Raw genomic sequence first — 55130 nt, forward strand, 5'->3', positions numbered from 1 at the left:
TGCCGTGCCGTGCCGTGCCGTGCCGTGCCGTGCCGTGCCGTGCCGTGCCGTGCCGACCGCATCGCGCGACGCGGCCGTACCGCACTCACATGCCACCGGCCCGCGCGTGCGCGGCAAACGCGCCGAACCGCTCCTGCGCGACAGGCAGAGCGTATTTGTCGCGCATCTCCGTCTCGATCCAAACGCAGGCCTCGCGCGCGCAGTCGGTCAGCGCGTGCCGCGTCGCGTGTCCGTCGATGTCGTAGACGAAGCGCACGCCGACCTCGTCGTCGGCAACCTGCCGCTCGAGCTGGTTGAGCTGCAGTTGCGGCCCGTGTTGTTGCGACAGCGCGCGCAACTCGTCGAAGTGATATTCGAGCCAGTCCGCGAAAAACAGCGCGTCGCTGTGGCACGGCAGGCGGAACGCCGCGCGCCGCGCCGGGCGCGGCCCGGTTTCGCCGGCCGCCGCGTGCGGTTCGCTGTCCGCGGCGAGGGGCGCATCGACGGGCGCGAGCGGATGCTGAATCTGCCGGTACGGTGCGTGGTCGCGCAGCGCATGCCACAGCAATTCGTCGCCGGCGGCGCCGGACGGCTGCATCGTCAGGTCGTGGCGGCCGTCGCCGGCCGCGGCGATGTCGCGGATCACGAGGCGCAGCGAGCAGAGCGGCTCGTCCGCGACCAGCAGCGTCGCCGCGCGCGGCAGCCCGCAGACGAGCGGCGCGACGCCGGCAGCACGAAACACGAGCCCACGGCGGTCGAGCCGCACGAGCGGCAGCGGCCTGGGAAACGACGGATAGGCGACCGCGATGCGGGCGCCGTTGGCGCTCGTCAACCCGGGCATCATCGCGCGAAAGACCTGAGACTGGTCCACGTTGGTTCTCCTTCGTTACGATGCCGCCCGGACGGAAACGCGCGTTCCGGCTCAGGCGGCGATGGCTTGCCGGACTGCCTGCCCCGGCTCGATTCCTAATGCCGCAAACGTTTGCGGATCAATGTCGATCCAGCACGCGACCACCAGACGTCCGTCCACCTGCTTCGGCGGGCCTGCACGGTGCGCGTGTATGCCGATCCGGCGGAACAGCCGCTCCATGCTCGCGAACGTCACGCCGATCAGCTGCCGCGCGCCAAGCTGCGCCGCGCATTCGACCACGGCCGCGAGCATCGGGCGCACGGCCCATTCGGCATTGCCCGGCCCGCCGTCGTCGTCGGTCGCCGCGAACCTGGACAGCTCCCAGACGGCCGCCGATTGCGGCAGCGGCATGTCTTCGGCGATCAGGTCGGCGAACAGCGACTTCAGCAGATACGGGCGCGTCGTGGGCAGCAGGCGCGCACATCCGCACATGTCGCCGCCGGCATTTCGCGCAAACACGTAGACGGTATCGTCGCGATCGAACTGGTCGCGCTCGAAGCATTCGTTCGCCGACGGGAGCGCCCAGCCGAGTTGTTCGACGAACACGCGGCGCCGATAGCGCCCGAGATCCGCTGCAAGTTCGTGTGGCAACCGCCCTTCCTCGTGAACGAAGGTCCGCATGGTGTCCTCGGATTTGTGCTTTTGTATGCGTGCATTACATCGCGCAGCACGAGGAGGCGGTAACTGGTAACTCTTACAGGTTGGCGGCGCAAAGACGCCATTCGGGACGTGGTAACGGTTTCTTGATCGACGGGATTGAAAAGCTGGCCGCTTTTGCTTATAAAGAGCGCCAGCATTGCGGAAATTGTCTGATGAATACGTGACAGGTTGTCACTGGAGCGTCGGACCGGCATGATAGGCGTCGTTGCGCCCGAGCAGGGCCGACACGACCGCGGCGGGCCAGTCGATGCAGGCGAGCCGTGCTGCGAGCGCGGCGGCCGTGCGGCACATGCCGATGTCGGTACCCGTGGCGTCGACGGCCATTACGTTGCTGCGGACGTCGCCACCGGCGATCACGAACGCGCCTGTTGCGCGTTCGAGGTACCAGTCCCAGCCGACCGTCACGTAAGCGACGCCGGCACGGGCCGTGCGCTGCCATTCGGTATAGCCGGCGAGGCGCGCGTCGATCGCGTTGTCGCGCAGTTCCGCAAGCAGCGATGCATCGAGGCCGCTTGTGACATGGTCGAGCGCAAGCGCGGCCATTGCGCCTTCTGGCAGGCGCACGTAGCCGTCCGGGGACGGGCCGGAGACCGGGTGCAGCAAAGGTGAAGTCATGCGCGGAATGTATCAGCCTCGAACCGGAGCTGGCACCTGACAAGTATGACAGCGTGACGTTGTCGGAGAAAGAATGGAACTGCGCTGGCAGGATGCCTATCAACAATTCAGCGCCGCGGAAGACGAGCAGCAGCTCTTCCAGCGGATCGCTGCCTATTCCAGACGGCTGGGATTCGAATACTGCTGTTACGGCATTCGCGTGCCGCTGCCGGTGTCGAAGCCGTCGGTCGCGATCTTCGATACCTATCCGGACGGCTGGATGGCGCACTATCAGGCGCGGAACTACATCGAGATCGATTCGACGGTGCGCGACGGCGCGCACAGCACCAACATGATCGTCTGGCCGGATGTCGACCGGATCGATCCGAGCCCGCTGTGGCAGGACGCGCGCGAATTCGGGCTGTCGGTGGGGGTAGCGCAGTCGAGCTGGGCGGCCCGCGGTGCGTTCGGGCTGCTGAGCATCGCGCGCCACGCCGACCGGCTGACGCCGGCCGAGATCAACATGCTGACGCTGCAGACGAACTGGCTCGCGAACCTGTCGCATTCGCTGATGAGCCGCTTCATGGTGCCGAAGCTGTCGCCAGCGGCGGGCGTCGCGCTGACCGCGCGCGAGCGCGAGGTGCTGTGCTGGACTGCCGAAGGCAAGACCGCTTGCGAAATCGGCCAGATCCTCAGCATCTCGGAGCGGACGGTCAACTTCCACGTCAACAACATCCTCGAGAAGCTCGGCGCGACGAACAAGGTCCAGGCGGTCGTCAAGGCGATCTCGGCCGGGCTCATCGAGGCACCCTGACGCGGGCGAGGGCGGCGGCGAATCCGGCTGCCGCCATGCCGCTCACTCCATCATCGGCTCCGCTTCCTTCGCGGTCCAGCTCACGCTGGAAATGCTCTTCTCCATGCTGATCCGGCTCGCGATCTGCTCGAGCTTCTGCTGATCCTTCGGATGCAGCTTCAGCGTCGCAGTCACCTTCAGCCGGTCCGGCTGGTCGGGCACGTCCTCGCTCGTCAGGCTCTGGAACGACAGCGGTTTCGCGTACATCGAGTTCGACAGCAGCGTGCGGATGTGCACTTCGTCGGCGGCCAGGCAGATCACGGTGATCTGGTATTCGCGCACGAGATCGGCGTTCGACACGGGCGTCGCGTTGATTGCCTGGCTGACGCCGCGCAGCAGGGTATTGGTGAGCAGCACGACGCCCGTGCCGGCGAGCGCGGGCACGTAATGGCCGGAGCCGGCCAGCACGCCGACGGCGGCCGAGCACCACAGCGTCGCGGCCGTGTTGATGCCCTGGATCGAGCCCTTGTCGCGCATGATCACGCCGCCGCCGAGAAAGCCGACGCCCGACACGACGTACGCGGCGATCTGCGTGACGCCCGCGACGCCGTTGCCGGTCAGCACGCCGAGCGTGACGAACAGGCACGCGCCGCTCGCGACGAGCGTGATCGTACGCAGGCCTGCCGTGCGCTGGCGCATCTGGCGTTCGAGGCCGATCGCGACGCCGCAGGCGAACGCAGTGAAAAGACGGAGTGCGAAATCGAAAGTCATGGTTGTCCTGCCGTGCAAGGCGCGCATGCCGGCTCGCGTCGCTGCGGCGCAATGCCGAAGGCGACGCGACGATAGCCGTCATCGCGCGGTACTGTACCGCGCGTATGCGTCATTCAGTGTGAAACGGTAGGCGTGCGGGCTCGCGGAACGCGAGCCGGGGCAGGAGAACTGCGTCGGACAGGCGTTCAGGCGGCAAGCGGCGCACGCAACGGAGTGCTGCAACTGTCCACGATGGTTCCTGAAGGAAGAATGGGCGGCATTCTAGTGGGCGGCGTGCGCATGCGTCAACCGCCTGGCGGCGGTTGCGCTACTGCGCCGAGCCGATCGTCCCCGTTGCGAGCGCGAGCGCGGCAGCCGCCGACAGCGCGCCTGCGTAGCTGTCGACCTCAGCATTCCGCGCCGCGAGCAGCTGGCTTTGCGCCATCGTCGCATCGGTGACCGAGCCGACGCCGTTCCGGTACGCGGTCAGCGCCGCATCGTAGCTCGTCTGCGCGGCATCGACGAGCGCCTTCGCGGCGTCGTGCGACGCGAGGCTCGTCTGTACCGCGTTCTGCGCGGCAACGACCTGGCGAACGGCTTCTTCCTTGGTCCGAGTGAGACGCGCGGATGCGCTTTGCGCATCGTTGCGCGCCTGCATCAGCACGGCCGAGCGCAGGCCGCCGTCGTACAGCGGGATCGTCACGCCGAGGAACACGCCGCCGCCGTAGCGGCTGCCGTTCAGGTTGACGGTCGGCGCCTGGTCGCCGATCGCGGGCAGTGCGGTGATGGCGGTGCCGCCGCTAGCGTACGACGTCGAAGCGGACAGGAAGATCTTCGGCATGAACGCCGCTTCGGCGGCCTTGATCTTCGCGCGATTGGCCTTTTCGAGCGCAAACGCGCCCTGCAGGTCGGGGCGGCGCGCGATCGCGTCCGACACGATCGCGTCGACCGACGAACCGAGCGCGGGCGGCAGCGGCCGTTTCGGCAGCGCGGCGATCGTCGGCTTCGACAGCGGCGAGATGCCGAGCGCGGACACGAGGTCGAGGTAGCTGTCGCTCTCCGTGCCGCTCGCCTGCACGAGCGCGAGGTTCGCCTGCGCACGGTTCTGCGTCGCCTGCGCGAGCTCGACTACCGTACCGACGCCATGCTTGAGCCGCGCGCGGGACGCCGCGAGGATCGCGTCCGCGTTCGCGAGGCCCTGCTGCGCGCTGAGTGCGCGCGAGCGCGCGGCTTCGTACCGGTAGTACGCGACGGTCACGTCGTGAATCACTTGCTGGTGCACGGCCGTGAACGCGACGTTCGACGCGATCGACGCCTGTTCGGCCGCTTCGACGCGCGCCGCGCGCCCGCCGAAATCGAACAGCAGCCATTGCAGCGACAGCGCCGAGATCGTGCCGTGCACGGTCGTGTCGCTTGACGAGTCGCCGAGTATCGTCGACGTCGAGCCGTGGCTCGCCTGGTACGCGCCCATGGCCGTTGCCGACAGTTTCGGCAGGTAGGCGGATTTCGCGATGCCGACCGCGAGCGCTGCATTGCGCGCGTCGTTCCATGCGATACGCGTCAGCGGGTTCGACGATTCGGCGAGGTCGATCAGTTCGGGCAGCGTGTAAGCATGCGCGGAATCGAGCGCGGCAGGGGGCGACACCGACGCGAGCGCGGGCGTGGCCGGCAGCGTGTAGTCGTGCGCCCCTTGCGCGGTCGCGCGTGGCGGTGCGGGCACGATGTCGCCCGCGGCCGAGGTCTGTGGCTGCCACGGGCGGTCGGACGCCTCCGGCGCCAGATCGATCGACGACGTCGCGCAGCCGGCCAGCGCGACGGCGGTCGCGAGGGCGGCGGCGGCGATCGAGGCGGCCGGCGGTTCAGGTAGGCGCATGGGGAACAGGCTCCTTCGGTGTGGCTTGACGGGCGGCGTCGGCGATGTGCGCGAGCCGCGTGTCGATCAGGTTCAGCAGCGCATCGCGTGCGGGGTCGGTGGCAGCGGCATCCGGCGGCGGGGCCGGCGGCGCGGGGGAATCCGCATGACGCGCGATTTCGTCGTCGCGCAGGTCGACCACGCGTGCGAGCCGCGCGCCGATCGCCGCGTCGCCCGGTGCGCGTTCGGCGAGCAGGAACAGCGGGCCTTCGAGCGCGCCGAGTTCCGCGAGCGCGCGCCGTCGCGCGGCGAGCCATGCGGCGGCCGGCCGCACCCACGACGGTTCGTAATGGATCAGGCCGAGCTCCTGCGCGATCGCGCCGTGGCGTGCGAACGCCTCGGCGGCCAGCGCGCGCCGCTCGGCCGGCTGCGCGATCTGCGCGAGGTAGCGCCACTGGTCGAGCAGCGCCGCGAGCGCCGTGTCGATCTGCTTGCCGATGCTGACGGGCCAGATGCGCGTGAACACGAGATACACGACCACGTTGCCGAGCAGGATGCCGATGGTTCGATCGCGCGCGAGCGTCAGGTCGAAGCCGGGGCCCGCGCCCTGGATCACGCACAGGAAGAACGCGAATGCGACCTGGAAGCCCGCGTATGCAATTCGCGGCGACCCGAATGCGACCCACGCGGCGAGCCACGCGCCGGCGAACACGAGCGCCATCAGCTCGCCGATCGACGACAGCGACGGCACGACGAACACGAGCGCGGCGGTGCCGAGCAGCGCGCCGACGATGCAGCCGGCGATGCGCAGCGTGAGCTTCTCGACCGTTTCGGCCGTCGAGCCGAGCGACACCATGTAGCAGGTGATGAAGCAGGTATGGATGCCCGACCAGTCGAGCTGCGAGTACAGCAGGTAGCAGAACATCGCCGCTGCCGTCGTTTTCAGCGCATAGCGGACGTGGTCGGGATTGGTGCGCGCGTCGGGCAGGAAGAAGCCGCCGCCGGGGGCGGGCGGCGCAGGCGGTGCGGCGGGTTCTGCAGGCGTATCGGCCGGCGTGTCGGCAGTGTGCGCGTCGACCGTATCGGCCGGTGCGTCGGTCGCGGCCGGTTCCGCAAAGTGCGTGATCGCCGTGTGCAGATCCGTCGCGACGACGCGCGCGAGCGGCGGCAGCGCATCGGCTGCCGGCAGCGCGAGCGTCACGTCGACCGGATAGCCGCCGCGTTCGAGGATGGCGGCCATCTCGTCGAGCGTCGTCGCGATCGGTTCGACAAACGCGTCGGGCAGCCGCGCATCGGGTTCGCGGTCGGCGAGCGCGACCGCGACGAGCAGCGCGGTGCTCGATGCGATGGCCTGCCGCAGCGCAACGACGTCGGCGGCTGCCGACGAGCCTTCGAGCTTCGACAGCTTGACCCACGTGAGCAACTGCTTGTCGCCTTCGCGCAGGCTCGCTTCGAACGCGGAGCGCGCGTCATCGCCGTCATCGCCGCGCAGCCGCCGCGCGGCGAGCCGCAGCCGTTTCGCGAGCTGCGCTTGCGCGAGCTTGCGCGGCGACGGTGCGATCAGCAGGTTGACGACGATCGCGACGCCGACCGGGATCGCGACCATCAGCCACGCATAGAGCAGCGCGCGTGTCGCGGCTTCGCCGAACGGCGCCAGGCCGAGCTGGTCGAGCCCGAAGCCGACGATCATCGCGAGGATCGCGCCGACCGGGCGCAGCTTGCTGGCGGACGTCAGGTAGAGCAGGCCGATCGACATCACGGTCATGCAGGCGACCCGCAGGATCGAATAGTCGATGCTGAAGATCGCGACGCCCATCACGAGCGCGATCACGACCGTGACGAGCAGCAGCATCGCGACCGCGAGCACGACGCTCGTTACGCGGTCTGCGCGGTTCAGGAAGAACACGACATACGCGGAGATCGCGGCTTCCGGCGTGCCGTAGCCGCTCGTCACGAGCACGACCAGCGCGCAGATCAGCGCGACGCGCACGGCGATCGCCGCGCGCCCCGGAAACGGCGCGAGCAGCCGCAGGACTTCGCGCGGGCCCGGCGACCGGACGTCAGCGGCAGGCTGAGCCATGCCGGACCTCGACGATCGCGCTCGCGCCGACGCGCACGAGCTTGCCGTCGGGTTCGTCGAGCTTCACGCGCACGGGGAAGCGCTGCGCGACGTGTACCCAGTTCACCGAGTTCTGCACGATCGGCAGCGAGCGCGGCAGGTTGATGCGGGCACTGTCCGCGATGCCCGCGCCGATGCCGACGACCTTGCCCGTCATCGGGCGGCTGCGGTCGATCATCGAATAGACGGTCGCGCAGTCGCCGACCTCGACGCGGTTCAGCGACGTCTCGCGGAAATTGCCGACGGCGAACCATTCGCTCGCGTCGATCAGCGTGAAGATCGACTGGTTCGGCGCGAGGGTCTCGCCGGCGAGCACGGTCAGGCCCGTCACGAGCCCGTTGTGCGGCGCGCGTACGACCGTATCGTCGAGCGCGTGCTGCGCGCGGGCCAGCGCGGCCTCGCGCGCATGCAGCGTCGCGATCGCGTCGGCGTCGTCGCCGATCGTCTGAGCGGATGCGCGCTGCTGTTCCTGCGCCTGCGCGAGCGACACGGCCGCGTCGCGCTGGCGGACCTTCGCCTGGTCGAACTGCTGCGCGCTGACGTAGCCCTGCGCGGCGAGCGGCGCGAGCCGGTTCACGTCGCGCGTCGTGAGGTCGGCGTTCTGCGTCGCGCGCTTGACCTGCTCGGCGGCGACCGCCGCGTTCGAGCGTTCGCCGATCAGCGAACGGCGGCGCGTGTCGAGCGATGCGCGTGCGAGTTCGAGATCGGCTTGCGCCTGTGCAACCGTCAGCCGGTACGGCACGGGATCGATTTCGTACAGCAGATCGCCTTTCGCGACGCGCTGGTTTTCATGCACCGCGAGCCGCACGATGCGCCCGCCGACAGGCGACGCGACATGCACGACGTCCGCGTCGATCGACGCGTCGTCGGTGGACGGGTAGGCCGTCGTGCGGTGGTACGCGTACGCGAGCGCCGCGATGCCGAGCGCGACGATCGCCAGTGCGATCACGCGGCCTTTCGTGGAGGGGCGGGCGGTTCCGGCGGCCTTCATGCGAACGGCCCCGTGCCGGTGAGCCAGACGATCACGGCGATCACGAGCCCGATCGCGGTGCAGACGGCGAGTTGGTAAGGGACCGTGGCGGCCCAGCCGGTTGCGACGAACACGCGGTGCGCAACGATCGCGCCGACGATGCCGACGATCGCGCTGACGAGCCAGAGCGGGAAATACGCGCCGAACAGTACGTACGACGGTGCGCCGCGCGATGCGCAGCCCGCGAGCGGCAGGGCTGGCGTCAGGACGGCGGCGACGCGCAGGGGCGCGCGCGGCGTTGTTTTTCTCATGGTGTGACGAGCTCGACGATGGGGGTGGTAGCCGGGCGCGGCGCAATGCGGTTCGTCGCCGCGACGACGATTCCGAGATACGGGGCCGATAATAAAGCAGCGGGATGCGGACCGCCAGCCGTTCGTCCCGCAGGGGCGGCACGGGCCGTTGCCGGTCGCGGCCGCGCTGGCGGTCGTGCCGGCCCCGTCCGGCATCGCGTTTCGGCCGCGAGGCGGCCGGATCGCCGCGATTCTGCCGGCGCAAGCTCGTGTAGGGTTGCTAACGGACTGTAAAGGATCGTAAGACGAAAGAGGGCTGGCGAAATTTGCCGCGCTGATGCGGCGGAATCGGCGTGGAAACGGCCGATTACGGCACGAAGCAACGCGACCTCCACCGGTGGCCGCGACCGGTCGTCGCTGCCGGGATCTGTGTACCATCGTACGTATGGCGCGAAGCGCGGCATGGGGCGTCTCGGCCTCGTGCGACACGCATCGCGGAAGCCGTATCGCAACGAAGGTGAGTGCTCCATGCGAAGTTTCTTTGTCCGGTTCATTGCAATCGGCGTGCTGTTCCATCTGTATGTCGGGATGCGGATCATTCCCGACGCGTTCGAGTCGCCGGTCGCGCGCACGATCGCGGCGCTCGTGCTGGCGAGTTTCGTCGTGCTGATTCCGGTCGGCATGTTCTCGCGCCGCTTCGACGAAGGCTGGGCCGCGACGGTGGCCGGCTGGGCCGGCTCGCTCGTGATGGGATTTTTCTCGTCGCTGCTCGCGCTGACGTTCCTGCGCGAATTCGTGCTGCTTGGCGTGTTCGCGTGGCGGCATCTCGGGCACGACGGCGCGTGGAGCGGCGCCGCGGCCGACACGGCGCTCGGCGTGCTGGCGGCCGCGGTGCTCGTCACCGCGATCGGGTTTGTCGGCGCGCGCCGCACGGCGGCGGTCAAGCGCGTGTCCATTCCGGTCGCGGGACTGCCGGCCGCGCTCGACGGGCTGACGATCGTGCAATTGTCCGACATCCACGTCGGGCCGACGATCAAGCGGCCTTATATCGAACGGATCGTGCGCGCGGTCAATGCGCTCGATGCCGACCTCGTCGTCGTGACGGGCGACGTGGTCGACGGTTCGGTCAAGCGCCTGCGCGAACACACCGCGCCGCTCGGCCGCATGCAGTCGCGGCACGGCAGCTTTCTCGTGACGGGCAACCATGAGTATTACGCGGGCGCGCACGCGTGGATCGACGAATTCCGGCGCATCGGGCTGACGGTGCTGCTGAACGAGCACGTGCTGATCGAGCACGACGGCGCGCGCGCGGTGCTCGCGGGCGTGACCGACTTCACGGCGGGCGGGTTCGATCCCGCGCACCGCAGCGACCCCGAGCAGGCGCTGGCCGGCGCGCCGCGCGACGTCGGCACGAAGATCCTGCTCGCGCACCAGCCGCGCAGCGCGGAAGCCGCGAACCGCGCGGGTTTTACCGTGCAGTTGTCGGGGCACACGCACGGTGGACAGTTCCTGCCGTGGCCGCCGTTCGTGCGGATGCAGCAGCCGGTGATCGGCGGGCTGAGCCGCTTCGGCGAGCTGTGGCTCTATACGAGCCGCGGCACCGGATACTGGGGGCCGCCGAACCGCTTCGGCGTGCCGTCCGAGATCACGCTGATCCGGCTGACGCGCGGCGGCTAGCGGCCGTCACTCGATGCGGGCGATGTCGTCGAAGTCGAAGCGCGGGCTGCGCGGGAACAGGCCGGCCGGATCGCCGTAGCCGAGATTCACGAGGAAGTTGCTCTTGATCGAAGTGCCCGCGAAGAATTCGGCATCGACCTTCGCGTTGTCGAAGCCCGACATCGGGCCCGCATCGAGGCCGAGCGCGCGTGCGGCGAGGATCAGGTACGCGCCTTGCAGCGACGAATTGCGGAACGCGGTGGCCTCGATCAGCGCATCGTTGCCGGCGAACCAGCTCCGTGCGTCGGCGTGCGGGAACAGGCGCGGCAGGTGATCGTGGAACGCGAAATCCATCGCGACGATCACGGTGACGGGTGCGGCCATCGTTTTCGCGAGATTGCCTTCGGACAACGCGGGTTTCAGGCGCGCCTTCGCTTCGGGCGACTTGACGAACACGAAGCGCGCAGGGCTCGAGTTCGCCGACGTCGGGCCGAATTTCGTCAGGTCGATCAGCCGGTGCAGCAGCGCGTCGTCGACGGGTTTGTCCTGCCACGCGTTGTGCGTGCGCGCGGTGAGGAACAGTTGGTCGAGGGCGGAATCGGAGAGCGTCGTCATGATGGGATCCGGAAAGAAAGCGGCCGGGTCGCGCCGGCCGGCATGGCGGAAGAAAGCGGCACCCCTCGGCAGGGCGCGTCGCAACACGCCGCGATGATAGCGTGATGCGCGAGCGCGCATCGCGGTGCGCGGCGGTTTCCTTTCAGCGGCGAATGACAGCGAATGACAGCGCATGGCGGCGCGCGGCGCCGTTGGCTAGTATGCAGACATGCACTGTTCGCCCCGTTCATCGCCCGTTTCCTCCCGACATGTCGACGCCCGATCTCTTCGCTGACACGCCCGCGCCCGACGTGGACTGGTACCCGGACTGGCTTGCGCAGCCCGACGCCGACCGCACGCTGGCCGCGCTGATCGACGAGGTCGCGTGGCGACAGGACACGATCCGCACGCCGCGCGGACGCATTCCGTTGCCGAGGCTCACCGCGTGGCAGGGCGAACCCGATGCTGTTTACGTGTATTCGGGGATCCGCAACGTGCCGGCGCCGTGGACGCCGACCGTGCTCGACCTGAAGCACGCGGTCGAAGCGACGTGCGGCGCGCGCTTCAACAGCGTGCTGCTCAATCGCTACCGCAACGGGCAGGACAGCCTGGGGTGGCACGCGGACAACGAGCCCGAACTCGGCGATGCGCCGGTGATCGCGTCGGTGAGCCTCGGGGCGATGCGCGTGTTCGATCTTCGCCATCGCGCGACCGGCGTCACGCACGCGTATCGCCTCGTGCACGGCAGCCTGCTCGTGATGCACGGGCGCACGCAGTCCGAGTGGCAGCATCGCGTGCCGAAGGCGCCGAGCGTGCAGGGCGAGCGCGTCAACCTGACATTCCGACGCGTGATGCCGGACGATACGGGGCGGTAGAGGCCTGTCGTCACAAGCGATGCCCGGGTGACCAGGCGGTTCCCGCCCCGTTTTTACGACCCACGAACGACCGATGCAAGCAATTGGTCGCGTGTGCGGCACGTTGCCGCATGAGCGTTTTCCCATGCGGCCCGAAGCAGCTCTGAGGCCCGTCCCATATGGGTTTCAGGCATATTCGATCAACCGCCGGGTTCCGATAGATGAGTGAAACCTCTGATGGTGCGTCGCAACAATCATTGACTAGACTGTCGAATGGCTGAAACGCGTCGCATACCGGCGCGATCTTTTCGACATGCCCCATGCGTTGCCGATGCAACGCGCAACGGGGCAGGAGCATAACGCGTGACCGTACTCGACCCTTCCTTCGAACCCTCGCTGCACGTCTTCGAACAAGACGGCGGATGGCAATGGGCGCTGACGGTGAAGCGGGCGACCGGCGTCGGGGTGAAAGTCGTCGCATTCAGCCGGGAAGGCTTTCGCGGCGAAGCCGAGGCTTACGCCGCCGGCCAGCTTGCCCGCGCCGAGTATGGCGCCGCCGTGACGGCCTGACGCCGTCGTGTCGATCCCCGCCCGGGGATCGCATTCACCGCCTGCTGCCCGCCGTTTTTTCCCCGATCGGTTCCCGTCTTCCCTCTACCGCGATACGCACATCGCGCGATACCGCATGCGGTGCGCCGGCGCACCGCCGCCCGCGATCGTAGTGCGCGCCGTGACGTCCGGACCGGCCGCTGCCGGCGGATATCGTAATAAGATATGAGGTTATTGCGTTGGCGGGACGACGATGCCCTTCTTCCTCAAAAGGACCTACCCATGCAACTGACCCAGTTAGGCGGCCATGTCGCCCAATCCGGCTTCGCTGAAAAGCAGAAACATGCGCAAGCGCTGATGTACGGCATGGCCGACATCAACGAGTATGTATCCGGCGGCGTCTGCTATGACGCCGCGGCCTATGTTCGGTACCTGCTGCGCGGCGACGCGATGATCGCGCCCGGTACGCTGCTCGACACGATCGGTCAGCACTGGAGGACGCGGTTCAACTTCGAGACCGGCGATCAGTGGGACGGGCGCGCCAGCATTCCGGCGGGAACCGCGGTCGGTTTCTCCCGCGGCGGCAATGTCTTTCATGCCGCGATCGCGGTCGGCGGCAGCCGGATCCGGGCCGTGAACGGTGGCCGTCTGGGTAGCGGATGGATGTATGCCGTCGACCTTGCGCGGGTGCTCGAGCAGGATGCGGCCGGCGGCTTCACGTACGATCGCGCGAACATCCGGGTCCACCTGTCGCGCCTGTAGGCGACGCGGCGTCGAATACCGCGCCGTTCGCCGTCTTTCAGCCGCCCGACGCGGGCAACAGCCGGGCGGCGGTCTTCCCGCCGTTCGGCGATTTCCGCATGGCGTTGCGCTGTCCATCGCTGCTATCCTCTCGACCGTGAATGACTCCGCATGAGGTCGCGGACGCCCATGCCGCGTCGCGGCGAAACGCGCGGGTGCGAGCCTGCGTGCGCGCTGGAGTAGCATGACTGAATATCCACGACAATCCATGACCTGTTTCGTGACTGATTTCCTTCCGTCCATGTCCACATGGTCAAGACAACGATGAGCGACGCACCCGATCCCGCCGCTGCCGGCGACGACGAATCGTCCGGTGGCGCCTCGTCTTATCTGGTGCCGGGGCTCGAACGCGGGCTGCGGATCCTCGCCGAATTCTCGGCGCGCGAGCCCGTGCTCGGCGCGCCTGAGCTGTCGAAGCGCATCGGCATCCCGCGCACGACCACGTTCCGCCTGCTTCAGACGCTCGAAGCGCTCGGTTTTCTCGAGCGCGTGAACGGCGACCGCTATTTCCGGCTCGGCGTCGGCGTGCTGCGGCTCGGCTTCGAATACCTGAACTCGCTCGAGCTGACCGATCTCGGCGCACCCGTGCTCGAACGGCTGCGCGATTCCACCGGCTTCTCGACGCACCTGCTGATCCGCGACCAGCGCGACGTCGTGTTCGTCGCGAAGGCGCAGAGCAACGCGTCGATGTTCGGTTCGGTGAAGGTGCACGTCGGCACGCGCTTGCCCGCGCATGCGACCGTGCACGGCCATGTGCTGATGGGCGACCTGACACGCGACGCGCTGCGCCAGCTCTATCCGGAAAAGCGGCTCGAGCAGTTCACCGAGCGCACGCCGGGCACCGTCGACGAACTGTACGAGCGCGTGCGGCAGTATGCGCGGCTCGGTTATGCGGTCAGCGAGGCGGCGTTCGAGAGCGGCATTTCGGCCGTCACCGCGCCCGTGCGCGATCATTCGGGCTCGATCGTCGCGGCGATCACCGCGACGGTGCCGCGTTCGGAGATCGGCGAGGCCGGCGAGAAGGAGCGGCTCGTCGAAGCCGTGTGCGGCGCGGCGGTCGACCTGTCGCAGCGCCTGAACTATCGTCCGCTCGAAAGCGACCCGACGTTCGCGCACGCGCGCCACAAGGTCGCGATGTTCTGACGTACAAGCGGCGCGACGCATCCGGCATCGCAAACGACAAGAGCGGCCCGCGGGCCGCTCTTGTCGTTTCGGACGCCGAACGCGCGAAACCGCTCAGAACGAGTGGTGGATCCCGGTGAGCAAGATCACCTGGTTCGCGGTGCTCGACACGCCGGCCGTGAAGAACGCAGCCTTCGCGCCGCCCGAACCGTGCTCGTACAACACGTTCGCATAGAGCTGCGTGCGCTTCGACAGTGCATAGATGTCGCCGAGCTCGACCTGCGTCCAGCGGCGGCCGGCCAGCGTGGTGGTCGCCGCGCCGCCCGCGATCGTGTTGAACGCGCTGCTGCGGTAGTTCACGCCCGCGTCATAGCTCTGGAACGTATCCGAATACCCGTTCGACTGCATTTTCGTGCGCGTGTAGAGGCCGTGCACGAGGAAGTCGCCGAGCTGGTACGACGCGCCCGCGCCGATGTTCTCGACCTTGTTCGCGATATAGCCGTTCGCGGTGTTCTGCCCCTGGAATGACGCGATACCCGTCTGGCCGATCAGGATCGAGCGGTCGTGTTCGTTCGAGTAGACGGCCGACGCCTTGAACGGTCCGTTCGCATAGTTCAGCGCGACGCCGACTGACTTGCCGGTCGAGAAGTTCGTCGTGTTGCCGAGCGCCAGCGTCGCCGCGGCCGAGAAACCTGCGTAGGTCGGCGAGCGGTACTTCACCGAATTGTTGTACGGCACGTTGCCGGTTGCGGCGAGCCCGTCGATGTTGCCGGGGTGGAATGCGTACCAGCTCAGCGCCAGGTAGGCCGTGCTGAGCGGATCGAGATAGTCGAACGACAGCGGCGTCTGGCGGCCGAGCGTCAGCGTGCCGTAGCGGTCCGAGCTGAGGCCGACGTACGCCGCGCGGTTCCAGATCGTGTTGGCGGTCGCGAACTGGCCGTTGTTCGTATAGAAGCCGTTTTCGAGCTGGAAGATCGCCGACAGGCCGTCGCCGAGGTCTTCCTTGCCCTTCAGGCCCCACCGATCGGGCTGCGTGTTGCCCTGGATCATCGCCCACTTCGCATGGCCGCCGACGTTGTTCACGTACGCGACGCCCGCATCCAGGCTGCCGTACAGCACCACGCTGCTCTGCGCCCAGGCGCCCGACATCGCACCCATCCCGATGACTGCTGCTGCTACTGCATGCTTGACCATTTGATCTCCTGACTCTTCAACCTGATGAAAACGTGCCGTGGCGGCATGCGCGGGGACGGCCGGCCGTCACGCGTGTTTCACCGCCGGATGGGCATTCCAGATGTTCCATATAAGGAACAATGTGCCTCTGATGGAATGGAGTATAGGGGCGTCACGCGCGTGGTCAAAAATAAATTTTTCGGGACGGATGGGTTCCGGGACGATGCGCGTCGACGGCGCGCGGCACCTTCAAAAAGGGCATAACTCCCCGCTACAAAACGACAAATTACATTTGATTGGGTAGGCGAGGACAATGGCTGACCTGGTGGTCGGTGTTTTCCCTAGGGCATGCAGCTTTTTGTTTTACTCGTGGAAAGTCGCTCCTATAATCACCATCCATAAACTGATGTTCCTAATATGGAACAAACAAGGAACAAACCGAGAGTCGATCAGAAGGAAGGGTGTGAGATGTCTGAACAATGGATTTGCGCCGGGCACGCCGGCGCGCTGTCGGAAGACACGCCGATCGAGTTCAAGCGGACCGACGGCGTCGAAATCGGGATCTATCGCGTCGGCGACGACGTGTATGCGCTCGAGAACGTGTGCCCGCATGCGTACGCGCTGCTGACGCAGGGGTTCGTCGACGAAGGCACGGTCGAATGCCCGCTGCACGAGGCCGTGTTCGACATCAAGACGGGCGAATGCCTGAAGGGGCCGGGCGGACGCGCGCTGAAGCAGTACGCGGTGCGCCTCGCCGGCGAGGAAATCCAGATCAAGGTGGAATGACATGAAAGAAGCGACCGTCAACTTCAATCCCTTCCTGAAGCCGTGGGTGGCGCCGCAGCCGAACAACGTCGCCGGCAAGGGGCAGATCGAGATCCCCGGTCAGGTCGAGAACCGGATCTGGCAGAACCGCAAGGCCGAGCCGACCCAGTACGAGAACGACCTTGGCGATGCGCTCGAACGCGTGTTCGAAGCCGGCGCGACCGAGCTGGACGACGTCGTCGCGGGCCTGAACCGCATCGGCTTCCGCGCACCGGATGGCTCGCCGTGGACACCGGAGCGCTTCCGCGCCGAAATGGCCGCGCTCGCGGAATGACCGCGCCGAGCGCGCGATCCGCCGACCCGACGACAACCGCATCCGGAGCACACTGATGACGTCCCCCGCACAACACGCTTCCCAACACGACCCGGTCCGTGACTATCTCGACCGCGGCATCAAGAACTACTGGTATCCCGTCGCGCCGAGCTGGCAGGTGTCGAACGCACCCGTCGGCCTGACGCGCCTGTCCGAGCAGATCGTGCTGTGGCGCGATCACGAGGGCAAGGTCCACGCACTCGAGGATCGCTGCCCGCACCGCGGCGCGCGGCTGTCGCTCGGCTGGAACCTCGGCGGCAGCATTGCCTGCTGGTATCACGGCATCGAAGTCGACGGCGGCGGCACGGTCAACCGTGTGCCGGCCGTGTCGAACTGTCCGCTCGAAGGCACGAAGTGCGTGAAGTCCTATCCGGTCGAAGAGAAGGCCGGCGCGATCTTCCTGTGGTTCGGCGACGAAGCGCACGGCGAGCCGGCGCCGCTGAACCTGCCCGAGGAACTGGTCGCCGACGAGTACGGCCACTTCCTGTGCGTGTCGAACTGGAAGTGCAATTACCAGTACGCGATCGACAACGTGATGGACCCGATGCACGGCGCGTACCTGCATGCGACGTCGCACTCGATGGCCGAAGGCGACAAGCAGGCCGACATGCGCGTGCGCAAGACGGAAACGGGCTTGATGTTCGAGAAGATCGGCCAGCGCGACGTGAACTTCGACTGGGTCGAGCTCGGCGAAACCGGCTGCCTGTGGATGCGTCTCGCGATTCCGTACAAGCAGAAGTTCGGCCCGGGCGGCAACTTCGGGATCATCGGTTTCGCGACGCCGGTCGACGGCGACAACTGCCAGGTCTACTTCTGGCGCACGCGCAAGGTCGACGGCTGGCAGCGCGACGTGTGGCGCTTCATGTACCGCAACCGTCTCGAAGGGCTGCACTGGGACGTGCTCGAGCAGGACCGCTACGTCCTCGAAAGCCTCGCGCCGCACGCGCGCGATCACGAATACCTGTACCAGCACGACGTCGGCATCACGCGCGTGCGCCGGATGCTGCGCCAGCGTGCGCAGGAACACCTGTCCGCGCTCGACGCGCATCGCGCGGCGCAAGCCGCTTCGGAGCCCGCGAATGGCTGAGTTCGCACCGGTCGTGTCGCTCGCAGGGCGCCGCGTGCTCGTCACGGGCGGCGCGCGCGGTCTGGGCGCGGCGTTCGTGAAGGCGCTCGTCGCCGCGGGCGCGCAGGTCGCGTTCGGCGATGTGCTGGCCGACGAAGGCCGTGCGCTCGCCGCGCAACTGTCGGCAGTCGGCCATGTTGCGCATTTCTTCGCGCTCGACCTGGCCGATCCGGCGAGCGTCGACTCATTCGTCGCGCAGGGCGCGGCGGCGCTAGGCGGCATCGACGCGCTGATCAACAACGCGGCGATCACGAACTCGGGCGGCAAGCTGTCGACCGAGCTCGACGTCGCGACATGGGACGCCGTGATGAACGTGAACGTGCGCGGCGTGTGGCTCGTCAGCAATGCGGCGCTGCCGCACCTCGCGAAGTCGGGCCGCGGCGCGATCGTGAACCTCGCCTCGGACACCGCGTTGTGGGGTGCGCCGAAGCTGCTCGCGTACGTCGCGAGCAAGGGCGCGGTGATTGCGATGACGCATGCGCAGGCGCGCGAGTTCGGCGCGCACGGCGTGACGGTCAACGCGATCGCGCCGGGGCTGACCGAAGTCGAGGCGACCGCCTACGTGCCGGCCGAGCGTCACGCGTTCTACATGCAGGGCCGTGCGCTGACGCGTGCGCAGGTGCCCGACGACGTGACGGGCCCCGTGCTGTTCCTGCTGTCGGACGGCGCGCGCTTCGTGACGGGCCAACTGCTGCCGGTGAACGGCGGCTTCGTAATGAATTGATGTTTTCACCCTTGATGAAGGAGTTGACGATGGCGGACGCCGATCTCGAACGCAAGTCGTGGGACCAGCCGGAAGGCGCAAGCTTCAACGACTGGATGGAAGGGCGCGTCGCGCGCTACGCGACGCGGCGCTACGACTGGGACGCACTGAAGTTCCAGGCCGACTACGACCCGAAGTACCGCCGTGCGCAGATGCGCTATGTCGGCACCGGCGGCACGGGCGTCGCGAAGGACGTCAACACGGTGCCGGCCGGCAACTTCACGTTCTCGACGATGGTGATCCCGGCCGGCAACATCGGCCCGAGCCATATCCATATCGACGTGGAAGAAATCTTCTTCGTGCTGCGCGGCAAGATGAAGGTGATCTGCGAGCGCGACGGGCAGACGTGGGAAGCGATCCTCGGCGAGCGCGACCTGATCTCGGTGCCGCCGGGCGTGTATCGCACGGAAATCAACATCGGCGAGGAAGACGCGCTGATGTGCGTGATGCTCGGCTCGCCGAAGCCGATCACGCCAACGTATCCGCCCGATTCGCCGCTCGCGAAGATCAAGCGTTGAGACGGAGCCGGTGAAGCAATGAGTGTCATCGACAAACGTGAACGCGACCGCACCGCGGCGTTCGCCGCACTGCTCGGGCAGTTTCCCGAGCAGCGTTGCGCGGCTGGCGCGGCGGGCACGATCGGTTATCGCGAGGCCGGCGCGCAGCATGCGGGCCGCACGCTGCCCGTCGTGCTGCTGCACGGGATCGGCTCGGGCGCCGCATCGTGGGTGCGCCAGCTCGACACGCTCGGCGCATCGCGGCGCGTGCTCGCGTGGGATGCGCCCGGTTATGGCGCGTCGACGCCGGTGCACGGTGCGTCGCCGGCCGCCGCCGATTACGCGGCATCGCTGAACGCGTGGCTCGAGGCACTCGGCATCGAACGCTGCGTGCTGGTCGGGCATTCGCTCGGCGCGATCGTCGCGGGCGGTCTCGCCCGCGCGATGCCCGGTCGGATCGCCGGCCTGCTGCTGGTGTCGCCTGCCGGCGGCTACGGCAGCGCGCCCGCCGAAACGCGCGAATCGCGCCGCGACGCGCGGCTCGCGATGCTCGCGGAACTCGGTCCGGCCGGGCTCGCCGAGCAGCGCAGCGGCAACATGTTGTCCGGTTTCGCGAGCGAGGATGCGCGTGCGTGGGTGCGCTGGAACATGGCGCGCATCGCGCCGGCAGGTTACGCGCAGGCCACGCATCTGCTCGCGAACGCCGACCTCTCGACCGATCTCGCCGGTTTTCGCGGCCGGACGGCCGTGGCCGTCGGCGCGAACGACGCGATCACGCCGCCGGCCGCATGCGAGCGGATCGCCGCGGCCGCGCACGTCGGGCTGCAGGTGATTCCTCAAGCCGGTCATGCCGGGTACGTGGAAGCGCCGGCCGTTTATTCCGCACTGATCGACACGTTCTGCCGTCAGTGCGATACGCAGTGGGGTCTGGTATGAGCGAACCGCTGCAACAAGAACCCGAAAACGGGAAGGCCGAGGCCAGCTACGTGGTGCCGGGTCTCGAACGCGGGCTGCGGATTCTCGCCGAATTCTCGCCGCGCGAGCCCGTGCTCGGCGCGCCCGAGTTGTCGAAGCGGCTCGGCATTCCGCGCACGACGGTGTTCCGTCTGCTGCAGACGCTCGAATCGCTCGGCTTCCTCGAGCGCGCGGACAAGGATCGCAACTACAAGCTCGGCATCGCCGTGCTGCGGCTCGGCTTCGAATACCTGAGCTCGCTGGAGCTGACCGATCTCGGCCTGCCGGTGATCGAGAGCCTGCGCGACGCGACCGGCTTCACGACGCACATCGTGATCCGCGATGGCCGCGACGTCGTGTTCGTCGCGAAGGCGCAGAGCCAGTCGCCGGTGTTCAGCTCGATCCGCGTGAACGTCGGCACGCGCTTGCCCGCGTATGCGACGACGCACGGCCATGTGCTGATGGGCGACCTGTCGCTGAAGGAGCTTCGTTCGCTGTATCCGGAAGGCACGCTGAACCGGATGACGAGCGCGACGCCGGAGACGGTCGATGCGTTGTACGAAGTGATCCGCGAGGATGAGTTGCGCGGCTACGGCGTCAGCAACTCGTCGTTCGAACGCGGGATTTCGGTGGTCACGGCACCCGTGCGCAACGAGACGCAGAAGATCGTCGCGTGCATCACGGTGACGGTGCCGCGGCCGGAGATCGACGCGGCGCTGATCGCGGACGGGTTGATCGACAAGGTGCAGCGCGCGGCGGCGGAACTGTCGCGGCGGCTCAACTACCGCTCGGATGACGAGCACACGTTTATGAAAGCTTTGGGACTCCGATGATTGAGATCGATCTGACCGGGCAGGTTGCGGTGGTGACGGGCGGTTCGTCCGGCATCGGCCTCGCGACGGCCGAACGGTTCCTGCAGGCCGGTGCATCGGTCGCGATTTGCGGCCGCGACAGCGACCGCCTCGCACGCGCCGAAGCGATGCTTCGCGACAAATACGCGGGCGCGCAACTGCTCGCCGAGCGCTGCAACGTGCTCGACGAAGCCGACGTGGCCGCGTTCGCACAGGCGGTGTCCGCGCGCTTCGGCCGTGCCGACATGCTGGTGAACAACGCAGGCCAGGGCCGCGTGTCGACCTTCGCCGACACGACCGACGACGCGTGGCGCGAAGAGCTCGAACTGAAGTACTTCAGCATCATCCGCCCGACGCGCGCGTTCCTGCCGCTGCTGCGCGACGCGCAGGCGCCGACGATCACCTGCGTGAACTCGCTGCTCGCGCTGCAACCCGAGCCGCACATGGTCGCGACGTCGTCGGCGCGCGCGGGCGTGCTGAGCCTCGTGAAGTCGCTCGCGAACGAACTGGCGCCGCAGCGCATCCGCGTGAACTCGATCCTGATCGGCATCGTCGAGTCGGGCCAGTGGCGCCGCCGCTACGAAGCGCAGGCGCAAGCCGGCGAAAGCTGGGAAGACTGGATGGGTGCGCTCGCGCGCAAGAAGAACATTCCGCTGAATCGCTTCGGCAAGCCCGACGAGGCCGCCTGGGCACTTTTTTATCTCGCAACGCATCTGTCGTCCTACACGACGGGCAGCCATATCGACGTTTCTGGAGGCTTTGCACGCCATGTCTAAAAAAACCACGGTTGGCGAGCTGATTGCCGCCTTTCTCGAGCAGTGCGGCGTGAAAACCGCATTCGGTGTCATCTCGATCCACAACATGCCGATCCTCGACGCGATCAACTCGCGCGGCAACATCCGGTATGTCGGCGCGCGCGGCGAAGCGGGCGCGGTGAACATGGCCGACGGCCTGGCCCGCGTGTCGGGCGGCCTCGGCGTCGCGTTCACCAGCACGGGCACGGCGGCGGGCAACGCGGCCGGCGCGATGGTCGAGGCACTGACGGCCGGCACCGCGATGCTGCATATCACCGGACAGATCGAGACGCCGTACCTCGACCAGGATCTCGCCTATATCCACGAAGCGCCCGACCAGTTGACGATGCTGGATGCGATCTCGAAGGCCGCGTTCCGCGTGCGCACGGTCGAGACCGTGCTGCCGACGATCCGCGAAGCCGTGCGCATCGCGCAGACCGCGCCGACGGGCCCCGTGTCGGTCGAGATTCCGATCGACATCCAGGCTGCCGAAATCGAATGGCCGGAAGACCTCGCGCCGGCGCATGTTGCGGTGAGCGAGCACGACGCCGCACGCGTCGCGAAGCTCGCCGACGCGCTCGCGACCAAGCGTCGTCCGCTGCTGTGGCTCGGCGGCGGCGCGCGCCACGCCCGCGAGGAAGTCGAGCGCCTCGTGAAGCTCGGCTTCGGCGTCGTGACGAGCGTGCAGGGCCGCGGCGTGCTGCCCGAGGATCATCCGGCGACGCTCGGCGCGTTCAACGTGCACGCGTCCGTCGAAGCGTTCTACAAGACCTGCGACGCACTCGTCGTGGTCGGCTCGCGCCTGCGCGGCAACGAGACGCTGAAGTACAAGCTCGCGCTGCCGCAGCCGCTGTTCCGCGTCGATGCCGACGCGCTCGCGGACAACCGCGGCTATCGCAACGAGCTGTTCGTGCACGGCGATTCGAAGCGCGTGCTGGCCGAACTGGCCGACCTGCTCGAAGGCCGCCTGTCGGTCGATCCGCAGTTCGCGGCCGATCTCGCGGCGGCCCGCGATCAGGCAGTCGCCGACGTGTCGAAGGGCCTCGGGCCGTACAAGCAGCTTGTCGATACGCTGCAGGGCGCCGTCGGCCGCGACTACAACTGGGTGCGCGACGTGACGATCTCGAACAGCACGTGGGGCAACCGCCTGCTGAAGATCTTCGAACCGCGCGCGGGCGTGCATGCGCTCGGCGGCGGCATCGGCCAGGGGATTCAGATGGGTATCGGCGCGGCGCTTGCGGGGGCCGCCGCGAAGACGGTCTGCCTCGTCGGCGACGGCGGCCTGATGGTCAACGTCGGCGAGCTGGTGACGGCCGTGCAGGAAAACGCGAACGTGATGATCGTGCTGATGAACGACCAGTGCTACGGCGTGATCCGCAACATCCAGGACGCGCACTACGGCGGCCGCCGCTGCTTCGTGCAATTGCACCAGCCCGATTTCGCGCAGTTCTGCGCAAGCTTCGGCCTCACGCATTACCGGATCACGTCGCTCGATCAGGCCGAAGCGATCGTGCGCGACGGGATGGCGAAGGAAGGGCCGGTGATGGTCGAAGTCGACATGCTGTCGGTCGGCTCGTTCGCGTCGTCGTTCGCAGGCCCGCCGGTGAAGAAGGAAGCGCCCACGGAGCGCCAATATGCGTAACGCGCCCGCACCCGTCGACGTCGCGATGATCGGCTTCGGCGCGATCGGCGCGGCCGTGTACCACGCGGTCGAGCACGATGCGTCGCTGCGCATCGCGCACGTGATCGTGCCCGACCACCAGCGCGCCGCGGTGCAGAGCGTGCTGGGCGGCGCGGTGGAGGTCGTGTCGTCGGTCGACGCACTGGCCCGCCGCCCCGATTTCGCGCTCGAATGTGCCGGCCACAGTGCGCTCGTCGATCACGTCGTGCCGCTCTTGAAGGCCGGTACCGACTGCGCGGTCGCATCGATCGGCGCGCTGTCCGATCTCGCGCTGCTCGACGTGCTGTCGCGGGCCGCCGACGAAGGCGACGCGACGCTGACGCTGCTGTCCGGCGCGATCGGCGGCATCGATGCGCTGGCTTCCGCGAAGCAGGGCGGCCTCGACGAAGTGCTGTACGTCGGCCGCAAGCCGCCGCTCGGCTGGCTCGGCACGCCGGCCGAGGAGTTGTGCGACCTGCGCGCGATGACCGAAGAAAAGGTGATCTTCGAAGGCACCGCGCGCGACGCCGCGCGGCTGTATCCGAAGAACGCGAACGTCGCGGCGACCGTCGCGCTCGCGGGCCTCGGCCTCGATGCGACGCGCGTGCGCCTGATCGCCGATCCGGCCGTTGCGCGCAACGTGCACCGCATCACCGCGCGCGGCGCATTCGGCGAGATGTCGCTGGAAATGAGCGGCAAGCCACTGCCCGACAACCCGAAGACGTCCGCGCTGACGGCGTTTTGCGCGATCCGCGCGCTGCGCAACCGCGCGGCTCGCTGCGTGATCTGAACGACGCTTCGAGAGATTCGGACTATTGAACGTCCGCCCGCGCCACGGCGAGGGCGGATGCGCAGAGACAGATTTGTGGGACTTGTGACATGACTCCTTTCGATACGAGCCTGGTACCCGACGGCAACATCCTGATCGGCGGCGAGTGGCGGCGCGGCCGTGGCGCGCCCTACGCCAGCATCTATCCGGCCGACCAGTCGGTGAACATGGAAGTGTCGACGGCGAATGCCGAAGACGCGGCCGAAGCCGTCGAAGCCGCCGATGCTGCCTGGCGCCGCGCCGACTGGGCCGGGCTGAAGCCGCACCAGCGCGCGCAGGTGCTGTACCGCATCGCGGATCTGATCATGCAGCGCCACGAGGCGCTCGCGAACCTGCAGCGTCGCGACAACGGCAAGCCGATCGGCGAGACGCGCGTGCTGGTGGCCAGCGCCGCGAACACGTTCCGCTATTTCGCGGCCTGCCTCGAAACGCTCGACGAAGAACTGACGCCGTCGCGCGGCGACTACCTGACGATGAGCGTGTACGAGCCGATCGGCGTGATCGCGGCGATCACGCCGTGGAACTCGCCGATCGCATCCGACGCGCAGAAGCTCGCGCCGGCACTTGCCGGCGGCAACGCGGTGGTGCTCAAGCCGGCCGAAGTCACGCCGCTCGTGTCGCTTGCGCTCGCGCGCATTTGCGAGGAAGCCGGCGTGCCGAAGGGCGTGCTGAGCGTGCTGCCGGGCAAGGGCTCGGTGATCGGCGACGTGCTCGTGCGTCATCCGCTGGTGAAGAAGGTGTCGTTCACCGGCGGAACCGAAGTGGGCCGCGGCATCGCGCGCATCGCGGCCGAGAAGCTGATGCCCGTGTCGCTCGAACTCGGCGGCAAGTCGCCGACGATCGTGTGCGACGACGCCGATCTCGATCATGCGGTCAACGGTGTGCTGTACGGCATTTTCAGCTCGTCGGGCGAAGCGTGCATCGCGGGTTCGCGGCTATTCGTGCAGCGTGCGGTGTACGACGAATTCATGAAGCGCCTGGTTGCGGGCGCACGCAAGCTGCGCGTGGGCGATCCGACGCAGCCCGATACGCAGATGGGGCCGCTGATCACCGCGAAGCATCGCGAATCGGTGGAGCGCTACGTCGCGCTCGGCCTGGAAGAAGGCGGCCGCCTGCTGTGCGGCGGCGAGCGGCCGTCGGGCGATGGGCGCGAGCACGGCTTCTTCTACCAGCCGACGATACTCGAAGGCTTGCCGAACAGCGCGCGCATCTGCCAGGAGGAAATCTTCGGGCCCGTGCTCGTCGCGATGCCGTTCGACGATGAAGCGTCGCTGATCGCGCAGGCGAACGACAGCGTGTTCGGTCTTGCCGCCGGCATCTGGACGCGCGACTACAAGCGTGCCTGGCGCATCGCGCGTGCGCTCGAAACGGGCACCGTCTGGATCAATACGTACAAGCTGTTCTCGATCTCCACGCCGTTCTCGGGCTGGAAGGAGAGCGGGATGGGGCGCGAGAAGGGGCGTCTCGGCATCCGCGAGTACATGCAGCAGAAGAGCCTCTACTGGGGTTTGAACGACGCGCCGCTGCCGTGGGCGAACTGAGCGAAGGGGAATGACGCAATGAGCATTTTGGGAATCGAGCAGATCACGTACGGCGTCGACGATCTCGCGACCTGCCGGCGCTTTTTCGCCGACTGGGGGATGAAGGAAGTCGCGCACGACGACACGCGCGCGCGCTTCGAGACGATGAACGGCTGCACCGTGCTGGCCGTCAACGCCGACGATCCGGCGCTGCCGCCCGCGTTCGAAGCGGGCCCGACGCTGCGCGAAGTGACGTGGGGCGTCGCGACGCAGGGCGAACTCGACGCGCTGCGCACGAAGCTCGCCGGCCAGCCAGGTTATTACTCGCACGACGATGCGGTCGGCTGTATCGACCCGAACGGAATGGCGATCCGCGTCGAAGTCACGCGCAAGCGCGAACTCGACATCACCGGCTCGCCGTCGAACGTGTGGGGCCAGACGCTGCGCGTCGACCAGCCGAGCCCGATCTATGCACGCGCGGAGCCGGTCGAGGTCGGGCATGTCGTGTTCTTCACGAACTGCCTCGACGCGCAGGAGAAGTTCTATCACGAGTTGCTCGGCTTCGAGACGTCGGACCGCTACCCGGGCCGCGGCGCGTTCATGCGCTGTGCGCCGCACGGCGGCCACCACGACCTGTTCCTGCTCGCGCTGCCGAACGGCAAGCGCGGCCTGAACCACGTCGCGTTCACCGTGCGCGACATCCACGAAGTGTTCGGCGGTGGCATGCATATCGATCGCTGCGGCTGGGAAACGCAACTCGGCCCGGGTCGACACCCGGTGTCGTCCGCGTACTTCTGGTACTTCCAGAATCCGGCCGGCGGCCTGATCGAGTACTACGCGGACGAAGACATGCTGACGCCCGAATGGCAGCCGCGCGAATTCGAGCCGGGCCCGACCGTGTTCGCCGAATGGGCCGTCGACGGCGGCCTCGACGGAAACACGCGCCGGCAGAAGAACGCGAAGGCGCCGGAAGGCAAGTTCATGACGGAGAGGAAATCATGACCGAAGCGAACACGCCCTCGCAGCCCGCGCCCGGCACGGTCGTCGTGATCGGCGGCGGCCAGGCCGCCGGCTGGGTGCTGAAGACGCTGCGCGCGGAAGGTTACACGGGCCGCCTCGTGATGATCGCCGACGAGCCGCACCTGCCGTACGAACGGCCGCCGCTGTCGAAGGCCGTGCTGGCCGGCGACGCCGATATCGAAACCGTACGCGTCGTGCGCCCGGACGAATTCGACGCGCTCGATATCGAAGCATGGCAGCCGGAACGCGCGGCATCGATCGACCGCGCGCGCCGCGTGGTGACGACCGCCAGCGGCCGCGAGATCGAATACGACCGCCTCGTGATCGCGACCGGCGGAACGTCGCGCCGCTTGCCCGACGCAATCGTGAGGACGCCGAACCTGCACTACCTGCGCACGCTCGACGAAGCGGCAGCGCTCGGCGAGAAGCTGCGCGCGAGCCAGCGTGTGCTCGTGATCGGCGGCGGCTGGATCGGCCTCGAAGTCGCGGCGACCGCGCGCAAGCTCGGCGTCGAGGCGGTCGTGGTCGAAGGCGCGCCGCGCCTGTGCGGCCGCTCGGTGCCGCAGATCGTGTCGGATTTCCTGCTCGACCTGCATCGCGCGAACGGCGTCGACGTGCGCCTCGGCGCGGCGCTCGCGTCGCTCGATGCGCAGCCTGGCGACGCATCGAAGGTGCGCGCGACGCTCGCCGACGGCACGACGATCGACGCCGATTTCGCGGTGGCCGGCATCGGCCTCGCGCTGAATGCATCGCTCGCGAGCGATGCGGAGCTGGCCGTCGACGACGGCATCGTCGTCGACGAATTCGGTGCGACGAGCGACCCGGCGATCTTCGCGTGCGGCGATGTCGCAAACCATCACAACGGCTGGCTGAAGCGGCGCGTACGGCTCGAATCGTGGGCCAACGCGCAGAATCAGGCGATCGCGGCCGCGAAGGCCGTGCTCGGCGTGCGCGCGCCGTACGCGGAGATTCCGTGGTTCTGGTCCGATCAGTACGACGTGAACCTGCAGATCCTCGGCGATCTGCCGGCCGATGCGCAGCTCGTCGTGCGCGGCGATCTCGCCGCGCGCCGCGCGACGCTGTTTTTCCTTGGCGACGGGCATGTGAGAGGTGTCATCGCCGTGAACAACGCACGCGAGCTGAAGCTCGCGCGCAAGTGGATGAACCAGGGCCGGGTAGTGGATACGGAAGCCCTGGCGGACACGACCAAAGCGCTTGCCTGACCGGCAAACCAGGAGACACCCCGCATGAGCACTTTCGACAACGTCGTGGCCGGACGCGCCACGATGGAAGCTGCCGCCTCCACGCCCGGCGCGATCATCGCGCGGCTCGAGCGGCTTCCCGGCAACGCGATGCAGATCCGCGCACGCGTGCTGATCGGCACCGCGACGTTCTTCGATGGCTTCGACGTGATCACGATCGCGGCGACGCTGCCGCTGCTGATACACAAATGGGGGCTGTCGCCGACGCAGATCGGCATGCTGATCGCGTCCGGCGCGATCGGCCAGCTGATCGGCGCATTCCTGTTTCCCGCGCTGGCCGAGAAACACGGCCGTGTGAAGGCGATCGCATGGAGCTCGGCCGTGATCGGCATCACGAGCATCGCATGCGGTTTCGCGCCGACCTTCGAGGTGTTCGTGCTGCTGCGGATCCTGCAGGGGCTCGGGCTCGGCGGCGAGCTGCCGGTTGCCGCGACGTACATCAACGAGATCACGCGCGCGCATGGCCGCGGCCGTTTCGTGCTGCTGTACGAGATCGTGTTCCCGATCGGCCTGCTCGTGTCGATGGCGCTCGGCGCGTGGCTCGTGCCGCGGTTCGGCTGGGAAATCATGTACTTCGTCGGCGGGCTGCCGCTGATCCTGTCGCTCGTGCTCACGCGCCTCGTGCCGGAATCGCCGCGCTGGCTCGCGTCGCGCGGGCGGCTCGCGGAAGCCGGGCGCGCGGTCGGCGTGTTCGAAGCGTCGGTGCGTGGCGAGCTGCCGCCAGTCACGCAGGCGGCCGCGTTCGACGAGATGGTGCGCCAGCATCCGAAGCGCAGGATGAGCGACCTGTTCAGCGCCGCGTATCGCAAGCGCACGCTCGCGGTGGCGACGTTGTGGGCGACTTGCGGGTTCATCCAGTACGGACTGTCGACGTGGCTGCCGACGATCTACAAGAACTTCTATCACGCGCCGCTGCAACTCGCGCTGAACCTCGCGGTGATCGGTTCGGTGATGGGCGTGCTGGGGTCGCTGGCGTCGGCGCTGCTCGTCGACAAGCTCGGCCGCAAGCCGGTGATCGTGTGGTCGTTCGTGCTGTGCGCGCTGTCGCTGGCGTTCGCGGGCATCTATCACGCGTCGTCGGTGTATGTCGTCGCGATCTTCTGCTCGCTGTCGCTCGGGTTGATGGCGTCGGGGTTCATTACCGCATACGTGTACACGCCGGAACAGTATCCGACGAGCATCCGCGCGTCGGGCTGCGGGCTCGGCAGCGCGTGGCTGAAGATCGCGTCGTTCGTCGCGCCGATGGTCGTGCCGCACGCGATCATCGGCGGGAACCTCGCGCCGGCGTTTTACCTGATCGGCGTCGTGCCGCTGATCGCGGCAGTGACCGTGCATTTCGTCGGGATCGAGACGAAGGGGAAGGTGCTGGAGGCGCTTGAGGCATAAGCGCGGCCGGTAGCGGCGGATGAGGTGAAAAGAAAGGCCTGGGCGATGTCCGGGCCTTTTTGCTTTCTGCGGCGGGCTTGTTCTAATCCGCCAGTCCATTTTGACTGGCGGATATCGCGCGATACGCGTTGCGCCGGGTGCTCACGGTTTCGCGAGCCAGCCCTCGACCATTTCTTTCCCGCGCAGCATCGCGACCCACCGGTCGGGCAACGTCTGTTCGCCATACAGCGCACCGGCGAGGCTGCCAGCGATCGCCGCCGTCGTATCCGTGTCGTTGCCGAGCGCGATCGCACGCTTCACGCAGTCTTCGTAGCTGCCCGTCGACAGCAGGCAATGGATCGACGACCAGAAGCTGTCGACCACGTAGCCGGACCCTTGCGGCGCATCGAAGCGGCCGTCGAGCACGACCTTCAGCTCGATTTCGTCGTTCGTGCCTTCGTAGCGCGCCAGCAGTTCGTCTTCGGCCGCGCGCACCGCATCGGGCGCCGGCTGGCCCTCGACGATGCCCAGCGCCGTCAGGCCATAGAGTGCACAGCAAAGCTGCGAGCGCACGTGGCCGTGCGTGACGACGCTCTGCTTGCGTGCGAGCCGGATCGCTTCATCGTGCGATGCGGCGACCATGACCACGGGAAAGCAGCGCATCAGCGAGCCGTTGCCGTTGTCGCGCTCGTCGCCGGGCCCGGCCGCCGCCGGAGCCGCGCCGGCCGCCAGCGCATGGAAGGCACGCTGCGTCTGCAGGCCGACGTCGAACACGCGGCCATCCGGCGTGAATGCGCCGTGATGAAACCAGTCCTGCAGGTTGTCGGCGAACGTGTCGAGATTCAGGTCGCGGTCGTGCCACAGCGCGTCGAGCAGCGCGAGCGCCTGCGCGCCGTCGTCGCTCCAGGTGCCGGGCGGCACGCCGTCGTGCGCGCGTTCGAAGCCGTGCGGCGGCGTCATGTCGATCGCGGCGGCAGGCGGGATCGATGCGGCGTCGTGGAATTCGTAGGGCACGCCCAGCGCGTCGCCGATCAGCAGGCCAAGCAGGCCGCCGCGCAGGCGGGATTGTCGGTTCGGAATGGTGGTCATCGGACAGTGTTCGGGGTGGCGGCTCGCGTCGCGGAATACCGTGCAGACTAGACCAATCGCATCGGCGTGCCTAGCCGATGCGCTGTCGCCGGTACGAGAGGGGCGGTCGCGGCGGGCGCGCCGGATGCACAGTTCGCAAGCGAGCGTGTTAGCGGGTAAGGCCTGCGTGTTGTAGCGAGGCGGGGGGCAGTGTTCGTCAGGGCCGGTGGCTTGCCGGATTCCGCGCCCGAACGTACCCTTGGCCGAATCCACGGTCCGCCAACAGGATATCGACCATGCAAGCCCATCCTCTGCGCCTTTCCCCCGGCGACGATCTGCGCGCGTCCATCGAGGAAGCGTTGCGTTCGCACGGCGCGCACGCGGCATTCGTGATCCAGGGGATCGGCAGCCTGAGCGTCGCGCAGTTGCGCTTTGCCGGCGCCGACCTGCCGACCGAACTGCGCGGCGACCTCGAAATCCTGACGCTGGCCGGTTCGGTATCGCCGGACGGCGCGCACCTGCACATGTCCGTTTCCGACGCGGGCGGCCGCGTGTCGGGCGGCCATGTGGCGAGCGGCTGCGTCGTGCGCACGACCGCCGAGATCCTGCTCGTGCTGCTTCCCGAGCATCGTTTCTCTCGCGAACCCGATGCGGGTACCGGCTTCAACGAATTGGTGATCCGTCGCGAGCCGGGTGGCGATGCCGGGTGAGCGTCGCCGGAGCCGCATGAAAAAATGGCGCCGCGGGCATGCAGCCCGCGGCGCCATTACGTGTCGCTGCGACGGGAAAGACCCGCCGCATCCCGGCAGCGTGCTTACATCTGCACGGTGTCGGCCACTTCCTTGAAGTCTTCGATCTGGTCGAAGTTCATGTACTTGTAGATCTTGTCGCCGTTGGCGCTGAGCACGCCCATATCGGCCATGTACTCTTCCTTGGTCGGGATCTTGCCCAGGCGCGAGCAGATCGCCGCCAGTTCCGCCGAGCCGAGGTACACGTTCGTGTTCTTGCCCAGGCGGTTCGGGAAGTTGCGGGTCGACGTCGACATGACCGTCGCGCCTTCGCGCACCTGTGCCTGGTTACCCATGCACAACGAGCAGCCCGGCATTTCGGTACGCGCACCGGCCGTGCCGAACACGCCGTAGTGACCTTCTTCCGTCAGCTGCTTCTGGTCCATCTTGGTCGGCGGGGCGACCCACAGCTTGACCGGAATGTCGCGCTTGCCTTCGAGCAGCTTCGACGCCGCACGGAAGTGGCCGATGTTGGTCATGCACGAGCCGATGAACACTTCGTCGATTTTCGCGCCGGCGACCTCGGACAGCGTCTTCACGTCGTCCGGGTCGTTCGGGCACGCGACGATCGGCTCGTGGATGTCGGCGAGATCGATCTCGATGACGGCCGCGTAGTCGGCGTCGGCATCCGGCGACAGCAGTTGCGGGTCGGCCAGCCACTGCTCCATCGCCGCGATACGGCGCTGCAGGCTGCGCGGATCCTGGTAGCCCTGCGCGATCATCCACTTCAGCAGCGTGACGTTGCTGTTCAGGTATTCGATGATCGGTTCCTTGTTCAGGTGGACCGTGCAACCGGCGGCCGAACGTTCGGCGGACGCATCCGACAGTTCGAACGCTTGCTCGACCTTCAGGTCGGGCAGGCCTTCGATTTCGAGAATGCGGCCCGAGAAGATGTTCTTCTTGCCTTGCTTGGCGACCGTCAGCATGCCTTGCTTGATCGCGTACAGCGGAATCGCGTTGACGAGGTCACGCAGCGTGACGCCCGGCTGCATCTTGCCCTTGAAGCGGACCAGCACCGATTCCGGCATGTCCAGCGGCATCGTGCCGGTGGCGGCCGCGAAGGCCACCAGGCCCGAGCCTGCCGGGAAGCTGATGCCGATCGGGAAGCGCGTGTGCGAATCGCCGCCGGTGCCGACGGTGTCGGGCAGCAGCATGCGGTTCAGCCACGAGTGGATCACGCCGTCGCCCGGGCGCAGCGCGATACCGCCGCGCGTGCTGATGAAGTTCGGCAGCGTCTGGTGCGTCTTCACGTCGACCGGCTTCGGATAAGCGGCGGTGTGGCAGAACGACTGCATCACGAGGTCGGCCGAGAAGCCGAGGCAGGCGAGATCCTTCAGTTCGTCGCGGGTCATCGGGCCCGTCGTGTCCTGCGAGCCGACCGAGGTCATCTTCGGTTCGCAGTACGTGCCCGGGCGAACGCCCTGGCCTTCCGGCAAACCGCATGCGCGGCCGACCATCTTTTGAGCGAGCGAGAAGCCCTTGCCGCTGTCGGCCGGCTGGTGCGGCAGGCGGAACAGCGTCGACGGCGCGAGGCCCAGCGCTTCACGTGCCTTCGCGGTCAGGCCGCGGCCGATGATCAGCGGAATGCGGCCGCCGGCGCGCACTTCGTCGAACAGCACGTCGGACTTGACCTGGAATTCGGCGATCACTTCGCCGTTCTTCAGCGCCTTGCCGTCATACGGGCGCAGTTCGACCACGTCGCCCATTTCCATCTGCGACACGTCGAGTTCGATCGGCAGCGCGCCTGCGTCTTCCATCGTGTTGTAGAAGATCGGGGCGATCTTGCCGCCGAGGCACACGCCGCCGAAACGCTTGTTCGGCACGAACGGGATGTCTTCGCCGGTGAACCACAGCACCGAGTTGGTAGCCGACTTGCGCGAGGAGCCGGTGCCGACCACGTCGCCCACGTACGCGACCAGGTGCCCCTTTTCCTTCAGCGATTCGATGAACTTGACCGGGCCGCGCTTGCCGTCTTCTTCCGGCGTGATGCCCGGGCGCGCGTTCTTCAGCATCGCCAGCGCGTGCATCGGGATGTCGGGGCGGGTGGTGGCGTCCGGCGCCGGCGACAGGTCGTCGGTGTTGGTTTCGCCCGTCACCTTGAAGACGGTGACGGTCAGGCTTTGCGGCACTTCCGGACGGCTCGTGAACCATTCGGCGTCGGCCCAGCTTTGCAGCACGGCCTTCGCGTGCGCGTTACCCTTGTCGGCGAGTTCCTTCACGTCATGGAACTGGTCGAACATCAGCAGGGTTTTCTTCAGCGCGTCGGCGGCGACGGCCGCGACTGCGTCGTCGGACAGCAGTTCGATCAGCGGCTGGATGTTGTAGCCGCCCAGCATCGTGCCGAGCAGTTCGGTGGCGCGTTCGCGCGAGATCAGCGGGCAGGCGGTCTCGCCCTTGGCCACGGCCGCCAGGAAGCCGGCCTTCACGCGAGCGGCTTCGTCGACGCCGGCCGGCACGCGGTAGGTGATCAGTTCGAGCAGCGTCTGCTCTTCGCCGGCGGGCGGGTTCGTCAGCAGTTCCACCAGTTCGGCGGTTTGCTGAGCCGTCAGCGGCAGGGGAGGAATACCGAGCGCGGCGCGGGCGGCCACGTGAGCACGAAAGTTTTCAAGCATGGGGAGACCTGCTGATAGGCGTTTGAGGGGAAGGCCGTTCCGGCACTCCGGGGCTGTTCCAGGCACTGCTTTGAGCGGGATTCTAATCTCAATGATCTTTAACGTCAAATGTCTTATGTCTTATATAAGAGTTGACGGGCAAGACGCGGGGGAGCGTGGCGGCACGGGGGAGTCGGCGTTTCCGTGCGTGCTCCGGAGGGCGGCCCGAGCGCCTTTGCGGGCAAGGTATTTCGCGTGGTTCTTGCGATAGCCGGCAGGAGGGGAGGCGATTTGCGGCTGGCTGCTCGGCTGCGATTCCGGGGCGTCGGCGGACGGCAGTTCGGCCTCGTCGGGGTTGACTTTCGTCATGCGAAACAGGAGCGGGCCGTGCGAGGCCGCGCCGGACGACTGCATGCGCCAGCCAACGAAGCCGTTGCGCTCGATTCCGATTTCCGGTGCCCCACATCCCACATATCTGCACAAGCACGCAAGAAACGGTACACACGCGTCGCGTCCGCGCGTCTACGCTCTGTTTCGCGCGGCTTGCAATCAGGTTTCAAAAAGGAGGGGCGAACCTCGACACGTGCCGTGTCGACTTGTCCTGAACGGCTGGGATGCCTTCAAATTCGTCGAGCAAGAACATGCGATCCAGGAATTCGATTTTCCTGATGGTGTCATTCGTCGCGGCGTCGGCCGTTCATGCGGCCTCGGCCGGCGACGAATCGCACGGCGCGGCCAGCCGGCCCGTCGCGCTGGTCTATCGCGGCCCAGCAGCGTGCGACGGGTGTCCCGAGGCGATTGCCAGGCGCCTGCGGGAATCGGACTACAAGTTCCGGGTGCGCTACGTCGGGCCGGCGGAAAAGCTCAAGATCACGCCCGCAACCCTTGCCGGTGCCGCTTTATATGTGCAGCCCGGCGGCGGGCAGGACATCCCCGGCGCGGCGGCCGGCATCGGAAAAAAATCGATCGAGGCCGTGCGGCAGTACGTGTCGAACGGCGGACGATATCTGGGCCTCTGCATGGGCGCATACCTCGCCGGCGACCAGGGTTTCGGGCTGGTCGCCGGCGATATCGATTCCGAGGTCGGCCGGCCGGGCTCGACGATTCACGGTATTGCGGACACGGTGACGCCGGTCGTATGGCGTGGCGAAAAGCGCTGGATCTACTTCCAGGACGGCGCGATGCTCCCGGCCGTTCGGGCCGGTTCCGGAGGTGTCGTGCTGGCGACCTATCCGAACCACGATATCGCGGCCGCGACATACCGCTACGGCAAAGGGCGAGTCGGGCTCGTCGGCCCGCATCCCGAAGCCGACGAAAGCTGGTATCGCCAGTATCGTCTCACGAACCCGGACGGCGTTCTGCCGGACATGGCCTACGACCTGATCAACGCCACGATGAAGCAGTAACGGCGCATGTCCTAGCTCCGCTTTGCCCGATACGCGTCGAGATTCTTGCGCGCCTGCGCGCGGATCGCGCGTTGCACGAACGGCGTCCAGCCGAGCAGGGTTCCCTTCGGCCCAAGCGCCTGACGCGCCCAGCGCCACAGGTCGAAACTGTCGCGATGCTCGACGATGAGCCCGTCGCGGAACCGGAAACGCGCGTCGATCCGGTTGACCACCATGCGGCCGGTCGCGGCGAATCGGTAGTGCGCGACCCACTGCGCGCGCCCGGTCTGCTCGTCCGCGTCGACCTCGCCGAACGTCAACGAAAATTCCTGCGCACGCGCGACCAGCATGCGCCACATGTCGCGCGCGAGCTCGCCGCGCAGCTCGCCGAACGCGGGATCGCGGAAGACGATGTCGTCGGCATAGCACGCGAGCATCGCGTCGATGTCGCGCTGCTGAAAGGCCGTGTAAAAGCGCTGGATCAAATCGGTGTTGGGATGACTCATCTTTTGATTGACTGTTGTTGTAGATGAAGCGGCGCCTCGACGCGATGGCCCGATAGCGGGCTAGCCACTGTATCGGAAATCGAGCAGGCGTTGCGCGACGTGAGCGACAGTACCGCGCGCGATGCCGGCTCCGACACGCCGCCGTGTCCGGTTCCGCCTTCGGTGCAAGGCGACGATCGCAGCGAGTACGTGAGCCATGGGCCCGGCCGCCACGCGTACGGGATTGTCGGCGACATGCCGGTTCATGTCGGCGGCACGTGTTACATCGGCAGGTTGGTCGACTGGTTTGGCGATTACGGCAAGGATGGCCTGATGGCGCAGATGTCGATGCGTATTCCCCGCGACGATACGGGCCACGAGCAGACGTTCAGCGTGAACGGCGTCCGGAGCGCGGCATCCGTCGCGACATCGATCGAGAAAATGACGGTAAACAGCGGGAATTGACTCGAACGCGACCGGAACGTCACCGGATGCGCGTCAACGGTTCGCCATCGCGACGTCCTGATTGCCTCGCCCCGTCACCAGGCAACCCGACATGAACGCCTCGCTCTGGCTGCCGGCGGCTGCTTCGCCGAAGCCGCGGCCGAGCGCGTCGGCCTTCACCTGCGCGGCGCCCTGTTCGCATGCAAGCGGGCTGGCGTCGCGGCCCTGCGCATGCAGGATCGCGCGATCGGCAATGAGATACGCCAGCAGCGCGAAAACAGCGATATGTACGGCTCGTCTCATGGTTCGTCTCCTCGTCGCTCAAGCGTAACGCGGACACGTTCGGCGAAGCACTTGGGGGTTCCCCCGGTAAACGTCTGCTGAATCGGTGGCGGGGCGGCGTGATCCCGTCACGTTTTTCGTGGTTTCGCGTGCAAAAGGAAGGGGCTTTCAGGCGGGCGGCAGCAGACGAGGGTTCACACGCAGCGAGGCAATCGCGCGACGGATTTCCGCGCGACAGGTGTGTGATTCGCGCGAGTTTGACGAATGTCAGGGTGCGGGCGGGAGGGGACGGTCGCGCTGCCGCTCAAAGCGATAGCATGAATGCATGATTTGACGGAACGCGATGACGGATGAATGCATCGGTTCCGGCAAGCAGGTGCGTGTTGAACATCGCTGTCGAAATAGTGAGGAATCCAAATGCTTAACGTCTCTTCCGTGCTGATCAGTCTCGCTCCGATGTGGGCAATCCTGCTGGTAGCGTCTTCGGCGGCCGCCTATTTCGTGTTCTGGCGCAAGGTCATCAAATAAGCGCCGCGTGACGGGCGGTACGGGTGCGGCGCTCAACGCGCACAGGTACTGCGCCGCTCATTCGTCCGTCGCCGGGTGCAAGCCTGCGGCCAGTCTCGAGACGGTCGCCGCGCATCAACGCTGTCATTGCACGGCCGTCACCGGCACATTCGAAATCCGCACCAGCCGGCCCATCACGCTGCGGCGAAACATCGACATCAGCGCATGGAGCGGATCGTGCCTTGGCGCGACGACCACGATCTCGTCGCATCCGGTCTCGGCCGCCACGGCCGCGATCGTATCGGCCACCGGGCCGACCTTCATCACGACGCTGTACTTGACGCCTGCTTCCTGCAGGATTCGCTCCGCCATGGCCAGATCGTCGGACGCGAACTTTTCCTCGATCGAGCGCAGCCGCGACAGCGGGTGATAGGCCTCGAGCCGCGTCGATTCGAGCGGCGCCTGAACGTTGATCAGCACGATCTCCGACGCGCACCGCTCGCGATACAGGAATGTCGCGTGGCGAACCGCCTGCAGCGAGCGGGGCGAGTGACCGACCGGAACCAGCAGCTTGAGCATGAACGATGTCCAGGAAACGAGATGCTTCCAGCGTAGCGCGCCGCCGGAACGAGCAATCTAAAGAGATCGGGCGACCGCGTAAAAATGTCGTTAACGCGCGCCGTCTCGTGTCGCGCCTATTAGAAATATAAGAAATTTTAGTTTATGCGCATAAACGATTTCATCGATCGAGCCGGCATGGGCGGCCCGGTACGCGTTGCTCCGATTCAGTCGGATCCGCAATGAATCGCGGCGGAAAATATCGAAGGTCGCCGAATCGGCGTCGCGTAGAGTAGAGCATCGGCCGCGGCGCGGCCCCTCCCGGCCGGTTCGGGAGCGACCGCCGCCGACACGCGGCCTGCCATTCCATCCGATTTCAGGAGACCTCGCATGCCGCACGGCGCCCCGCAGCCTCTCGCTCCCGCTTCCATCCCCGTCGACCCGATCGTGCGCCTGTCGGCCGGCGAGCTCGCGTCGGCGATCCGCGGCAAGGCGGTTTCGTGCGTCGAGACGATGCGCGCGTATCTCGACCACGTCGAGCGCGTGAACGGCGCGGTCAACGCGATCGTCGCGCTGCGCGAGCGCGATGCGCTGCTCGCCGAAGCCGCGGAAAAGGATGCCGCGCTGGCGCGCGGCGAGTACCACGGCTGGATGCACGGGATGCCGCAGGCGCCGAAGGATCTGGCGATGACGAAGGGGCTGCGGACCACCTACGGCTCGCCGATCTTCCGCGAGAACGTGCCGCAGGCCGATTCTGTCGGCGTCGCGAGGATGCGCGCGGCCGGCGCGATCTTCATCGGCAAGACCAATACGCCGGAATTCGGGCTCGGATCGCACACGTTCAACGAGGTTTATGGTACGACGCGCAATCCGTACGACCTGACGAAGAGCGCGGGCGGCAGCAGCGGCGGCACGGCGGCGGCGCTCGCGTCGCGGATGCTGCCGGTGGCGGACGGCAGCGATTTCGGCGGCTCGCTGCGCAATCCGGCCGCGTTCTGCAACATCTACGGCTTCCGCCCGTCGCAAGGGCGCGTACCGCGCTGGCCGGCCGTCGACGTGTTCGTGCAGCAGCTCGGCATCGAAGGGCCGATGGGCCGCACGGTCGGCGACGTCGCGCAGCTGCTCGCGATCCAGGCCGGTTACGATCGCAACGATCCGCTGTCGCTTGCAGAGGATCCGGCCGTGTTCGCGCAGCCGCTCGACGCGGACCTGCGCGGCAAGCGCGTCGCGTGGGCCGGCGATTGGGACGGTTATCTCGCGACCGAGGCCGGCGTGCTCGCGCAGTGCGAACAGGGGCTGGCAACGCTGCGCGAGATCGGCTGCGACGTCGACGCCGCGCTGCCGGCATTCGCGCCCGAGCGGATCTGGCGCCTGTGGCTCGCGCACCGGCACCTGCTGTCCGGCGGCGGGCTGCTTGCGCACTATCGCGACCCGGTGCGCCGCGCGCTGCTGAAGCCGGAAGCGATCTACGAGGTCGAAGGGCTGCTCGCGATGCAGGGCGCGGCCGTGTTCGACGCGAGCGTCGAGCGCACCGCATGGCATCAGGCCGTGCTGAGCTTCTTCGATCGCTACGACTTCATCGCGGCGCCGACCGCGCAGGTGTTCCCGTTCGACGTCGACCAGCGCTGGCCGAAGGAGATCGCGGGCCGCGCGATGGACACCTACCACCGCTGGATGGAAACGGTCGTGCCCTGGACGCTGGCCGGCTGCCCGGTGATCAACGTGCCGGTCGGCTTCAACGATGCGGGGCTGCCGATGGGGATGCAGCTGATCGGGCGCCCGCGCGCCGATCTCGCCGTGCTGCAGCTCGCGCGCGGCTACGAGCAGGCGGCCGACTGGGTCGGCCGGCGGCTGCCGGCGTGGATGGCTGCGTAACGTCGCAGCCGGCGGGTAGCGGGGTGACGAAACGGGTGGCGGCGAGCCGCCCGTTTTGATTCGATCTCCTAATGCGATGTTTGTCGGCGGTCGGCGGTCGGCGGTCGGCGGTCGGCACTCGGCACGCCGCCCTCAGCCCTCAGCCCTCAGCCCTCAGCACGCCGGTGACGAACTCGCTTCCTGGCCGCGATGCGTTTTGCGGCACCACTCGCGGAGCCCGGAACCCACCGTCATTGATGCAACCGGAGAACGAATTCCGGCACACGCGTGATATCGCGCAGCAAACGCGGATGAATCCGCTCGACCGTGTCCGTCGGTCGCGGAATTGCAAGCGACCGCGCGGCGTGATTTCGTTTCGATGTGTTTCAGTCGTTGCGGCGGCGCGCGGCGCGCTTCGACAATATCGGCCTCAATCATTCCGGCACGAGGGAAACACATGAAGCACATTCGCGCGACGGGCAGGTATCTGGCCTCGGCAGGCATCGCGTTCGGCATCCTGGCGAGCGGCGCCGCGCACGCGCAGCTCGATCTGCAGTCGCTCGGCGCATCGCTGCTCGGCGGCGGGCAGCAACAGGCGGCGCCCGCCCAGGGCGGCATCGCGCAACTGCTGCAGGCGTATGTCGGTGCGAACCAGCAGGTGCTGTCCGGCCAGTCGTCGCTCGCGTCGGCGATGGGGCTGACCGGCGCGGCCGGGCAGGCGCAGCAGGCCGCGAGCCAACTGGCCGGCGGCAACGCGCTGACGCCGGCCGCGCTGTCGCAGATGGGCGGTGCGCAGCAGTCGGTGTCGCAGGCGCTCGGCCAGGCTTTCGCGAGCGGCGGTGCGTCGCACGGCCCGATCGACAAGCAGGCGTTCAGCAACGGCCTTGCGTCGCTCGGCCAAGGGCTCACGCAGTATTCGCAGCTGCAATCGGGCCTCGGCAATCTCGGCTCGACGAGCGCGGCGTCGCTGTTGCAGTCGGGCCTGAATCCGCAGAACATGCAGGCCGCGTCGTATATCGCGCAAAGCGCGCCGGGCCAGTTGCAGTCGCTCGCGGCGACGCTCAGCCAGGCCGTGCAGTTCGCGACGAGCCAGGGCATTTCGGTGCCGTCGGTCGCGTCGTCGGCGCTGAAGCTGTTGCCGTAACGTTGCGCGGGGCTGCGCGCGGTGCGGTGCCGGCATCGCGCGCGATGGCTGACAATCGCCCCGCACAACATGGGGATTTCGCGCGATGCTATCGTGGCGAGTCCCTTTTATCGGTGCAGGTTCATGACTGACTCGTTCGACCTCTCGCGCTATTTCTCCCGCATCGGCTACGACGGCCCGGCCGAGCCGACGCTCGACGTGCTGCGCCGGCTTCACCTGCTGCACCCGCAGGCGATTCCGTTCGAAAACCTCAATCCGCTGACCGGCGCGCGCGTCGCGCTCGACCTGCCCGCGATCGTCGACAAGGTGATCGGGCGCCGCCGCGGCGGCTACTGCTTCGAACTCAACAAGCTGTTCTACACCGCGCTCACGACGATCGGTTTTCGCGTGACGCCGCTGATCGCGCGCGTGCGCTGGATGCGGCCGCCCGAGATCGTCACCGCGCAGACGCACATGCTGCTGCGCATCGATCTCGACGGCGCGGTCTGGCTCGCGGACATCGGCTTCGGCAGCGCGACGCTGACCGCACCGCTGCACTTCGTGCCGGGCGAGCGGCAACTGACGCCGCACGGCGCGTTTCGCGTGATCGACGCGCCGGTCGACGGCGAATTCGACATGCAGTTCGAAATCCCCGACGGCTGGCAGACCACCTACCGTTTCTCGCTGAAACCGGCCGAGTGGATCGATTACGACGCAGCGAACTGGTTCACGTCGACGTATCCCGAATCGATCTTCGTGAACGACCTGATCGCGTGCCGCGTGCTGCCGGACGGCCGCGCGGCGCTGCTCAACACCGCGCTGACGCTGCGCGACGCGGCGGGGGCAGGGCGCACCGTCACGTTCGACGACGCGGCCGCGTGGGGCGCGTGCCTGCGCGACACGATCGGCATCGATACGGCCGGGTTCGATCTCGATGCGCTGTTTGCGCGGCTGGCGGCGCGCGCCGCGAAGTAACGACGCGCCCCCCCGGAGTTCGAGCCGGCGGCCCGCGTGCGGGCCGCGCCCGATCAAGACTGCCCGCTCTCCACCGTTCGTATTTGACAATTGCTATTTTGCTAGCATACTAGCAACCATGACCGACGAAGAAGTGAAGCAATTCAACGTGTACCTGCCGCTCGGCCTGATCCGGCAGGTCAAGCATCGCGCCATCGAAACGGAGCAATCGCTGTCCGCACTGGTGGCCGACGCGTTGCGCGCATACCTGGCCGCGCCGCCGTCGGGCGCGGGACCTTCCACCAACGAGGAGTGACATGTCATCCGAGCGAATCGAAGCCGTGTACCTGACGACGCACAACTGGGGCAAGTCGGCGAAATTCTTCCAGGCGCTGGGCTTTACGCTGGAATTCGAAACCGATCACAACTCGGGCCAGCTTCGCAGCGGCGACGGCCCATTTCTGTTCATCGCCGAAGTGCCGCCGGGCGAGGCGCCGGACATGCAGGTCGTGCTCAAGGTGCCCGACGAGCAGGCGGTGCGGTCGCAGCCGATCGTCGATGTCGTCACGCCGTTCGAGGACACGCACTGGGGCACGCGCGACATGACCGTGCGCGACCCGGACGGCCGCGTGTGGCGGCTGCAGGCGCCGGGCAAGTAGCGCGCACGCGCATGAGGCCGCAATGACCGATACCCGCGAAGACGCTCCCGACAGCACCGCCGCGCGCGTCGCGCTGTGGCGCGCGCTGCACGTCGAACTCGACGCGCCGCCGCATGTGCTCGCCGACGAAATCGGGCTTCGACTGCTCGAGCCGGCGCCGGGCTGGCAGCAGCGCGGCGACATGGATCCGCAGTTCACGCGGCCGTTTCGCGCGTCGATCGTCGCGCGGGCCCGCTTCATCGAGGACCTCGTGGCCGAGCAGGCCGCGCGCGGCGTGAGCCAGTACGTGATTCTCGGCGCGGGCCTCGACAGTTTCGTGCAGCGCCGGCCCGAGATGGCGTCGCGCGTGACCGTCTTCGAGGTCGACCCGCCCGCGCCGCAGGCGTGGAAGCGCCGCCGCCTGGTCGAACTCGGCTTCGGCGTGCCCGACTGGCTGCGTTTCGTGCCGGTCGATTTCGAGGCGAAGCAGTCGTGGCGCGATGCGCTCGTCGGCGCGGGCTTCGATGCCGGCAAGCCGGCGGTCGTGGTATCCACCGGCGTCAGCATGTACCTGACGCGCGAAGCGAACGCGGCCGCGCTGCGCGAAGTCGCGTCGCTCGCGCCGGGCTCGACGCTTGCGATGACGTTCCTGCTGCCGCTGGAGAACGCGGATCCTGACGTGCGTCCGGGGCTGGAAATGGCCGCGAAGGGTGCGCGCGCGAGCGGCACGCCGTTCATCAGTTTCTTCATGCCGGCGCAGATCCAGGCGCTCGCGCTGGAGGCCGGCTTCGCGACGGCCGGGCACGTGTCGGCCACCGAACTGACGCGTCGTTATTTCGCCGATCGCACGGACGGCCTGCGGCCGCCGAACAACGCGGAAGAGCTGCTGGTCGCGACGGTCTGACCCTGCCCGAACCGTTATGCGCGTTCGAGCACGGCCATCTCTCGAACGATCACGAGCAGCACCGCGAGGCTGGCGCCGCCCGACGCGCGCAAGTCCGCGAGCAGGTGCTCGTAGCGCGCGAGCGCGGCGTCGCGGCACTCGCGCCATGCACCGACGATCGTCTCCGGCGTGGTCGATTCCGGCGATTCCGCGAGCGCGCTCGTCGCGAGCGTGCGCTTCAGGCGCGCGATTTCCGCGAGCGCGGCCGCACGCGCCAGCATGTCCCAGTGCGTCGGCGTCGGCAGCGTCGCCGCGCGTTCGCCGATCCATCCGTAATTGAGCAGCGTGCCGAGCGAGAAATAGACGCCCGCGACGAGTTCGAGGCTGCGGTTGCAGGTCGCGGCCACTTCGGCGATGTCGAGCAGCGCGGCCGAAATGTCGCCGCTCGCGACGCGCACCGCGAGCGCGCTGTCGACGCCGGCTTCAACGAGCACGCGCTGCCGCTCGGACAGCGCTTCGAGTGCGTCGGCCGGCAGCAGCGACGGCAGTTGCGGTGCGAGCCGCTGCGCCGCGTCGCGGCAGCGCGCGATCAGCTCGGCAACGCCGCCGTCGGCCACCGCGCCGGACTGCAGATGACGCAGGAACCATAGTGCCGCGCGCTCCAGCAACCGCGCGACATCGACGAACATCCGCGCCTGCACGTCGTCGGCGACGCGGTTGTCGAGCGCGTCGATGTCGCGCCATACCGCATCGAGATCGAACACGTCGCGCGCCATGATGCACGCGCGCACGATGTCGCCCGGCTTCGCGTCGGTTTCCTCCATCAGCCGATGCACGAACGCGCAGCCGACGCGATTGACGAGCGCATTGGTCAGGTGCGTGGCGAGTATCTCGCGGCGCAGCGGATGGCGGCGCATCGGCTCGCTGAAGCGCTGCTGCAGCGGCGTCGGGAAGTAGTCGACCAGCATCGCGGCGACCAGCGGATCTTCGGGCACGTCGGATTCGAGCAGCGCGTCGTAGAGCCACATCTTGCTGTACGCGAGCAGCACCGCGCGCTCCGGCGACGTGAGGCCGAGTTTCGCGGCTTGCCGTTCGGCGACCTCGTCGTCGGTCGGCAGGAATTCGATCACGCGGTTCAGGCGGCCCGCGCGTTCGAGCCAGCGCATCAGGCGCGCCTCGGCGTCGAGCTGCTCGACGCCGTAGCGGCCCGCGATCGACAGCGCCTGCGTCTGGTAGTAGTTGTCGCGCAGCACGAGCAGCCCGACTTCGTCGGTCATCTCCGCGAGCAGCGCGTTGCGCTGCTTCTCGGTCATCTCGCCGTCGGAGACGACGAGCCCGAGCAGGATCTTGATGTTGACTTCGTGATCCGAACAATCGACGCCGGCCGAGTTGTCGATCGCATCGGTGTTGATGCGTCCGCCGCGCTGCGCGAACTCGATGCGGCCGAACTGCGTGCAGCCGAGGTTGCCGCCTTCGCCGATCACCTTGCAGCGCAGGTCCGAACCGTTCACGCGCACCGCGTCGTTTGCGCGGTCGCCGACCTGCAGGTGGGTTTCGCGCGCGGCCTTCACGTAGGTGCCGATGCCGCCGTTGTACAGCAGGTCGACCGGCGCCTGCAGGATCGCGCGGATCAGCTCGGTCGGCGGCAGCGCTTGCGCGTCGATGCCGAGCGCGGCCTGCACGGCCGGCGACAGCGGGATCGTCTTCGCGGTGCGCGGATAGACGCCGCCGCCTGCCGAAATCGCGGCCGGATCGTAGTCGGCCCAACTCGACCGTTCGAGCGCGAACATGCGCTGGCGCTCCGCGAAGCTGACCGCCGGATCGGGGTTCGGGTCGAGGAACACGTGCCGGTGATCGAACGCGGCGACGAGCCGGATATGCGGCGACAGCAGCATCCCGTTGCCGAACACGTCGCCGGACATGTCGCCGACGCCGACTACCGTGAAGTCGGTCGTCTGCGTATCGACGCCCATCTCGCGGAAGTGCCGCTTCACCGATTCCCACGCGCCGCGCGCGGTGATCGCCATCTTCTTGTGGTCGTAGCCGACCGAGCCGCCGGACGCGAACGCATCGTCGAGCCAGAAGCCGTATTCGTGCGAGATCGCGTTCGCGTAGTCGGAGAAGGTGGCCGTGCCCTTGTCGGCGGCGACGACCAGATACGGATCGTCGGGGTCGTGGCGCACGACGTCGGGCGGCGGCACGATCGCGTTGCCGACCAGGTTGTCGGTCAGGTCGAGCAGGCCGCGCAGGAATGTCTGGTAGCACGCGATGCCTTCGCGCATCCACGCCTCGCGATCGCTCGGCGGCGGCGGGTTCTTCACGACGAAGCCGCCTTTCGAGCCCACCGGCACGATCACGACGTTCTTCACCATCTGCGCCTTCATCAGCCCGAGCACCTCGGTGCGGAAATCCTCGCGGCGATCCGACCAGCGCAGGCCGCCGCGCGCGACGCGCCCGCCGCGCAGGTGCACGCCCTCGACACGAGGCGAATACACCCAGATCTCGAACATCGGCTTCGGTTCGGGCAGGCCCGGCACTTTGGCCGGATTGAACTTGAACGACAGGTAGGGTTTCGATTCGCCGTTCGTGTCGAGCAGGAAGTAGTTGGTGCGCTCGGTCGCGTTGATCACGCCGAGGAACTGGCGCAGGATGCGATCCTCGTCGAGGTTCGGCACCTGGTCGAGCGCAGCTTCGATCGCCTTCAGCAGCCGTTCGGCCTGCACGTCGCGCGCGTCGCCGGTGCGCGGATCGAAGCGCAGCAGGAACAGCTCGACGAGCTGGCGAGCGATCTCAGGATTGCCGGTCAGCGCGCGTTCGATGTACGCGTCGCTGAACGTCGAGCCGACTTGCCGCAGGTATTTCGCATACGCGCGCAGGATCGTCACTTCGCGTGCGTTCAGGTGCGCGCGCAGCACGAGGCGGTTGAAGTCGTCGTTCTCGATCCGGCCGTTCCAGATCCGGTCGAACGCATCCTCGAACAGGCCTTTCACGCGCTCGATGTCGAACTCGGTATCGTCGGCGAGTTCGAGCCCGAAGTCGTGCACCCACGCATGCGCGCCGTCCTGCGTCTGGATCCGGTACGGCCGCTCCTCGTCGACGCGCACGCCGAGATGCTCGAGCATCGGCAGGCTGCGCGACAGCGCGATCGGGTCGCCCGAGCGATAGACCTTGAAGCGGAACGCGCGCGCCTCGGCCTCGATCGGCCGGTACAGGTTCATCGCGAGCTGGCCCGAATCCTTCACGCGCTCGATCAGTTCGATGTCGCGCACGGCCGTGCGCGCCGGATAGTCGTCGCGATAGCCGGCCGGGAACGAATCGGCATAGCGTTGCAGCAGGCGGTTGCCTTGCTCTTCGCCGAACGCGTCGAGCAGCGCGTCGGCGAGATCGTCCTGCCAGCGGCGCGCCACCTGCACGAGCCGCGTCTCGAGTTCGCGCGTGTCGACGTCGGGCATCGTGCCCGGCTCCGCATGCACGACGAAATGAATGCGCGCGATCGCCGATTCCGACAGCAGCGGCGTGAATTCGACGTTCACGCCGTTGTACGCGTCGACGAGCAGCTTCGCGATGCGCCGGCGCAGGTCGGTGTTGTACTTGTCGCGCGGCACGAACACGAGGCACGACACGAAGCGGTCGAACCGGTCGCGGCGCACGAACAGGCGCGTGCGCTGGTGTTCCTGCAGACGCAGGATGCCGAGCGCGATGTCGTAGAGCTGGTCTTCGTCGGCCTGGAACAGCTCGTCGCGCGGATAGGTTTCGAGCACCGTCACGAGCGTCTTGCCGAGATGCCCCTTCGGCAGGAAGCCTGCACGCCGCACGATGTTTGCGCACTTGCGGCGCACGATCGGAATTTCGGCATACGAACCGAAATACGCTGTCGACGTGTAGAGCCCGATGAAGCGGCGCTCGCCGGTGATCTTGCCGTCGGCGCCGACGAGCTTCACGCCCACGTAGTCGAGATAGCCGGGCCGGTGCACGGTCGCGCGCGAATTCGCCTTGGTCAGGAAGATCGGCCAGGAGCCGGTGATGATGTCGGCGGCGGCGGGCGGCAGCGGCGTCACGTCGGATGCGCCCGACGTGCGCAGCGATTCGCGCAGGATGCCGAGGCCCGTGCCCTCGATGCCGCGCAGGCCGAAGCCGGTGCCATCCGACACCAGCGCGTAGTCGCGGTGGCCGAGGAACGTGAAGTGATCGGCGGCCATCCATTCGACGAACGCGCGCGCCTCGATGTCTTCCGCGGTCGATTCGCGCGCCTTCATGTCCTTGATCGTCGCGCGCGCGATGTCGACGATCTTGGGCCAATCCTCGACCGATGCGCGCACGTCGCCGAGCACGCGCGCGATGTCCTCGCGCAGCGTGTCGAGCAGTGCCGCGTCGCCGCAGCGATCGACTTCGAAATGGATGAACGACGCGAGTTGCGACTGGCCGTCGCCGGACGTCGCGCCGCCTGCGTCGACGCGCTCGATGCCGCCGTTGGCGCCGCGCCAGAGGCGGAACACGGGGTGCAGCGCCGAATGCTGCGCGAGCCCGAGGCGGTTGACGGCCATCGTCACCGAGTCGACGAGGAACGGCATGTCGTCGTTGACGATCTCGATGACCGTGTGGTCGGAATGCCAGCCGTGCTGCTCGAGGATCGGGTTGTACACGCGCAGCCGTTCGCTGCCGGGCACGTATTTCTGGGCGGTCTGCCAGTGCGCCATCGCGGCGCCGTACAGGTCGGCGATGCTGCGGTTCTGGATATCGTCGGCGTCGACGAAATCGTAGTAATGACGCAGGAAAGGTTCGACGATCCGGAACGTGGCTTCGGGCAGGCGCCCGCGCGCGAATTCGACGACGTCGGAGAGCAGGTGTGCGACGACTTCCTCGTTCTTCGCTTCCATGGCGGTCTCCCGGGTGGCCATTGGCTGCTGCGTCTGTCCGGCATTATGCGCCGATTGCGTGACAAAGCGATGTGCGGGCGCACAACGGCGGAGCCGGGAGACGGCGCGAACGCGCGCTAGTCGAGCCGCTCGGGCTTCAGATCGGGGTGCCGTGCGTAGAGTGGATTCATGAAATCGACCAGCATCGTGGTTAACAAGGATGAGACGAATTCGCGATAGGTCGCGAACTCGTGGTCGGGGCAGGTTTCCTTGACTTGCTGAAGCGATCGATCCAGTTCCGCGCCCATGGACAGGATCATCTCGTTCAACGCCGAGGCGATGCGTGTGTTCTCGATCATGCGGTCTCCTTCGAGCGCTGCGATGTCGCGGCGCGTCCGTTCAGGTTCCGGCCTGGTTCGAGCTTGTTTCGCCCGGCGGGTTCCGCAGGGACTGCGTTTCGCCTGTCAGCGCTCGTCGCTCCACAGCTTCCCGGCCGTCGCCCAGTTTTCCTTTTTCACGTCGGTCAGGATGATGTCGACCGAGCCCGGCGCGCAGCCGAGCGTCTCGCACGTGACGCGCGTGATCGCTTCGACGAATTCGCGCTTCTGGTCGACGGTGCGGCCTTCGAAGAGCTGGATATTGAAAGTCGGCATGTCTGGATGCTCCGATGGTGTGGGGTGGAAATTCGGTGGGACGCCGGTAACGTCAGTCGCGATACGACGGATCGATCCGGTCGAGCCGGCGCAGCAGCGCTGGCCATTCCAGTTCGCCTTCGATCGCGCCGCCGCCGCGCAGTTGTTCGGCGGTGCGGTCGGCGACGGCCGGGTCGGGCAGCACGAGCGGCCCGCCGCCTGCCTGTGCGCGGATCTGGATGTCGCACGCCTTGATCAGCGTATCCATCAGCACATAGGCTTCGGCAATGGTGCGGCCGACCGTCAGCGTGCCGTGATTGCGCAGCAGCATCGCGGATTTCGCGCCGAGGCTCGCGGTCAGCCGCGCGGCTTCGGCCGGCGAGAACGCGAGCGCCTCGTAGTCGTGGTACGCGAGGTCGCGATGAAAGCGCAGCGCGTGCTGCGATGCGGGCAACAGCCCGTCGTGCTGGATCGACACGGCAATGCCGGCCGTATTGTGCAGATGCATCACGCACACGGCGTCGGCGCGCGCGGCATGCACGGCCGCATGCAGCGCGAAGCCCGTCACGTTGACCGCGTGTTCGCTGTCGCCGATCCGGTTGCCGGCCAGGTCGATCTTCACGAGGTTCGATGCGCGGACCTCGTCGAACGCGAGGCCGAACGGGTTGATCAGGAAATGGCCGGGCTCGCCGGGCACGGTCGCGGAAAGATGCGTGTAGATCAGGTCGTCCCAGCCGTTCAGCGCGACGAGCCGATACGCGGCGGCGAGGTCGACGCGCAGCCGGCGTTCGGCGTCCGAGATCGGGCCGCCGGGTTTCACGGCATCAGGACGGTGTGCGAATGACGACATCGGGTTCTCCGAGGGTGAAGCGGCGCGCGACGGCCACCGTGACCCACGACGCGAGCGCGAACGGCGCCGTGAACGCGGGGATGCCCGCGCGTGTCGCGAGCCACTGGATCAGCGCGGCGAGTGCGGCGGCCGCGAACGCCGCGCGCGGGCCGAGCGGCGCCAACGCGAGCGCGGCGAGCGCGCCGTTGAAGCCGAGCAGGCCGTCGGCGAACAATGTGCCGTTCGCGCCGAGCGTGAGCAGCAGCACGGTTGACACGATGGCGCCGCCCAGCGCGAACGCGGCCGCGCGACGCGACGCGGCTGCGATGCCGGCGACGATCAGCGCGCCGGCCCACGCGCCTTGTGCGAAGGTGGTCTGCGCGACGCCCGAGAGCAGCGCGTCGGCGACGGAAGACAGCGTCAGTGTCGCGCCGACCGTCGCGTCGCTCGCATGCTGCGGCGCGACAAACGGCAGCCACAGCGCGGTAACGGCGAGGCACGGGCTCGAATACGGGCACTGCCGCCAGCGGGCGAGCGGCGCGCGCATCGCGCGCTGCACGAGTGCCGCGCCGATGGCGACCAGCGGCACCAGCGCGAGCGCGGCGAGCGGATGGGGCGTGAACAGCACGGCGATCAGCGCGGCGAGTGCGCCGTTGAAGCCGTGCAGCCCCTGTTCGACAGCGCGGCGCTCGGCGCCGGACAGCACGGCGGTCATGCTCGCGACGGCCGAGCCGACCAGCGCCGCGCACGCGAGCCGCACGTCGGTCAACGCCAATGCGGCGAGCAGCAGCGCGCCGGTGAACGCATTCGCCTGCAGCACGATCTGCCCGATGCCGCGCAGCAGGATGCGCAGGTCGATCGACGGCGAGGCGGGGCGGGCGGTAGGCATGGTGGCGGCGGGACAGGACGAGCCGCGAGCATAGGACACAATTTCATGCACCGGAATAGGGAATCCTGGATAGTCAGGATTTGTGGGCGGTGCCCAGAATTGGGGCGTGGTGATGCCAGCCGGCCTGCGTCAGCGATTTTGGGCAATTTGTCGGTTTCGGTAGCGAATTTGGGCAATCGCTAGCCTTTCCGCGCAAGTACGCGTTTGTTGGCGTCTTCGTTCGGGAATTTGTGCGACGATGCCCGGCATCAAGGAAACCGGGAGGCGGAACGATGCGCGAAGTGCGTTAGGCGTCGCTCGAAGGCGACGGGGTCGAACATCTGACGTTCGATCGGAACGGCGGCGGGATCGTCGTCGAAAGCGCGGTGGTCGGCCAGCGGTACGGTCGCGCATACGGGCTTGCGTATCGCGTCGAGTGCGATTCGCACTGGCGCGTGACGTATGCGGTGCTCAAGGTGATGGGCGGCGGCACGCTCGAACTGCGCGGCGACGGCGCAGGCCACTGGCACGACGGCGCGGGCCGCGCGCTGCCGGAGCTCGACGGCTGCGTCGACATCGATATCGCGGCAACACCATTCACGAATTCGCTGCCGATCGGCCGCCTCGGGCTCGCGCGCGGCGAGCGGCGGCCGATCGACGTCGCGTATATCTCGACGCCGGACCTGAAGGTCACGCCGGTCAAGCAGGCCTACGCGTGCATCGAGCCGGGCCGGCGCTACCGCTACGAAGGCATCTTCCGGAATTTCACGGCCGAGATGGACATCGACGACGACGGGCTCGTCGTCGACTACGAGACGCTGTTCAGGCGCCTGCCGACGCCGACGGGGCGCTGAACCGCGGCGGTCGTGACCGCCGGCCGCTCCTGCGCGGACGCGAAGCGGTCGATCCGCGACGCGATCATGTCCGGGTGGCGCAGCACGATCCAGTGCGTGCCGTCGATCTCCTCGCGCACGTGGTCGCCGAGCCAGCGGTCGAGGTCGATCGACATCTCGGGCGTCACGTAGCGGTCGCGCACGGGCACCAGGATCTGCACGGGCGCCTGCGCGTACCGTTCGCGCGGCTTGCGTGCCCGTGCGAGAAAGTTCGCGCGATAAAGCTGCAGGCCGTTCAGCGCATTTTTCAGTTGCACGGGATCGCGCTCGGCGCGCACGCGTTCGGTGAGCTGCAGCCAGCGCGGCCACAGCGCCGCGCCACCGAGCCGCCACACCAGCGACGGCACGAGCGGCAGGTGGAAGAACGCGATGTACCACGATTTCAGGCTCTGCTTGAGTCGCAGCTTCGCGCGGAACACGTGATCGAGGCACGGGCCCGAGATCGACGTGTACGATGCGATCCGGCCGCGGAACGCGGGGTCGGTCACGGCCTCCCAGCACTGGATCGAGCCCCAGTCGTGGCCGACGAGATGGAACGGCCGGCCGCCGCAGGTCGCGTCGGCTACCGCCTTCAGGTCGTCGGCAAGCCGTGCGAGCGTGTAGTCGGCACGGCGGCGCGGCGCATCGGACGCGCCGGCGCCGCGCACGTCGTACGCGATCACGCGGTAGCGCTTCGCGAGCCGTGCGCGGATCGGCGCCCATACGGCCGCCGAATCGGGGTAGCCGTGCACGAGGATCAGCGGCGGCGCGCGACGCGATCCGCTCACGTAGACGGCGAGTTTCACGTCGCCGGACTGGACGGTCAGCATCTCGTGCGCGCGCGCCATGGCGTCATGCCTGCGGAACCGGGTGCAGCGGCACGCGGCGCGGGGCGGCCTGCGCCGCGTAGCGCGCGTTGGTCGCGTCGATGTTCTCGAGCAGCGTGTCGAGCCCCTGCAGGTACTGGTGGTTGTCGTGGTCCCACGGGTGGAAGCCCGGGCGGAAGTAGTCGAGCCATTCGCGCGCGATGCTCGGGAACACGCCGTGCTTCGGGCCGTACAAGTACTTCACGAGGCGCCACATGCCGCCGAACTTGCCGTGTTCGCGACGGTGCGCGCGCATCAGGCGCACGTGGAAGTCGAACACGATCGTCCAGAAGAACACGGTCGTCGTCAGCATCGTGCCCGTGCGCAGCAGGTAGCTGCCGAGGCCGGGTTTCATCACGGCGGTCCATACGTCGTACGACACCGCCTTGTGCTCGGTTTCCTCCATCGCGTGCCACATCCACATCTGCTGGTAGCCTTCGACCGATCCGTCGATGCGGTGCTCGTGGCCCGACAGCAACTGGTTCGCGAGGATCGCCGTGTAGTGCTCGAGCGCGATCGTGATCGCGAGCTGCATCGAATGCGGCAGGGCCTTCTTGAACCAGCCGAGGATCGTCCACAGGCGCTTGTCGAGCTTGTGCGCGGGCAGGCCCGACGCCTGCAGCAGGTCGTTGTATTCGATGTGCTCGCGCGTATGCATCGCTTCCTGACCGATGAAGCCGAGCACCTGCTTCTTCAGCTCGGGATCCTCGATCCGGTCGCGGTAGTTGCGCACCGAATCCATGAAGAAGCGTTCGCCGGCCGGGAACAGCAGCGACAGCGCGTTCATGAAGTGCGTGACCGGCACGCCCTGGACGTGCCAGTCGCGCGCGCGTTCGGGCGGCAGCGCGAAACGGATGTCGCGCCGCACGGGCATCATGTTCGGGGTCGTCATGATTGTTCTCCTCCCTGATTACCTGCGTTGTTGTAGGTTGCGTGCAACGGTGCGGGCGCCGGCGTGCCGCGGGCGGCGTCGCGGCGGGCCCTGGCGGCCTCGCGGCGCGTCGCGAGCACGACGAGCGCCTGGTACGCGGACGGCAGGATGCGCGCCATCCAGTCACCGGCCTTCGCATCGCGGCCGATCAGCACACGGCGCTTGTTGCGGCGCACGCCGGCGAGGATCGTGCGCGCCGCGTCGTCGGCGGTCGTGATGAAGAATTTCTCGAACGTGTCCCGGCCTTGCTGCTCGCTGGCGACCATGAATCCGACCATGTTCTTCGACACGCGGCTGGCCTGCGCGATGTTCGTGCGGATGCCGCCCGGATGCACGCAGGTCGCCGACACGCCGCACTTCATCATGTCGAGCTCCTGGCGCAGCGATTCGGTGAAGCCGCGCACCGCGAACTTGGTTGCGTTGTAGCCGCTCATGCCCGGTTGCGCGAAGATCCCGAACAGGCTCGACGTGTTGATCACGTGGCCGTCGCCCGATGCCTTCAGGTGCGGCAGGAATGCTTTCGTGCCATGCACGACGCCCCAGAAATTGATGTTCACGATCCACTCGAGATCGCTGTATTCCATCCCTTCGATCGTGCTCGACAGCGCGACGCCCGCGTTGTTGAAGATCAGGTTGACCTTGCCGTGTTCCTTCACGGTGTCGTCTGCCCACGCAAACATCGCGTCGCGCTCGCCGACGTCGAGCACGCGTGTCGACACGCGCACGTTCGGTGCGATCGCGCGGACGATCCGTTCGGTTTCCGCGAGGCCGACGCCGTTCTTGTCGGCGAGCGACACATGGCAGCCGGCCTGCGCGAGCTGGATCGCGAGCGAGCGGCCCATGCCCGAGCCGGCACCCGTGATCGCGGCGACCTTGTTGGCGAAATCTCTCATGTCGTTGGCTCCTTGTCTGGCTCAGGCCGCTTCGGCGGAAGTGGATGCGGAAGCGGCGGGTGCGGCGACGGGCCGCGCGATCGTGTCGTGCGGTGCGCGATACGCGTGGTAATCGGCGATCGAGAAGCGCGCGGTTGCCTGGCGGAAGCGCCACGTGAAGCCCGGCCACAGCGTCGTGTTCTTGCCCGTGCGCGGATCGAGATACCAGCTCTTGCAGCCGCCCGTCGACCAGATCGCCTTCTTCAGCTTGCCTTGAAGGTCGCTGTTGAACTGCGCCTCGACGAGCGGGCGCACCTCGATCGCATCCGCGCGCTCGCGGTGCATCGCCTGCAGCGCGCCGAGGATGTATTCGATCTGCGACTCGATCATGAACACCATCGAGTTGTGGCCGAGGCCCGTGTTCGGGCCGACGATCATGAAGAAGTTCGGGTAGCCGGGCAGCGTCGAGCCGAGATACGCGTGCGCGCCGTCGCGCCATGCGTCGACGATGTCGAGCCCGCCGCGGCCGACGATCGCGCCGCGCGGATACGGATCGGCGACCTGGAAGCCGGTGCCGTAGATCAGGCAGTCGACTTCATGGCGGCGGCCGTCGGTCGTCACGACCGCGTCGGCTTCGATATGGTCGATGCCGGTCGTGATCACGTCGACGTTCTTGCGCGACAGCGCCGGGTAGTAGTCGTTCGAGATCAGCACGCGCTTGCAGCCGAGCGTGTAGTTCGGCGTGACGGTCTTGCGCAGCTCCGGATCGGGAATCTGCTTGCGGATATGGCGCAGCGCGAGCTTCTGCACGTTCTTCATCAGCGATGGATGGATCGCGAAACCGAGCACGCGCGATTCGAGCATCCAGTAGATGCCGCTGCGCACGGCTTTCTGCGTGAACGGCAGCGTGCGGAACAGCCATTTCTCGAACCTGGTCAGGTTGCGGTCGGGCTTCGGCATGATCCACGGCGGCGTGCGCTGGAACAGCGCGAGTTCCTTCACGCGCGGCGCGATCTGCGGCACGAACTGGATCGCGCTCGCGCCGGTGCCGATCACCGCGACGCGCTTGCCTTCGAGCGCGTAGTCGTGATCCCACTGCTGCGAATGGAACGCGCGGCCCTTGAAATTCTCGACGCCCGGAATCGCCGGCAGCGCGGCGCGCGACAGGCCGCCCATCCCCGACACCAGCACGCGCGCGGACAGCCGCTTGCCGTTCGCGAACGTGAGGCGCCAGCGCTGCGCGGCCTCGTCGTATTCGGCGCGCTGCAGCTCGTGGTTCAGGCGCAGGTGCGGGCCGATCCCGAAGCGCTGCACGCAGTCTTCCAGATACGCGCGGATCTCCGGCTGCGGCGCGAACATACGCGTCCAGCGCGGGTTCGGCGCGAACGAGAACGAATAG

General features: G+C 67.5%; 54 protein-coding genes (1 of these 54 running past the window's edge). 30 read left to right on the forward strand and 24 right to left on the reverse strand.

Annotated features, from left to right (window positions below):
• Positions 1-85: 85 nt before the first annotated feature.
• The 3 genes from OEJ37_RS20325 to OEJ37_RS20335 all read right to left on the reverse strand — a co-directional run bounded on the left by OEJ37_RS20325 (position 86) and on the right by OEJ37_RS20335 (position 2164).
• Positions 86-850 carry a hypothetical protein gene (locus tag OEJ37_RS20325; RefSeq protein WP_263345245.1) on the reverse strand — a complete coding sequence of 255 codons (765 nt, stop codon included), beginning with the start codon at positions 848-850 and terminating at the stop codon, positions 86-88.
• Between the two features lie 51 nt (positions 851-901).
• Entirely contained in the window at positions 902-1510 is a 609-nt protein-coding gene (locus OEJ37_RS20330; RefSeq protein WP_174421123.1) for an acyl-homoserine-lactone synthase, read from the reverse strand.
• A 210-nt stretch (positions 1511-1720) separates the two neighbouring features.
• Positions 1721-2164 carry a DUF4902 domain-containing protein gene (locus OEJ37_RS20335; RefSeq protein ID WP_174421122.1) on the reverse strand — a complete coding sequence of 148 codons (444 nt, stop codon included), beginning with the start codon at positions 2162-2164 and terminating at the stop codon, positions 1721-1723.
• 73 nt (positions 2165-2237) lie between these two features.
• Here OEJ37_RS20335 and OEJ37_RS20340 point away from each other — a divergent pair, with 73 nt between their 5' ends.
• Positions 2238-2957, forward strand: a complete 720-nt coding sequence (locus OEJ37_RS20340) for an autoinducer binding domain-containing protein (RefSeq protein WP_174421121.1) — start codon at positions 2238-2240, stop codon at positions 2955-2957.
• Between the two features lie 42 nt (positions 2958-2999).
• On the opposite strand, the gene OEJ37_RS20345 is transcribed toward OEJ37_RS20340, so the two are convergent.
• The 5 genes from OEJ37_RS20345 to OEJ37_RS20365 form a co-directional block, all read right to left on the reverse strand.
• Positions 3000-3707, reverse strand: coding sequence for an MgtC/SapB family protein (locus OEJ37_RS20345; RefSeq protein WP_152861043.1), 708 nt, complete (start codon positions 3705-3707; stop codon positions 3000-3002).
• A gap of 307 nt (positions 3708-4014) precedes the next feature.
• Positions 4015-5559, reverse strand: coding sequence for a TolC family protein (locus OEJ37_RS20350; protein ID WP_263345246.1), 1545 nt, complete (start codon positions 5557-5559; stop codon positions 4015-4017).
• Positions 5546-7618 carry an FUSC family protein gene (locus tag OEJ37_RS20355; protein ID WP_263345247.1) on the reverse strand — a complete coding sequence of 691 codons (2073 nt, stop codon included), beginning with the start codon at positions 7616-7618 and terminating at the stop codon, positions 5546-5548. The genes OEJ37_RS20350 and OEJ37_RS20355 overlap by 14 nt, the downstream gene beginning before the upstream one ends.
• Positions 7599-8648, reverse strand: coding sequence for a multidrug transporter subunit MdtN (mdtN, locus tag OEJ37_RS20360; RefSeq protein ID WP_263345248.1), 1050 nt, complete (start codon positions 8646-8648; stop codon positions 7599-7601). The genes OEJ37_RS20355 and mdtN overlap by 20 nt, the downstream gene beginning before the upstream one ends.
• A complete protein-coding gene (locus OEJ37_RS20365) occupies positions 8645-8938 on the reverse strand; it encodes a hypothetical protein (protein WP_174421117.1) in 294 nt (97 codons plus the stop codon). The genes mdtN and OEJ37_RS20365 overlap by 4 nt, the downstream gene beginning before the upstream one ends.
• A gap of 507 nt (positions 8939-9445) precedes the next feature.
• On the opposite strand from OEJ37_RS20365, the gene OEJ37_RS20370 reads away from it, so the two are divergent.
• Positions 9446-10594, forward strand: a complete 1149-nt coding sequence (locus OEJ37_RS20370; protein WP_174421116.1) for a metallophosphoesterase — start codon at positions 9446-9448, stop codon at positions 10592-10594.
• Between the two features lie 6 nt (positions 10595-10600).
• Here OEJ37_RS20370 and OEJ37_RS20375 read toward each other — a convergent pair whose 3' ends face one another.
• On the reverse strand, positions 10601-11188 hold the full coding sequence (locus tag OEJ37_RS20375; RefSeq protein WP_174421115.1) for a malonic semialdehyde reductase: 588 nt from the start codon (positions 11186-11188) through the stop codon (positions 10601-10603).
• A gap of 248 nt (positions 11189-11436) precedes the next feature.
• On the opposite strand from OEJ37_RS20375, the gene OEJ37_RS20380 reads away from it, so the two are divergent.
• The 4 genes from OEJ37_RS20380 to OEJ37_RS20395 all read left to right on the forward strand — a co-directional run bounded on the left by OEJ37_RS20380 (position 11437) and on the right by OEJ37_RS20395 (position 14514).
• Positions 11437-12042: an alpha-ketoglutarate-dependent dioxygenase AlkB family protein gene (locus tag OEJ37_RS20380; protein ID WP_175946905.1), complete on the forward strand. Its 606-nt coding sequence runs from the start codon at positions 11437-11439 to the stop codon at positions 12040-12042.
• A 342-nt stretch (positions 12043-12384) separates the two neighbouring features.
• Positions 12385-12591, forward strand: a complete 207-nt coding sequence (locus tag OEJ37_RS20385; RefSeq protein WP_174421113.1) for a hypothetical protein — start codon at positions 12385-12387, stop codon at positions 12589-12591.
• Positions 12592-12852: 261 nt separating this feature from the next.
• Positions 12853-13332 carry a type 6 secretion system effector deamidase TecA gene (gene tecA / locus OEJ37_RS20390; RefSeq protein ID WP_175918184.1) on the forward strand — a complete coding sequence of 160 codons (480 nt, stop codon included), beginning with the start codon at positions 12853-12855 and terminating at the stop codon, positions 13330-13332.
• A 288-nt stretch (positions 13333-13620) separates the two neighbouring features.
• Positions 13621-14514 carry an IclR family transcriptional regulator gene (locus OEJ37_RS20395; RefSeq protein ID WP_072443370.1) on the forward strand — a complete coding sequence of 298 codons (894 nt, stop codon included), beginning with the start codon at positions 13621-13623 and terminating at the stop codon, positions 14512-14514.
• 93 nt (positions 14515-14607) lie between these two features.
• Here the strand turns inward: OEJ37_RS20395 and OEJ37_RS20400 are convergent, their stop codons facing one another.
• Positions 14608-15687, reverse strand: coding sequence for a porin (locus tag OEJ37_RS20400; RefSeq protein WP_263345249.1), 1080 nt, complete (start codon positions 15685-15687; stop codon positions 14608-14610).
• A gap of 447 nt (positions 15688-16134) precedes the next feature.
• On the opposite strand from OEJ37_RS20400, the gene OEJ37_RS20405 reads away from it, so the two are divergent.
• The 14 genes from OEJ37_RS20405 (at position 16135) to OEJ37_RS20470 (ending at position 29466) form a co-directional block, all read left to right on the forward strand.
• Positions 16135-16452 (forward strand): non-heme iron oxygenase ferredoxin subunit, encoded by a 318-nt coding sequence (locus tag OEJ37_RS20405; protein WP_006489883.1) that lies wholly within the window; start codon positions 16135-16137, stop codon positions 16450-16452.
• A 1-nt stretch (position 16453) separates the two neighbouring features.
• Complete coding sequence (locus OEJ37_RS20410; RefSeq protein ID WP_152861025.1) at positions 16454-16765, forward strand: recombinase-like helix-turn-helix domain-containing protein; 312 nt, start codon at positions 16454-16456, stop codon at positions 16763-16765.
• A gap of 55 nt (positions 16766-16820) precedes the next feature.
• Entirely contained in the window at positions 16821-17891 is a 1071-nt protein-coding gene (locus OEJ37_RS20415; RefSeq protein ID WP_263345251.1) for an aromatic ring-hydroxylating oxygenase subunit alpha, read from the forward strand.
• Positions 17884-18654: an SDR family oxidoreductase gene (locus OEJ37_RS20420; RefSeq protein ID WP_263345252.1), complete on the forward strand. Its 771-nt coding sequence runs from the start codon at positions 17884-17886 to the stop codon at positions 18652-18654. Before OEJ37_RS20415 ends, OEJ37_RS20420 begins: the two co-directional genes overlap by 8 nt.
• Positions 18655-18683: 29 nt before the next feature.
• Positions 18684-19211: a cupin domain-containing protein gene (locus tag OEJ37_RS20425; protein WP_174421109.1), complete on the forward strand. Its 528-nt coding sequence runs from the start codon at positions 18684-18686 to the stop codon at positions 19209-19211.
• A gap of 18 nt (positions 19212-19229) precedes the next feature.
• Complete coding sequence (locus tag OEJ37_RS20430) at positions 19230-20126, forward strand: alpha/beta fold hydrolase (protein ID WP_263345253.1); 897 nt, start codon at positions 19230-19232, stop codon at positions 20124-20126.
• On the forward strand, positions 20123-20977 hold the full coding sequence (locus OEJ37_RS20435) for an IclR family transcriptional regulator (RefSeq protein ID WP_263345254.1): 855 nt from the start codon (positions 20123-20125) through the stop codon (positions 20975-20977). The genes OEJ37_RS20430 and OEJ37_RS20435 overlap by 4 nt, the downstream gene beginning before the upstream one ends.
• Complete coding sequence (locus tag OEJ37_RS20440; protein WP_263345255.1) at positions 20974-21771, forward strand: SDR family oxidoreductase; 798 nt, start codon at positions 20974-20976, stop codon at positions 21769-21771. Before OEJ37_RS20435 ends, OEJ37_RS20440 begins: the two co-directional genes overlap by 4 nt.
• Entirely contained in the window at positions 21764-23431 is a 1668-nt protein-coding gene (locus OEJ37_RS20445; RefSeq protein ID WP_263345256.1) for a thiamine pyrophosphate-binding protein, read from the forward strand. Before OEJ37_RS20440 ends, OEJ37_RS20445 begins: the two co-directional genes overlap by 8 nt.
• Entirely contained in the window at positions 23424-24239 is an 816-nt protein-coding gene (locus OEJ37_RS20450) for an aspartate dehydrogenase (protein WP_174421105.1), read from the forward strand. The genes OEJ37_RS20445 and OEJ37_RS20450 overlap by 8 nt, the downstream gene beginning before the upstream one ends.
• Positions 24240-24328: 89 nt before the next feature.
• Positions 24329-25819, forward strand: a complete 1491-nt coding sequence (locus OEJ37_RS20455) for an aldehyde dehydrogenase (RefSeq protein ID WP_175918177.1) — start codon at positions 24329-24331, stop codon at positions 25817-25819.
• 18 nt (positions 25820-25837) lie between these two features.
• Complete coding sequence (locus tag OEJ37_RS20460; RefSeq protein WP_174421103.1) at positions 25838-26800, forward strand: VOC family protein; 963 nt, start codon at positions 25838-25840, stop codon at positions 26798-26800.
• Complete coding sequence (locus OEJ37_RS20465) at positions 26797-28041, forward strand: NAD(P)/FAD-dependent oxidoreductase (protein ID WP_263345257.1); 1245 nt, start codon at positions 26797-26799, stop codon at positions 28039-28041. The genes OEJ37_RS20460 and OEJ37_RS20465 overlap by 4 nt, the downstream gene beginning before the upstream one ends.
• A gap of 24 nt (positions 28042-28065) precedes the next feature.
• Positions 28066-29466 carry an MFS transporter gene (locus OEJ37_RS20470; protein WP_175918174.1) on the forward strand — a complete coding sequence of 467 codons (1401 nt, stop codon included), beginning with the start codon at positions 28066-28068 and terminating at the stop codon, positions 29464-29466.
• Positions 29467-29607: 141 nt separating this feature from the next.
• Here the strand turns inward: OEJ37_RS20470 and OEJ37_RS20475 are convergent, their stop codons facing one another.
• On the reverse strand, positions 29608-30534 hold the full coding sequence (locus tag OEJ37_RS20475) for an ADP-ribosylglycohydrolase family protein (RefSeq protein ID WP_174421100.1): 927 nt from the start codon (positions 30532-30534) through the stop codon (positions 29608-29610).
• A gap of 275 nt (positions 30535-30809) precedes the next feature.
• Here OEJ37_RS20475 and OEJ37_RS20480 point away from each other — a divergent pair, with 275 nt between their 5' ends.
• Complete coding sequence (locus OEJ37_RS20480; RefSeq protein WP_263345258.1) at positions 30810-31223, forward strand: PPC domain-containing DNA-binding protein; 414 nt, start codon at positions 30810-30812, stop codon at positions 31221-31223.
• 104 nt (positions 31224-31327) lie between these two features.
• On the opposite strand, the gene acnB is transcribed toward OEJ37_RS20480, so the two are convergent.
• Positions 31328-33913, reverse strand: coding sequence for a bifunctional aconitate hydratase 2/2-methylisocitrate dehydratase (gene acnB, locus OEJ37_RS20485; RefSeq protein WP_174422232.1), 2586 nt, complete (start codon positions 33911-33913; stop codon positions 31328-31330).
• A gap of 620 nt (positions 33914-34533) precedes the next feature.
• Between acnB and OEJ37_RS20490 the strand changes: the two genes are divergently transcribed.
• Positions 34534-35298, forward strand: a complete 765-nt coding sequence (locus tag OEJ37_RS20490) for a BPL-N domain-containing protein (protein ID WP_263345259.1) — start codon at positions 34534-34536, stop codon at positions 35296-35298.
• Positions 35299-35309: 11 nt separating this feature from the next.
• Here the strand turns inward: OEJ37_RS20490 and OEJ37_RS20495 are convergent, their stop codons facing one another.
• Positions 35310-35783: a nuclear transport factor 2 family protein gene (locus tag OEJ37_RS20495; RefSeq protein ID WP_263345260.1), complete on the reverse strand. Its 474-nt coding sequence runs from the start codon at positions 35781-35783 to the stop codon at positions 35310-35312.
• 90 nt (positions 35784-35873) lie between these two features.
• Here OEJ37_RS20495 and OEJ37_RS20500 point away from each other — a divergent pair, with 90 nt between their 5' ends.
• A complete protein-coding gene (locus OEJ37_RS20500; protein WP_174422235.1) occupies positions 35874-36227 on the forward strand; it encodes a hypothetical protein in 354 nt (117 codons plus the stop codon).
• Positions 36228-36260: 33 nt separating this feature from the next.
• Here OEJ37_RS20500 and OEJ37_RS20505 read toward each other — a convergent pair whose 3' ends face one another.
• On the reverse strand, positions 36261-36509 hold the full coding sequence (locus OEJ37_RS20505; protein ID WP_069748545.1) for an adhesin: 249 nt from the start codon (positions 36507-36509) through the stop codon (positions 36261-36263).
• Positions 36510-37139: 630 nt separating this feature from the next.
• Positions 37140-37574: a universal stress protein gene (locus OEJ37_RS20510; RefSeq protein ID WP_175946926.1), complete on the reverse strand. Its 435-nt coding sequence runs from the start codon at positions 37572-37574 to the stop codon at positions 37140-37142.
• Between the two features lie 369 nt (positions 37575-37943).
• Here OEJ37_RS20510 and OEJ37_RS20515 point away from each other — a divergent pair, with 369 nt between their 5' ends.
• The 6 genes from OEJ37_RS20515 (at position 37944) to OEJ37_RS20540 (ending at position 43026) form a co-directional block, all read left to right on the forward strand.
• Entirely contained in the window at positions 37944-39428 is a 1485-nt protein-coding gene (locus tag OEJ37_RS20515; RefSeq protein WP_263345261.1) for an amidase, read from the forward strand.
• A 436-nt stretch (positions 39429-39864) separates the two neighbouring features.
• Positions 39865-40551, forward strand: a complete 687-nt coding sequence (locus OEJ37_RS20520; protein WP_174422238.1) for a hypothetical protein — start codon at positions 39865-39867, stop codon at positions 40549-40551.
• A 123-nt stretch (positions 40552-40674) separates the two neighbouring features.
• The gene (locus OEJ37_RS20525) at positions 40675-41505 is read left to right on the forward strand and encodes an arylamine N-acetyltransferase family protein (RefSeq protein WP_152860984.1); all 831 of its coding nucleotides are present in this window, start codon (positions 40675-40677) and stop codon (positions 41503-41505) included.
• A 118-nt stretch (positions 41506-41623) separates the two neighbouring features.
• Positions 41624-41800 (forward strand): ribbon-helix-helix domain-containing protein, encoded by a 177-nt coding sequence (locus OEJ37_RS20530; protein ID WP_175946929.1) that lies wholly within the window; start codon positions 41624-41626, stop codon positions 41798-41800.
• Between the two features lies 1 nt (position 41801).
• Entirely contained in the window at positions 41802-42143 is a 342-nt protein-coding gene (locus OEJ37_RS20535; RefSeq protein WP_174416947.1) for a VOC family protein, read from the forward strand.
• Between the two features lie 22 nt (positions 42144-42165).
• Entirely contained in the window at positions 42166-43026 is an 861-nt protein-coding gene (locus OEJ37_RS20540; RefSeq protein ID WP_263345263.1) for a class I SAM-dependent methyltransferase, read from the forward strand.
• A 14-nt stretch (positions 43027-43040) separates the two neighbouring features.
• Here the strand turns inward: OEJ37_RS20540 and OEJ37_RS20545 are convergent, their stop codons facing one another.
• The 5 genes from OEJ37_RS20545 to OEJ37_RS20565 all read right to left on the reverse strand — a co-directional run bounded on the left by OEJ37_RS20545 (position 43041) and on the right by OEJ37_RS20565 (position 50211).
• Positions 43041-47882 carry an NAD-glutamate dehydrogenase gene (locus OEJ37_RS20545; protein WP_263345264.1) on the reverse strand — a complete coding sequence of 1614 codons (4842 nt, stop codon included), beginning with the start codon at positions 47880-47882 and terminating at the stop codon, positions 43041-43043.
• A gap of 116 nt (positions 47883-47998) precedes the next feature.
• A complete protein-coding gene (locus OEJ37_RS20550; RefSeq protein WP_174416944.1) occupies positions 47999-48220 on the reverse strand; it encodes a hypothetical protein in 222 nt (73 codons plus the stop codon).
• Positions 48221-48325: 105 nt separating this feature from the next.
• Complete coding sequence (locus OEJ37_RS20555; protein ID WP_011354745.1) at positions 48326-48514, reverse strand: 4-oxalocrotonate tautomerase; 189 nt, start codon at positions 48512-48514, stop codon at positions 48326-48328.
• A gap of 52 nt (positions 48515-48566) precedes the next feature.
• Entirely contained in the window at positions 48567-49343 is a 777-nt protein-coding gene (locus OEJ37_RS20560) for a class II aldolase/adducin family protein (protein ID WP_175918163.1), read from the reverse strand.
• Complete coding sequence (locus OEJ37_RS20565) at positions 49318-50211, reverse strand: urea transporter (RefSeq protein ID WP_175918162.1); 894 nt, start codon at positions 50209-50211, stop codon at positions 49318-49320. Before OEJ37_RS20565 ends, OEJ37_RS20560 begins: the two co-directional genes overlap by 26 nt.
• A gap of 320 nt (positions 50212-50531) precedes the next feature.
• Between OEJ37_RS20565 and OEJ37_RS20570 the strand changes: the two genes are divergently transcribed.
• Positions 50532-51044, forward strand: a complete 513-nt coding sequence (locus OEJ37_RS20570) for a putative glycolipid-binding domain-containing protein (protein ID WP_263345374.1) — start codon at positions 50532-50534, stop codon at positions 51042-51044.
• On the opposite strand, the gene OEJ37_RS20575 is transcribed toward OEJ37_RS20570, so the two are convergent.
• The 4 genes in view from OEJ37_RS20575 to OEJ37_RS20590 are tightly spaced (at most 21 nt apart) and all read right to left on the reverse strand, a layout consistent with a single transcriptional unit that may run on beyond the window.
• Positions 50999-51910 carry an alpha/beta fold hydrolase gene (locus tag OEJ37_RS20575; protein WP_175918160.1) on the reverse strand — a complete coding sequence of 304 codons (912 nt, stop codon included), beginning with the start codon at positions 51908-51910 and terminating at the stop codon, positions 50999-51001. The genes OEJ37_RS20570 and OEJ37_RS20575 overlap by 46 nt on opposite strands.
• A gap of 4 nt (positions 51911-51914) precedes the next feature.
• On the reverse strand, positions 51915-52820 hold the full coding sequence (locus tag OEJ37_RS20580; protein ID WP_174416939.1) for a metal-dependent hydrolase: 906 nt from the start codon (positions 52818-52820) through the stop codon (positions 51915-51917).
• The gene (locus tag OEJ37_RS20585; protein ID WP_174416938.1) at positions 52817-53752 is read right to left on the reverse strand and encodes an SDR family NAD(P)-dependent oxidoreductase; all 936 of its coding nucleotides are present in this window, start codon (positions 53750-53752) and stop codon (positions 52817-52819) included. Before OEJ37_RS20585 ends, OEJ37_RS20580 begins: the two co-directional genes overlap by 4 nt.
• 21 nt (positions 53753-53773) lie before the next feature.
• Positions 53774-55130: the 3' portion of a flavin-containing monooxygenase gene (locus OEJ37_RS20590; RefSeq protein WP_263345266.1), read on the reverse strand. Its footprint extends 224 nt past the window's final position; the window shows 1357 of its 1581 coding nt (coding positions 225-1581); its start codon lies off the right edge, out of view; it ends in the stop codon at positions 53774-53776.

Source organism: Burkholderia sp. BKH01, from assembly GCF_025685725.1.
GTDB lineage: Bacteria > Pseudomonadota > Gammaproteobacteria > Burkholderiales > Burkholderiaceae > Burkholderia > Burkholderia pyrrocinia_C.

What these genes read in the sequence shown, in the direction of transcription:
- OEJ37_RS20330 (WP_174421123.1), bottom strand. Translation starts at nt 1,510, where the DNA reads ATGCGGACCTTCGTTCACGAGGAAGGGCGGTTGCCACACGAACTTGCA.
- OEJ37_RS20335 (WP_174421122.1), bottom strand. Translation starts at nt 2,164, where the DNA reads ATGACTTCACCTTTGCTGCACCCGGTCTCCGGCCCGTCCCCGGACGGC.
- OEJ37_RS20340 (WP_174421121.1), top strand. Translation starts at nt 2,238, where the DNA reads ATGGAACTGCGCTGGCAGGATGCCTATCAACAATTCAGCGCCGCGGAA.
- OEJ37_RS20345 (WP_152861043.1), bottom strand. Translation starts at nt 3,707, where the DNA reads ATGACTTTCGATTTCGCACTCCGTCTTTTCACTGCGTTCGCCTGCGGC.
- OEJ37_RS20350 (WP_263345246.1), bottom strand. Translation starts at nt 5,559, where the DNA reads ATGCGCCTACCTGAACCGCCGGCCGCCTCGATCGCCGCCGCCGCCCTC.
- OEJ37_RS20355 (WP_263345247.1), bottom strand. Translation starts at nt 7,618, where the DNA reads ATGGCTCAGCCTGCCGCTGACGTCCGGTCGCCGGGCCCGCGCGAAGTC.
- mdtN (WP_263345248.1), bottom strand. Translation starts at nt 8,648, where the DNA reads ATGAAGGCCGCCGGAACCGCCCGCCCCTCCACGAAAGGCCGCGTGATC.
- OEJ37_RS20365 (WP_174421117.1), bottom strand. Translation starts at nt 8,938, where the DNA reads ATGAGAAAAACAACGCCGCGCGCGCCCCTGCGCGTCGCCGCCGTCCTG.
- OEJ37_RS20370 (WP_174421116.1), top strand. Translation starts at nt 9,446, where the DNA reads ATGCGAAGTTTCTTTGTCCGGTTCATTGCAATCGGCGTGCTGTTCCAT.
- OEJ37_RS20375 (WP_174421115.1), bottom strand. Translation starts at nt 11,188, where the DNA reads ATGACGACGCTCTCCGATTCCGCCCTCGACCAACTGTTCCTCACCGCG.
- OEJ37_RS20380 (WP_175946905.1), top strand. Translation starts at nt 11,437, where the DNA reads ATGTCGACGCCCGATCTCTTCGCTGACACGCCCGCGCCCGACGTGGAC.
- tecA (WP_175918184.1), top strand. Translation starts at nt 12,853, where the DNA reads ATGCAACTGACCCAGTTAGGCGGCCATGTCGCCCAATCCGGCTTCGCT.
- OEJ37_RS20395 (WP_072443370.1), top strand. Translation starts at nt 13,621, where the DNA reads ATGGTCAAGACAACGATGAGCGACGCACCCGATCCCGCCGCTGCCGGC.
- OEJ37_RS20400 (WP_263345249.1), bottom strand. Translation starts at nt 15,687, where the DNA reads ATGGTCAAGCATGCAGTAGCAGCAGCAGTCATCGGGATGGGTGCGATG.
- OEJ37_RS20405 (WP_006489883.1), top strand. Translation starts at nt 16,135, where the DNA reads ATGTCTGAACAATGGATTTGCGCCGGGCACGCCGGCGCGCTGTCGGAA.
- OEJ37_RS20410 (WP_152861025.1), top strand. Translation starts at nt 16,454, where the DNA reads ATGAAAGAAGCGACCGTCAACTTCAATCCCTTCCTGAAGCCGTGGGTG.
- OEJ37_RS20415 (WP_263345251.1), top strand. Translation starts at nt 16,821, where the DNA reads ATGACGTCCCCCGCACAACACGCTTCCCAACACGACCCGGTCCGTGAC.
- OEJ37_RS20420 (WP_263345252.1), top strand. Translation starts at nt 17,884, where the DNA reads ATGGCTGAGTTCGCACCGGTCGTGTCGCTCGCAGGGCGCCGCGTGCTC.
- OEJ37_RS20425 (WP_174421109.1), top strand. Translation starts at nt 18,684, where the DNA reads ATGGCGGACGCCGATCTCGAACGCAAGTCGTGGGACCAGCCGGAAGGC.
- OEJ37_RS20430 (WP_263345253.1), top strand. Translation starts at nt 19,230, where the DNA reads ATGAGTGTCATCGACAAACGTGAACGCGACCGCACCGCGGCGTTCGCC.
- OEJ37_RS20435 (WP_263345254.1), top strand. Translation starts at nt 20,123, where the DNA reads ATGAGCGAACCGCTGCAACAAGAACCCGAAAACGGGAAGGCCGAGGCC.
- OEJ37_RS20440 (WP_263345255.1), top strand. Translation starts at nt 20,974, where the DNA reads ATGATTGAGATCGATCTGACCGGGCAGGTTGCGGTGGTGACGGGCGGT.
- OEJ37_RS20445 (WP_263345256.1), top strand. Translation starts at nt 21,764, where the DNA reads ATGTCTAAAAAAACCACGGTTGGCGAGCTGATTGCCGCCTTTCTCGAG.
- OEJ37_RS20450 (WP_174421105.1), top strand. Translation starts at nt 23,424, where the DNA reads ATGCGTAACGCGCCCGCACCCGTCGACGTCGCGATGATCGGCTTCGGC.
- OEJ37_RS20455 (WP_175918177.1), top strand. Translation starts at nt 24,329, where the DNA reads ATGACTCCTTTCGATACGAGCCTGGTACCCGACGGCAACATCCTGATC.
- OEJ37_RS20460 (WP_174421103.1), top strand. Translation starts at nt 25,838, where the DNA reads ATGAGCATTTTGGGAATCGAGCAGATCACGTACGGCGTCGACGATCTC.
- OEJ37_RS20465 (WP_263345257.1), top strand. Translation starts at nt 26,797, where the DNA reads ATGACCGAAGCGAACACGCCCTCGCAGCCCGCGCCCGGCACGGTCGTC.
- OEJ37_RS20470 (WP_175918174.1), top strand. Translation starts at nt 28,066, where the DNA reads ATGAGCACTTTCGACAACGTCGTGGCCGGACGCGCCACGATGGAAGCT.
- OEJ37_RS20475 (WP_174421100.1), bottom strand. Translation starts at nt 30,534, where the DNA reads ATGACCACCATTCCGAACCGACAATCCCGCCTGCGCGGCGGCCTGCTT.
- OEJ37_RS20480 (WP_263345258.1), top strand. Translation starts at nt 30,810, where the DNA reads ATGCAAGCCCATCCTCTGCGCCTTTCCCCCGGCGACGATCTGCGCGCG.
- acnB (WP_174422232.1), bottom strand. Translation starts at nt 33,913, where the DNA reads ATGCTTGAAAACTTTCGTGCTCACGTGGCCGCCCGCGCCGCGCTCGGT.
- OEJ37_RS20490 (WP_263345259.1), top strand. Translation starts at nt 34,534, where the DNA reads ATGCGATCCAGGAATTCGATTTTCCTGATGGTGTCATTCGTCGCGGCG.
- OEJ37_RS20495 (WP_263345260.1), bottom strand. Translation starts at nt 35,783, where the DNA reads ATGAGTCATCCCAACACCGATTTGATCCAGCGCTTTTACACGGCCTTT.
- OEJ37_RS20505 (WP_069748545.1), bottom strand. Translation starts at nt 36,509, where the DNA reads ATGAGACGAGCCGTACATATCGCTGTTTTCGCGCTGCTGGCGTATCTC.
- OEJ37_RS20510 (WP_175946926.1), bottom strand. Translation starts at nt 37,574, where the DNA reads ATGCTCAAGCTGCTGGTTCCGGTCGGTCACTCGCCCCGCTCGCTGCAG.
- OEJ37_RS20515 (WP_263345261.1), top strand. Translation starts at nt 37,944, where the DNA reads ATGCCGCACGGCGCCCCGCAGCCTCTCGCTCCCGCTTCCATCCCCGTC.
- OEJ37_RS20520 (WP_174422238.1), top strand. Translation starts at nt 39,865, where the DNA reads ATGAAGCACATTCGCGCGACGGGCAGGTATCTGGCCTCGGCAGGCATC.
- OEJ37_RS20525 (WP_152860984.1), top strand. Translation starts at nt 40,675, where the DNA reads ATGACTGACTCGTTCGACCTCTCGCGCTATTTCTCCCGCATCGGCTAC.
- OEJ37_RS20530 (WP_175946929.1), top strand. Translation starts at nt 41,624, where the DNA reads ATGACCGACGAAGAAGTGAAGCAATTCAACGTGTACCTGCCGCTCGGC.
- OEJ37_RS20535 (WP_174416947.1), top strand. Translation starts at nt 41,802, where the DNA reads ATGTCATCCGAGCGAATCGAAGCCGTGTACCTGACGACGCACAACTGG.
- OEJ37_RS20540 (WP_263345263.1), top strand. Translation starts at nt 42,166, where the DNA reads ATGACCGATACCCGCGAAGACGCTCCCGACAGCACCGCCGCGCGCGTC.
- OEJ37_RS20545 (WP_263345264.1), bottom strand. Translation starts at nt 47,882, where the DNA reads ATGGAAGCGAAGAACGAGGAAGTCGTCGCACACCTGCTCTCCGACGTC.
- OEJ37_RS20550 (WP_174416944.1), bottom strand. Translation starts at nt 48,220, where the DNA reads ATGATCGAGAACACACGCATCGCCTCGGCGTTGAACGAGATGATCCTG.
- OEJ37_RS20555 (WP_011354745.1), bottom strand. Translation starts at nt 48,514, where the DNA reads ATGCCGACTTTCAATATCCAGCTCTTCGAAGGCCGCACCGTCGACCAG.
- OEJ37_RS20560 (WP_175918163.1), bottom strand. Translation starts at nt 49,343, where the DNA reads ATGTCGTCATTCGCACACCGTCCTGATGCCGTGAAACCCGGCGGCCCG.
- OEJ37_RS20565 (WP_175918162.1), bottom strand. Translation starts at nt 50,211, where the DNA reads ATGCCTACCGCCCGCCCCGCCTCGCCGTCGATCGACCTGCGCATCCTG.
- OEJ37_RS20575 (WP_175918160.1), bottom strand. Translation starts at nt 51,910, where the DNA reads ATGGCGCGCGCGCACGAGATGCTGACCGTCCAGTCCGGCGACGTGAAA.
- OEJ37_RS20580 (WP_174416939.1), bottom strand. Translation starts at nt 52,820, where the DNA reads ATGACGACCCCGAACATGATGCCCGTGCGGCGCGACATCCGTTTCGCG.
- OEJ37_RS20585 (WP_174416938.1), bottom strand. Translation starts at nt 53,752, where the DNA reads ATGAGAGATTTCGCCAACAAGGTCGCCGCGATCACGGGTGCCGGCTCG.